Annotated in this window: 59 protein-coding genes and 1 pseudogene (2 of these 60 cut by a window edge); 31 read left to right on the top strand and 29 right to left on the bottom strand. The window is 72.8% G+C overall.

Features of this window, described 5'->3' with window-relative positions; all coding sequences use genetic code 11:
* On the top strand, positions 1 to 985 hold the 3' portion of the coding sequence (locus tag ACN9MM_RS37805; protein WP_426368336.1) for an ABC transporter substrate-binding protein. Its footprint begins 125 nt before the window's first position; only the last 985 of its 1,110 coding nucleotides appear in the window; its start codon lies off the left edge, out of view; the stop codon is at positions 983 to 985.
* 22 nt (positions 986 to 1,007) lie between these two features.
* Here ACN9MM_RS37805 and ACN9MM_RS37800 read toward each other — a convergent pair whose 3' ends face one another.
* Positions 1,008 to 1,391: a VOC family protein gene (locus tag ACN9MM_RS37800; protein ID WP_426368335.1), complete on the bottom strand. Its 384-nt coding sequence runs from the start codon at positions 1,389 to 1,391 to the stop codon at positions 1,008 to 1,010.
* A gap of 66 nt (positions 1,392 to 1,457) precedes the next feature.
* Between ACN9MM_RS37800 and ACN9MM_RS37795 the strand changes: the two genes are divergently transcribed.
* Positions 1,458 to 1,865, top strand: coding sequence for a hypothetical protein (locus tag ACN9MM_RS37795; protein ID WP_426368334.1), 408 nt, complete (start codon positions 1,458 to 1,460; stop codon positions 1,863 to 1,865).
* On the opposite strand, the gene ACN9MM_RS37790 is transcribed toward ACN9MM_RS37795, so the two are convergent.
* The gene (locus tag ACN9MM_RS37790; RefSeq protein WP_426368333.1) at positions 1,835 to 3,106 is read right to left on the bottom strand and encodes an MFS transporter; all 1,272 of its coding nucleotides are present in this window, start codon (positions 3,104 to 3,106) and stop codon (positions 1,835 to 1,837) included. The two genes, ACN9MM_RS37795 and ACN9MM_RS37790, sit on opposite strands and share 31 nt — an antisense overlap.
* A 234-nt stretch (positions 3,107 to 3,340) precedes the next feature.
* Between ACN9MM_RS37790 and ACN9MM_RS37785 the strand changes: the two genes are divergently transcribed.
* Positions 3,341 to 4,837 carry an IMP dehydrogenase gene (locus tag ACN9MM_RS37785; protein WP_426368332.1) on the top strand — a complete coding sequence of 499 codons (1,497 nt, stop codon included), beginning with the start codon at positions 3,341 to 3,343 and terminating at the stop codon, positions 4,835 to 4,837.
* A gap of 96 nt (positions 4,838 to 4,933) precedes the next feature.
* Positions 4,934 to 5,419 carry a hypothetical protein gene (locus ACN9MM_RS37780; protein ID WP_426368331.1) on the top strand — a complete coding sequence of 162 codons (486 nt, stop codon included), beginning with the start codon at positions 4,934 to 4,936 and terminating at the stop codon, positions 5,417 to 5,419.
* On the opposite strand, the gene ACN9MM_RS37775 is transcribed toward ACN9MM_RS37780, so the two are convergent.
* Positions 5,410 to 6,186, bottom strand: coding sequence for an SDR family oxidoreductase (locus tag ACN9MM_RS37775; RefSeq protein ID WP_426368330.1), 777 nt, complete (start codon positions 6,184 to 6,186; stop codon positions 5,410 to 5,412). The genes ACN9MM_RS37780 and ACN9MM_RS37775 overlap by 10 nt on opposite strands.
* 115 nt (positions 6,187 to 6,301) lie before the next feature.
* Here ACN9MM_RS37775 and ACN9MM_RS37770 point away from each other — a divergent pair, with 115 nt between their 5' ends.
* The 4 genes from ACN9MM_RS37770 (at position 6,302) to ACN9MM_RS37755 (ending at position 8,920) form a co-directional block, all read left to right on the top strand.
* A complete protein-coding gene (locus tag ACN9MM_RS37770) occupies positions 6,302 to 6,829 on the top strand; it encodes an RrF2 family transcriptional regulator (protein WP_426368329.1) in 528 nt (175 codons plus the stop codon).
* A gap of 56 nt (positions 6,830 to 6,885) precedes the next feature.
* Positions 6,886 to 7,461, top strand: a complete 576-nt coding sequence (locus tag ACN9MM_RS37765; protein ID WP_426368328.1) for a GNAT family N-acetyltransferase — start codon at positions 6,886 to 6,888, stop codon at positions 7,459 to 7,461.
* Between the two features lie 137 nt (positions 7,462 to 7,598).
* A complete protein-coding gene (locus ACN9MM_RS37760; protein WP_426368327.1) occupies positions 7,599 to 8,180 on the top strand; it encodes a hypothetical protein in 582 nt (193 codons plus the stop codon).
* Positions 8,181 to 8,269: 89 nt separating this feature from the next.
* The gene (locus ACN9MM_RS37755) at positions 8,270 to 8,920 is read left to right on the top strand and encodes a CatB-related O-acetyltransferase (protein ID WP_426368326.1); all 651 of its coding nucleotides are present in this window, start codon (positions 8,270 to 8,272) and stop codon (positions 8,918 to 8,920) included.
* Positions 8,921 to 8,934: 14 nt separating this feature from the next.
* Here the strand turns inward: ACN9MM_RS37755 and ACN9MM_RS37750 are convergent, their stop codons facing one another.
* Positions 8,935 to 9,912 carry a quinone oxidoreductase family protein gene (locus ACN9MM_RS37750; RefSeq protein ID WP_426368325.1) on the bottom strand — a complete coding sequence of 326 codons (978 nt, stop codon included), beginning with the start codon at positions 9,910 to 9,912 and terminating at the stop codon, positions 8,935 to 8,937.
* Between the two features lie 132 nt (positions 9,913 to 10,044).
* Here ACN9MM_RS37750 and ACN9MM_RS37745 point away from each other — a divergent pair, with 132 nt between their 5' ends.
* Complete coding sequence (locus ACN9MM_RS37745) at positions 10,045 to 10,389, top strand: ArsR/SmtB family transcription factor (RefSeq protein ID WP_383667403.1); 345 nt, start codon at positions 10,045 to 10,047, stop codon at positions 10,387 to 10,389.
* A gap of 37 nt (positions 10,390 to 10,426) precedes the next feature.
* Here ACN9MM_RS37745 and ACN9MM_RS37740 read toward each other — a convergent pair whose 3' ends face one another.
* Positions 10,427 to 11,155, bottom strand: a complete 729-nt coding sequence (locus tag ACN9MM_RS37740) for a hypothetical protein (protein ID WP_426368324.1) — start codon at positions 11,153 to 11,155, stop codon at positions 10,427 to 10,429.
* Positions 11,156 to 11,295: 140 nt separating this feature from the next.
* Between ACN9MM_RS37740 and ACN9MM_RS37735 the strand changes: the two genes are divergently transcribed.
* The gene (locus tag ACN9MM_RS37735) at positions 11,296 to 12,489 is read left to right on the top strand and encodes an MFS transporter (protein ID WP_426368323.1); all 1,194 of its coding nucleotides are present in this window, start codon (positions 11,296 to 11,298) and stop codon (positions 12,487 to 12,489) included.
* 3 nt (positions 12,490 to 12,492) lie between these two features.
* Here ACN9MM_RS37735 and ACN9MM_RS37730 read toward each other — a convergent pair whose 3' ends face one another.
* From ACN9MM_RS37730 to ACN9MM_RS37720, 3 genes are read right to left on the bottom strand one after another with little or no spacing between them, the layout of a single operon-like run.
* Positions 12,493 to 13,572 carry a sensor histidine kinase gene (locus ACN9MM_RS37730; RefSeq protein ID WP_426368322.1) on the bottom strand — a complete coding sequence of 360 codons (1,080 nt, stop codon included), beginning with the start codon at positions 13,570 to 13,572 and terminating at the stop codon, positions 12,493 to 12,495.
* Positions 13,565 to 14,239 (bottom strand): response regulator transcription factor, encoded by a 675-nt coding sequence (locus ACN9MM_RS37725; RefSeq protein WP_426368321.1) that lies wholly within the window; start codon positions 14,237 to 14,239, stop codon positions 13,565 to 13,567. Before ACN9MM_RS37725 ends, ACN9MM_RS37730 begins: the two co-directional genes overlap by 8 nt.
* A 10-nt stretch (positions 14,240 to 14,249) precedes the next feature.
* On the bottom strand, positions 14,250 to 14,951 hold the full coding sequence (locus tag ACN9MM_RS37720; RefSeq protein ID WP_426368320.1) for a VanZ family protein: 702 nt from the start codon (positions 14,949 to 14,951) through the stop codon (positions 14,250 to 14,252).
* 203 nt (positions 14,952 to 15,154) lie between these two features.
* Here ACN9MM_RS37720 and ACN9MM_RS37715 point away from each other — a divergent pair, with 203 nt between their 5' ends.
* The 6 genes from ACN9MM_RS37715 to ACN9MM_RS37690 all read left to right on the top strand — a co-directional run bounded on the left by ACN9MM_RS37715 (position 15,155) and on the right by ACN9MM_RS37690 (position 19,466).
* Positions 15,155 to 16,378, top strand: a complete 1,224-nt coding sequence (locus ACN9MM_RS37715) for a PP2C family protein-serine/threonine phosphatase (RefSeq protein WP_426368319.1) — start codon at positions 15,155 to 15,157, stop codon at positions 16,376 to 16,378.
* Positions 16,379 to 16,530: 152 nt separating this feature from the next.
* Complete coding sequence (locus ACN9MM_RS37710) at positions 16,531 to 17,154, top strand: histidine phosphatase family protein (protein WP_426368318.1); 624 nt, start codon at positions 16,531 to 16,533, stop codon at positions 17,152 to 17,154.
* A gap of 154 nt (positions 17,155 to 17,308) precedes the next feature.
* A complete protein-coding gene (locus ACN9MM_RS37705; protein WP_426368317.1) occupies positions 17,309 to 17,695 on the top strand; it encodes a VOC family protein in 387 nt (128 codons plus the stop codon).
* Between the two features lie 100 nt (positions 17,696 to 17,795).
* Entirely contained in the window at positions 17,796 to 18,281 is a 486-nt protein-coding gene (locus ACN9MM_RS37700) for an SRPBCC family protein (RefSeq protein ID WP_426368316.1), read from the top strand.
* 127 nt (positions 18,282 to 18,408) lie between these two features.
* Positions 18,409 to 19,332 (top strand): MBL fold metallo-hydrolase, encoded by a 924-nt coding sequence (locus tag ACN9MM_RS37695; protein ID WP_426368315.1) that lies wholly within the window; start codon positions 18,409 to 18,411, stop codon positions 19,330 to 19,332.
* Complete coding sequence (locus ACN9MM_RS37690) at positions 19,329 to 19,466, top strand: hypothetical protein (protein WP_426368314.1); 138 nt, start codon at positions 19,329 to 19,331, stop codon at positions 19,464 to 19,466. Before ACN9MM_RS37695 ends, ACN9MM_RS37690 begins: the two co-directional genes overlap by 4 nt.
* Positions 19,467 to 19,491: 25 nt before the next feature.
* On the opposite strand, the gene ACN9MM_RS37685 is transcribed toward ACN9MM_RS37690, so the two are convergent.
* The gene (locus ACN9MM_RS37685; RefSeq protein ID WP_426368313.1) at positions 19,492 to 20,163 is read right to left on the bottom strand and encodes a hypothetical protein; all 672 of its coding nucleotides are present in this window, start codon (positions 20,161 to 20,163) and stop codon (positions 19,492 to 19,494) included.
* A 61-nt stretch (positions 20,164 to 20,224) separates the two neighbouring features.
* Entirely contained in the window at positions 20,225 to 20,644 is a 420-nt protein-coding gene (locus ACN9MM_RS37680; RefSeq protein ID WP_426368311.1) for a hypothetical protein, read from the bottom strand.
* Between the two features lie 179 nt (positions 20,645 to 20,823).
* Between ACN9MM_RS37680 and sigJ the strand changes: the two genes are divergently transcribed.
* Positions 20,824 to 21,777 carry an RNA polymerase sigma factor SigJ gene (gene sigJ, locus ACN9MM_RS37675; protein ID WP_426368310.1) on the top strand — a complete coding sequence of 318 codons (954 nt, stop codon included), beginning with the start codon at positions 20,824 to 20,826 and terminating at the stop codon, positions 21,775 to 21,777.
* Positions 21,778 to 21,804: 27 nt separating this feature from the next.
* Here sigJ and ACN9MM_RS37670 read toward each other — a convergent pair whose 3' ends face one another.
* Positions 21,805 to 22,242 (bottom strand): glutaredoxin domain-containing protein, encoded by a 438-nt coding sequence (locus tag ACN9MM_RS37670; protein WP_426368308.1) that lies wholly within the window; start codon positions 22,240 to 22,242, stop codon positions 21,805 to 21,807.
* Positions 22,243 to 22,331: 89 nt separating this feature from the next.
* A pseudogene (locus ACN9MM_RS37665) lies at positions 22,332 to 22,481 on the bottom strand (ankyrin repeat domain-containing protein); the annotation flags it as partial.
* Between the two features lie 345 nt (positions 22,482 to 22,826).
* Here ACN9MM_RS37665 and ACN9MM_RS37660 point away from each other — a divergent pair.
* Together ACN9MM_RS37660 and ACN9MM_RS37655 are read left to right on the top strand one after the other, a co-directional pair.
* The gene (locus ACN9MM_RS37660) at positions 22,827 to 24,017 is read left to right on the top strand and encodes a cytochrome P450 (RefSeq protein WP_426368306.1); all 1,191 of its coding nucleotides are present in this window, start codon (positions 22,827 to 22,829) and stop codon (positions 24,015 to 24,017) included.
* Positions 24,018 to 24,055: 38 nt separating this feature from the next.
* Positions 24,056 to 24,265, top strand: a complete 210-nt coding sequence (locus tag ACN9MM_RS37655) for a ferredoxin (protein WP_426368933.1) — start codon at positions 24,056 to 24,058, stop codon at positions 24,263 to 24,265.
* Between the two features lie 105 nt (positions 24,266 to 24,370).
* On the opposite strand, the gene ACN9MM_RS37650 is transcribed toward ACN9MM_RS37655, so the two are convergent.
* From ACN9MM_RS37650 to ACN9MM_RS37635, 4 genes are all read right to left on the bottom strand, one after another.
* Positions 24,371 to 25,414, bottom strand: a complete 1,044-nt coding sequence (locus ACN9MM_RS37650) for a metallophosphoesterase family protein (protein WP_426368305.1) — start codon at positions 25,412 to 25,414, stop codon at positions 24,371 to 24,373.
* Between the two features lie 162 nt (positions 25,415 to 25,576).
* Positions 25,577 to 25,708: a hypothetical protein gene (locus tag ACN9MM_RS37645; protein WP_426368304.1), complete on the bottom strand. Its 132-nt coding sequence runs from the start codon at positions 25,706 to 25,708 to the stop codon at positions 25,577 to 25,579.
* Positions 25,705 to 27,087: a hypothetical protein gene (locus tag ACN9MM_RS37640; RefSeq protein ID WP_426368303.1), complete on the bottom strand. Its 1,383-nt coding sequence runs from the start codon at positions 27,085 to 27,087 to the stop codon at positions 25,705 to 25,707. The genes ACN9MM_RS37645 and ACN9MM_RS37640 overlap by 4 nt, the downstream gene beginning before the upstream one ends.
* A 66-nt stretch (positions 27,088 to 27,153) precedes the next feature.
* A complete protein-coding gene (locus tag ACN9MM_RS37635; RefSeq protein WP_426368302.1) occupies positions 27,154 to 27,579 on the bottom strand; it encodes a nuclear transport factor 2 family protein in 426 nt (141 codons plus the stop codon).
* A gap of 651 nt (positions 27,580 to 28,230) precedes the next feature.
* Here ACN9MM_RS37635 and ACN9MM_RS37630 point away from each other — a divergent pair.
* From ACN9MM_RS37630 to ACN9MM_RS37610, 5 genes are all read left to right on the top strand, one after another.
* On the top strand, positions 28,231 to 28,926 hold the full coding sequence (locus ACN9MM_RS37630; protein WP_426368301.1) for a type 1 glutamine amidotransferase domain-containing protein: 696 nt from the start codon (positions 28,231 to 28,233) through the stop codon (positions 28,924 to 28,926).
* A gap of 100 nt (positions 28,927 to 29,026) precedes the next feature.
* The gene (locus ACN9MM_RS37625; RefSeq protein WP_426368300.1) at positions 29,027 to 29,518 is read left to right on the top strand and encodes a nuclear transport factor 2 family protein; all 492 of its coding nucleotides are present in this window, start codon (positions 29,027 to 29,029) and stop codon (positions 29,516 to 29,518) included.
* Positions 29,515 to 31,002: a phytoene desaturase family protein gene (locus ACN9MM_RS37620; RefSeq protein WP_426368299.1), complete on the top strand. Its 1,488-nt coding sequence runs from the start codon at positions 29,515 to 29,517 to the stop codon at positions 31,000 to 31,002. Before ACN9MM_RS37625 ends, ACN9MM_RS37620 begins: the two co-directional genes overlap by 4 nt.
* 73 nt (positions 31,003 to 31,075) lie before the next feature.
* The gene (locus ACN9MM_RS37615; RefSeq protein ID WP_426368298.1) at positions 31,076 to 32,227 is read left to right on the top strand and encodes an FAD-binding oxidoreductase; all 1,152 of its coding nucleotides are present in this window, start codon (positions 31,076 to 31,078) and stop codon (positions 32,225 to 32,227) included.
* Between the two features lie 48 nt (positions 32,228 to 32,275).
* Positions 32,276 to 33,073, top strand: coding sequence for a YqjF family protein (locus ACN9MM_RS37610; RefSeq protein ID WP_426368296.1), 798 nt, complete (start codon positions 32,276 to 32,278; stop codon positions 33,071 to 33,073).
* A 45-nt stretch (positions 33,074 to 33,118) separates the two neighbouring features.
* On the opposite strand, the gene ligA is transcribed toward ACN9MM_RS37610, so the two are convergent.
* The 7 genes from ligA to ACN9MM_RS37575 all read right to left on the bottom strand — a co-directional run bounded on the left by ligA (position 33,119) and on the right by ACN9MM_RS37575 (position 41,743).
* On the bottom strand, positions 33,119 to 35,185 hold the full coding sequence (gene ligA / locus ACN9MM_RS37605; protein WP_426368295.1) for an NAD-dependent DNA ligase LigA: 2,067 nt from the start codon (positions 35,183 to 35,185) through the stop codon (positions 33,119 to 33,121).
* A 53-nt stretch (positions 35,186 to 35,238) separates the two neighbouring features.
* The gene (locus ACN9MM_RS37600; protein WP_426368294.1) at positions 35,239 to 36,246 is read right to left on the bottom strand and encodes a hypothetical protein; all 1,008 of its coding nucleotides are present in this window, start codon (positions 36,244 to 36,246) and stop codon (positions 35,239 to 35,241) included.
* Between the two features lie 47 nt (positions 36,247 to 36,293).
* Positions 36,294 to 36,860 (bottom strand): DUF4291 domain-containing protein, encoded by a 567-nt coding sequence (locus ACN9MM_RS37595; RefSeq protein WP_426368293.1) that lies wholly within the window; start codon positions 36,858 to 36,860, stop codon positions 36,294 to 36,296.
* 335 nt (positions 36,861 to 37,195) lie between these two features.
* Positions 37,196 to 38,194: a type I glyceraldehyde-3-phosphate dehydrogenase gene (gene gap / locus ACN9MM_RS37590; RefSeq protein WP_426368291.1), complete on the bottom strand. Its 999-nt coding sequence runs from the start codon at positions 38,192 to 38,194 to the stop codon at positions 37,196 to 37,198.
* Positions 38,195 to 38,325: 131 nt separating this feature from the next.
* Positions 38,326 to 39,282: a GlxA family transcriptional regulator gene (locus ACN9MM_RS37585; protein WP_426368289.1), complete on the bottom strand. Its 957-nt coding sequence runs from the start codon at positions 39,280 to 39,282 to the stop codon at positions 38,326 to 38,328.
* 63 nt (positions 39,283 to 39,345) lie between these two features.
* Positions 39,346 to 40,677 (bottom strand): FAD-dependent oxidoreductase, encoded by a 1,332-nt coding sequence (locus tag ACN9MM_RS37580; RefSeq protein WP_426368287.1) that lies wholly within the window; start codon positions 40,675 to 40,677, stop codon positions 39,346 to 39,348.
* A 184-nt stretch (positions 40,678 to 40,861) separates the two neighbouring features.
* The gene (locus ACN9MM_RS37575) at positions 40,862 to 41,743 is read right to left on the bottom strand and encodes a chlorophyllase/cutinase-like alpha/beta fold protein (protein WP_426368286.1); all 882 of its coding nucleotides are present in this window, start codon (positions 41,741 to 41,743) and stop codon (positions 40,862 to 40,864) included.
* 316 nt (positions 41,744 to 42,059) lie between these two features.
* On the opposite strand from ACN9MM_RS37575, the gene ACN9MM_RS37570 reads away from it, so the two are divergent.
* On the top strand, positions 42,060 to 43,319 hold the full coding sequence (locus tag ACN9MM_RS37570) for a serine hydrolase domain-containing protein (protein WP_426368285.1): 1,260 nt from the start codon (positions 42,060 to 42,062) through the stop codon (positions 43,317 to 43,319).
* A 115-nt stretch (positions 43,320 to 43,434) separates the two neighbouring features.
* Here the strand turns inward: ACN9MM_RS37570 and ACN9MM_RS37565 are convergent, their stop codons facing one another.
* The 3 genes from ACN9MM_RS37565 to ACN9MM_RS37555 all read right to left on the bottom strand — a co-directional run bounded on the left by ACN9MM_RS37565 (position 43,435) and on the right by ACN9MM_RS37555 (position 45,320).
* Positions 43,435 to 43,968 carry a GNAT family N-acetyltransferase gene (locus ACN9MM_RS37565; protein ID WP_426368284.1) on the bottom strand — a complete coding sequence of 178 codons (534 nt, stop codon included), beginning with the start codon at positions 43,966 to 43,968 and terminating at the stop codon, positions 43,435 to 43,437.
* 63 nt (positions 43,969 to 44,031) lie between these two features.
* Complete coding sequence (locus ACN9MM_RS37560; protein ID WP_426368283.1) at positions 44,032 to 44,460, bottom strand: nucleoside deaminase; 429 nt, start codon at positions 44,458 to 44,460, stop codon at positions 44,032 to 44,034.
* Positions 44,457 to 45,320: a TIGR03619 family F420-dependent LLM class oxidoreductase gene (locus ACN9MM_RS37555; RefSeq protein ID WP_426368282.1), complete on the bottom strand. Its 864-nt coding sequence runs from the start codon at positions 45,318 to 45,320 to the stop codon at positions 44,457 to 44,459. Before ACN9MM_RS37555 ends, ACN9MM_RS37560 begins: the two co-directional genes overlap by 4 nt.
* Before the next feature lie 94 nt (positions 45,321 to 45,414).
* Here ACN9MM_RS37555 and ACN9MM_RS37550 point away from each other — a divergent pair, with 94 nt between their 5' ends.
* Both ACN9MM_RS37550 and ACN9MM_RS37545 read left to right on the top strand, forming a co-directional pair.
* Positions 45,415 to 45,882, top strand: a complete 468-nt coding sequence (locus tag ACN9MM_RS37550; RefSeq protein ID WP_382870298.1) for an Lrp/AsnC family transcriptional regulator — start codon at positions 45,415 to 45,417, stop codon at positions 45,880 to 45,882.
* Between the two features lie 152 nt (positions 45,883 to 46,034).
* Complete coding sequence (locus ACN9MM_RS37545; protein ID WP_426368281.1) at positions 46,035 to 48,521, top strand: DUF6185 family protein; 2,487 nt, start codon at positions 46,035 to 46,037, stop codon at positions 48,519 to 48,521.
* A 100-nt stretch (positions 48,522 to 48,621) separates the two neighbouring features.
* Here ACN9MM_RS37545 and ACN9MM_RS37540 read toward each other — a convergent pair whose 3' ends face one another.
* Positions 48,622 to 49,596, bottom strand: coding sequence for a serine/threonine dehydratase (locus ACN9MM_RS37540; RefSeq protein ID WP_426368279.1), 975 nt, complete (start codon positions 49,594 to 49,596; stop codon positions 48,622 to 48,624).
* Positions 49,597 to 49,822: 226 nt separating this feature from the next.
* Here ACN9MM_RS37540 and ACN9MM_RS37535 point away from each other — a divergent pair, with 226 nt between their 5' ends.
* Together ACN9MM_RS37535 and ACN9MM_RS37530 are read left to right on the top strand one after the other, a co-directional pair.
* Positions 49,823 to 50,326 carry a tetratricopeptide repeat protein gene (locus ACN9MM_RS37535; protein ID WP_426368278.1) on the top strand — a complete coding sequence of 168 codons (504 nt, stop codon included), beginning with the start codon at positions 49,823 to 49,825 and terminating at the stop codon, positions 50,324 to 50,326.
* Between the two features lie 182 nt (positions 50,327 to 50,508).
* Positions 50,509 to 51,291 (top strand): hypothetical protein, encoded by a 783-nt coding sequence (locus ACN9MM_RS37530; RefSeq protein WP_426368276.1) that lies wholly within the window; start codon positions 50,509 to 50,511, stop codon positions 51,289 to 51,291.
* A gap of 77 nt (positions 51,292 to 51,368) precedes the next feature.
* On the opposite strand, the gene ACN9MM_RS37525 is transcribed toward ACN9MM_RS37530, so the two are convergent.
* Positions 51,369 to 52,583, bottom strand: coding sequence for a S8 family peptidase (locus ACN9MM_RS37525; protein ID WP_426368274.1), 1,215 nt, complete (start codon positions 52,581 to 52,583; stop codon positions 51,369 to 51,371).
* 374 nt (positions 52,584 to 52,957) lie between these two features.
* Between ACN9MM_RS37525 and ACN9MM_RS37520 the strand changes: the two genes are divergently transcribed.
* Entirely contained in the window at positions 52,958 to 53,404 is a 447-nt protein-coding gene (locus ACN9MM_RS37520) for a nitroreductase family deazaflavin-dependent oxidoreductase (protein ID WP_426368273.1), read from the top strand.
* Positions 53,405 to 53,481: 77 nt separating this feature from the next.
* Positions 53,482 to 53,685: a hypothetical protein gene (locus ACN9MM_RS37515; protein ID WP_426368271.1), complete on the top strand. Its 204-nt coding sequence runs from the start codon at positions 53,482 to 53,484 to the stop codon at positions 53,683 to 53,685.
* Positions 53,686 to 54,160: 475 nt separating this feature from the next.
* On the opposite strand, the gene ACN9MM_RS37510 is transcribed toward ACN9MM_RS37515, so the two are convergent.
* On the bottom strand, positions 54,161 to 54,304 hold the 3' portion of the coding sequence (locus tag ACN9MM_RS37510) for a DMT family transporter (protein ID WP_426368270.1). 819 nt of this gene lie beyond the right edge of the window; the window shows 144 of its 963 coding nt (coding positions 820–963); its start codon lies off the right edge, out of view; it ends in the stop codon at positions 54,161 to 54,163.

Raw genomic sequence — 54,304 nt, 5'->3', positions numbered from 1 at the left:
CCTGGCCGTGGACGAGGTCAACGAGACGGGCGGGATCGACGGCCGGCCCCTTGAGCTGGTCGTCCGGGACACCGCGGCCGACCCCGAGCGGGCCGCGGCGGCCGTGGTCGAACTGGCCGGCCTGGGCGTGGCCGCCGTGGTGGGCGAGTACCACAGCGTCGTCGCCCGCGCCGTCGCCGGCCGGGCCGACGCCCTCGGCGTGCCGTTCCTCTGCTCGTCCGCCGTTCTCGACGCGCTCGTCGAGGAGCGGACGGAGTGGGTCGCGCGCGTGGCCCCGGCCCAGTCACGCGGCTGGCGGATCTACGCGGACTTCCTCCTCGCCACGGGCCGGAGCCGGATCGCCGTGGCGACCCAGCCGAGCGTCTACTGGGCGACCGGAACCCGCGTGCTGCGGGACCACCTCGCGCCCCGGGGCGGCTCCGTCGTCGAACTCGACGCGACCGCGCTCACCCCCGAGGCCCTCTGCGACGCCCTCGTCGACCACGACGTGACGGCGCTGCTCCTCCTGGTCGGCAGTCCGGAACCGGCGGTGCCGATCGTCCGGGCGGTCCGGGGCGACCGGCGGCTCGCGGACCTGCTGATCGGTGCCCCCGCCGGACAGCCGGAGTTCGCCGGGTGGGCCGAGGCGCTGGGCGAGGACGGTGCCGGGATCCCGTTCCTGCGCTACCTCCCGGAGCACCTCGGTCCGCTCGGCGGCCGCGTACGGAAGGAACTCCGCGAACGGCTGGGCGAGGCGCCCTCCTTCGTCGCCCTCGAGGGCTGGGACACCGTCACCGTCCTGGCCGCACTGCTGCGTTCCCACGGCACCGACCGGGCGACGATAGCCGGGGCCTGGCCCCGCGTTTCGGCCGAGGGCACCCGTGGCCCGATCCGGTTCTCCCGCACGCCGGGCATCGCCCTCTGGCAATGGGCGTGGGCCCCGGTCCAGGTCGCCGACCGGGACCCGTCGGCTCCCACCACCTTCCGGGTCCTGCACTCCGGCTGAGAGCAGCGTCGCGCGGCGGCGGTCAGGAGTTCCCGGACGCCCGGTCGGACTCGCTGCGCAGGACGCAGAACTCGTTGCCCTCGGGGTCGGCGAGGACGGCCCAGCCCGAGCCGTCGGGGTTCCGGTGGTCGGCGACGAAGGTGGCACCGAGGTCCAGCAGCCGCCGCACCTCCTCGTCGCGCGAGGTCTCGGGGCGCAGGCACAGGTGGAGCCGGTTCTTCGACGTCTTCGCCTCGGGCACCTGGTTGAAGTACAGGACCGGGCCCTCCGCGAGGAGGACCTGGGTCTCCCGCGCGCCCGGTTCGTCCTCCGGGTCCATCGGGTGTCCTGTGACGCCGCTCCAGAAACGAGCCAGTTCATAGGCGTCCGCACAGTCGATCGCCACGTTCTGCAATACCGAGACCATTCGCGCGATCCTTCCCGATCTCCGCGTCCTTCGCCACCGCGCCGCTTGTCCGGGCGTGGCTCGTGGGTGAGGGTCGGTTCCACGAGCCGTGTCCACGACGACGAACGACTGGCCGGGGCCTACGAGTCGGGCAACGGGATGCCCGAGGAGTCCCTGCGGGCCTGGGTGGAGCTCTTCGCCTCGTCCGCGCCTCGCCCCGCGCCCTCCGTCATCGAGGTCGGCGCCGGGACGGGCGTCTCCTCCGCCGGGTTCGTCCTGGAGGGGGTCGGGTCCTTCGCCACCCCGGTGACGGCGAGCCTCGGCGCGTACCACGCGCGGCTGGTCACCCGGCCGCAGTCGAAGTTCACCCACCTCACGGCCGAGGAGTTCCACGAGGGGCTCGTGCGCATGGAGGCCGCGGCCCGCGACGAGGCGCGGGACGGACCCCGGCCGGTGGTCGAACGCTACGACGTGGCGGTCTTCGTCCGCGGATGAGAGCCGGTCCCCCGGGGACCGGAGTCCCGGGATCCGGAGTCCCGGGATCCGGAGTCCCGGGATCCGGAGTCCCGGGGGAGCCGCCGGAGGGTGAACAGACCGAGGGCGACGTGCAGCACGGCGGCCGTCGCCGCGGCCACGCGCAGGCCCGTGACGAAGGCGGACCTCGCAGCGGACGCCGCCGCGTCCGCCAGGCCGGGGACGCGCAGGGTCTCGTCCAGTGTCGGGGCGAGGTCGGGGCCCTGGAGGCGGAAGAGGACGGCCGCGAGCGAGCCGAGCAGGGCGATGCCGAGGGCGTTGCCGATCTCGTTGCTGGTCTCGGCGATCGCGCCGGCCGAGCCCGCCCGCTCGGGCGGCACCGCTCCCACGGCGGTGTCGGCGACGACGGCGAAGGAGATGCCGTAGCCGATGCCGGCGCTCGCCGTGGACGCGACGTACCAGCCGGTGCCGCCGGTGGCGGCGGCGGGCAGGAGCAGCAGCAGTCCCGTCGCGATCGAGAAGTGGCAGACGAGCAGCGCCGTGCGTGTGCCGACGCGGTCCACCAGGGACGGTGTGACGACGCAGGTCACCGTCAGGACGACCGCTCCCGGCAGCGCGAGCAGCGCGGCACGCAGCACGGGAAGGCCGAGGACCGATTGCAGGTAGACACCGGCCAGGTAGGCGACGGCCGACCACGCGGCCAGGGGCAGCAGTCCGGTGATCACCGCGATCGTGAAGACCCGTTCGCGGAAGAGCGAGAAGTCGATCAGCGGGTGTTCCAGACGCCGTTGACGGACTCCGAACCAGGTCAGTACGGCGACCCCGGCCAGTCCGGCGAGCACCGCCGAAGCCGTCGCCCCGTCGGCCGCGGCGTGCTTGAGCCCGTAGATCGCCAGCAGCAGACCGCTCGCCGACGTCACCACGCTGACGACGTCGACGCGTCCGGGGCGGGTCGCGCGCACTTCGCGGAGCAGGACGGGTGCGACGGACAGGAACACGGCGATGACGGGGAGGTTGACCAGGAACACCGAGCCCCACCAGAAGCGTTCGAGCAGGACGCCGCCGACGACCGGTCCGATCGCGAATCCGGCCGCGAAGGCCGCGGCGAAGACGCCGATGGCCCGCGCCCGCCGCTTCGGGTCGGTGAAGAGTTCGCCGAGGAGCCTGCTCCTCGCCCGGCGCGCTCCGGTCCGGGCGGTGGCTGACCGGCCGGGCTGCTGACGGTCGCCGACGGGCGCCGACAGGCCGTGCGCTAAGATCACGTATGGCGTCATGGAAGTCAACGCCTGTGCAGCAACGCCGGATTCGGGTCTGTCGTGTCCTCGCTGCCGACCCGGCCGCGCGTGTGAGCACTGCCCTGCCGGGCGCGCCCGCTCCGCTGCTTCCGGAGCGCCCCTTCCGTCCTGTGCGCCCCCGGCCGGCATCGATCCGCAGTGCCCGTACGAGCCCCGCCGTTCCGTTGCCGACCGGCGCGCAGGCTCCTTGCTGGAGACAATGTGAAAATCCTTCCCGAGATCTCTCGTACGCTGAGTGAGTACCTCCTCATCCCCGGCCTGACCACAGAAGACTGCACACCGGAGAACACGGACCTCGGGGCGCCGCTCGTGCGTCACCGGGTCGGCGAGGAGCCGGGAATCCGGGTCGCCACCCCCATGGTGAGCGCGATCATGCAGGCGGTGTCGTCACCGGCGCTCGCGGTGGCGCTGGCGCAGGTCGGCGGTCTTTCGTTCATCCACCAGAACCAGCGGATCGAGGACCAGGCCGCGGACGTGCTGGCGGTGAAGCGGCACAAGGCCGGCTTCCGCACCAGCGACGTCACCGTGGCGCCGACGACGCCCCTCGGCGAGGTCTCCCGGCTGCTGGCCGGCACCGAGCAGGGCGTGGCCGTGGTCACGCGTGACGGGGAGGCGGAGGGCGAGTTCCTCGGGATCATCAGCCTCGACGACTTCCATCTGGAGCGCCACGGTGCCCATGAGACCGCCGGCAACCGGATGCGGGGCCGTGACGGTCTGGTCACCGCGCCGGCCTCGGTCTCCCTGTCCGAGGCGAACGAGCTGATCTGGAAGCACCATCTGGACGTTCTTCCCGTGCTCGGGGACGACAGTCGGGTGGTCTCCCTCGTCCTGAAGCGGGACTACCAGGCGCACAAGACGTACCACCGGGCGACCGTGGACGGCGAGAAGCGTCTGCGCGTCGGCGCGGGCATCAACTCCCGTGACTTCAAGGACCGCATTCCCGCCCTGGTCGAGGCCGGAGCGGACGTGCTGTGCCTGGACTCCTCCGACGGGTACTCCGTGTACCAGGCGAGGACCGTCGAGTTCGCCCGGGAGACGTACGGGGACGCCGTCCCCGTGGGCGCCGGGAACGTCGTCGACGGACGGGCGTTCCGGTATCTGGCCGACGCGGGTGCGGCGTTCGTGAAGGTCGGCATCGGCGGCGGGGCCATCTGCACCACCCGGGCGCAGAAGGGCATCGGCCGCGGGCAGGCCTCCGCCCTGCTCGACGTGGTCGAGGCGCGCGACGCCTACGCCCAGGAGACCGGGGTGTACGTGCCGTTGTGCTGCGACGGCGGTCTGCTGAACGACTCGCACATGGCGATGGCGCTGGCGATGGGGGCGGACTTCATCATGCTCGGCCGCTACTTCGCCCGCCTGGACGAGAGCCCGTCGCGGAAGCTGCAGATCGGCGGTCAGTGGTACAAGGAGTACTGGGGCGAGGGCTCGCGGCGCGCGCAGAACGAGGCCCGTTACGGCCAGCGCGGCCAGATGGTCTTCGAGGAGGGCGTCGACGGCTACGTGCCCTACGCGGGCAGCCTGTACGACAACGTCGAGCGGACCCGGGCGAAGCTCACCTCGACGATGATCAGCTGCGGTTCGACGAACCTGCGGGACTTCCACCGCGACGCGGTGCTCGTCCCGGTGTCCGCGGAGTCCTTCAAGCAGACGGGCGCCGAGGTGCAGCTGCGGCGGCCGACCGTCGACTCCGGCGAGTGACCCGGCCGGTCCGGGACCGGAACCGGCGCCTGCCGGAACCGGTCCCGGACCGGGCCGCCGCCCGGGCACCGTGCCCCGCACGGCAGGATGGTGCCCATGTGTGCCTTCTTCGATACGCCCGCGCCCCGTCGGATACCGGCGGGCGAGTACCCGCTCTGGGACCGGGCCCTCGCCCTCGTCAACCGGGATCTCGCGGCGACCCTGCCGGACGAGGAACCCCTGCGGCTGCTGGGACTTCCCGCGGACGACGGGGACGAGGGCGAGAACGTCTACGTCGGCATGGCCAACGGCGAGTGGCAGGGCAACTTCCTGGAACCGGACCCGTCCGGCGACGCGCTCGGCGCCCTGGCGGCCGTCGCCGACGCCGCACAGGAGACGGTGTCCGAACTCCTGTGGCGGGCGTGGCCGTTGTGCGGGGAACACAACCTCGGCATGCACGTGTACGAGGCCGACGGGCAGCTGTCCTGGTGGTGTTCGGGTGGGACGACACCGCGCGAATCGGCGCACCTCCGTGCCGCCGTGGGCGGTCTCGACGCCCTCGTCCGAGCGCGCCGCCCCCACCGCAGGCACCGTCAGGCCTGACCGGGGAGCCCCTGCGCCGGTTCGCCGGCCCGGGTGGCGTTCAGCCAGTCCCGGTAGTGGGTGGGGCCCCGGCGGGCGTCGGGGCCGCCGACGAGGACGTCGCCGCGGACGGTGGCGAACATGCCCGCCCCGTCGTCGGTGACGACGCGGCGGCCGTCGTCGCGCGCGGCCAGCGTGATCCGGCCGATCTCGTCGAGGGCGAGGACGTCGGGTCCGGTGACGTCGAGCGTGCCGTCGAGCGGCGCCGCGGTCGCGACGTCCGCGAGGGCCCGGACCACGTCCGAGGAGGCGATCGGCCGGAGCGGGGTGGCGGGCAGGCGGACGACGCCGTCGACCGCTGTCCAGGAGAGCACGGCGTCCATGAACTCGAAGAACTGGGTGGCGCGGACGATCGAGTACGGCGTCGGCCCGTCACGCAGCAGGTCCTCCTGGAGCACCTTCGCGCGGTAGTAGTCCAGGTCGGGGACCTGGTCGACCCCGACGATCGAGAGGGCGACCTGGTGGCGCACCCCGGCCTCCTCCCCCGCGCGGAGCAGACCGCTCACGGTCGTGCGGAAGAAGTCGAGGGAGTGCTCGTCGAAGGTCGGGGAGTTGGTCACGTTGACGACCGTCTCCGCGCCGTGGAGCGCCTCCGCGAGGCCTGTGCCGGTGAGCAGGTCCACCCCCGAGGACAGTGAGGCCGGAACCACGTCGTGGCCGGCGTCGCGCAGCGTGGCGACGAGCTGGGAGCCGATGAGGCCGGTGCCTCCGATGACGGTGATCTTCATGGTGTGCCTTCCTTCGCGGGTCGGTCAGGACCCCGGGACGCAAACTCGGATACCCGATGTCCGAGATAATACTCGGATATCCTGTGTCCGGGTCAAACGGAGGCGGGGCGATCGCATGAAACTGTCCGGTGGCGTGGAGTGGGCGCTGCACTGCTGTGTGGTGCTGACGGCGGCGACCCGACCGGTCCCCGCGGCCCGCCTCGCGCAGCTGCACGACGTGTCGCCGAGCTACCTGGCCAAGCAGATGCAGGCGCTGTCCCGGGCCGGCCTCGTGCGCTCCGTGCAGGGCAAGACCGGCGGATACGTTCTGACCAGGGAGGCCGGCGAGATCACCCTGCTCGACGTGGTGCGGGCCGTCGACGGCCCCGATCCGGCGTTCGTCTGCACGGAGATCCGGCAGCGTGGACCCCTGGCGACCCCACCGGAGAAGTGCACGAGACCGTGCCCGATCGCGCGGGCCATGGGAGCCGCGGAGGCCGCGTGGAGGGCCTCCCTCGACGCGATGACCATCGCCGACCTCGTCACCTCGGTCGAGGGCGACAGCGGACCCGACGCCCTCCCGGCGGTCGGCTCCTGGCTGACTGCGGGCACCGACGCGCACTCGGCGGACGCGGACGCCGTCGCGGACGCGCCGCAGACGTAGCGGCCGACCGGGGACGCGGGAACGGCCCGGTGTCCGCGGTGGCTAGGCTGGCGATCATGACGCCGGCGATCCCCCACGAAGCGACCGTTCAGCCCGTGCTCCTCGACGCGAGGGAGCTGACCTCCGATCCGGCCCTGTGGGCGGGATGCGCGGACGCGGCCCACCGGATCCTGGCGGGCCTGGTCCGTGGCGGGGCCCCGCTCGGCTGGGTCGAGCCGCCCTCGCGGGACGAGGTGGCGGAGCTTCTCGGTCACGTCGTCTCCGCCGTACGGGCCGGGGACGGCGCGCTGCGCGTCGCGTATCGCGACCGCCGGCTCGTCGGTCTGGGGTACTGGCTCCGCTACGCCCGCCCGACCCATCGCCCCCACGCCGACCTCGAGAAGGTCGCGGTGGACCCGGCGGCCCAGGGGCTCGGTGTCGGCAGGGCACTGACCGCCGCTCTGATCGCGGACGCCCGCACGGCGGGGATCGAGGTGCTGACCCTGGACGCCCGTGGCGACAACGACCACGCGCTGCGCCTCTACCGGTCGCTCGGCTTCACCGAGTACGGCCGCCTGCCCGACTTCGTCGCCGTCGGCGAACGCCGCTACGACAAGGTCTTCTGCATGCTGGACCTCCGCCGGCAGGACTGACCGGCGACCGCGCGCCTCCGACCCCCTACCCGGGTACGAGGCCGGCCCGGCACCGTGGTGTGACGTGGCCGACGGCGACCCTCCCCTAACCTCCGGGCGTCGGCAGGAGCCGACGACCACGAGAACGGGGACCGGTCATGTCATCTCTCGGTTCGCGGGGTACCCGCACCGAGCGGCCCGCTTCGCGCGCCACGTCCGCACGATCCGCCAGGAGGATCGGGTACGCGGCCTCGCTGCTGCCCGCCGCGCTGCTCACGCCGGCCCTGGTGGCGGCCGGGCGCTCGGACCTGGCGCGCGCCTGGTGGGCCCGGGTCGACGAGCAGGATTCGGCCGCTCTCTCATCGGCCCGGCGCCCCGGCGCGTGGAGACTCTCGGCACACGCGCTGATGTCCGTACCGCTCGGCCTGCTCGCCCTCGTGCCCGTGGGGGTCGAGGTCCTCTTCGTCCTGCGCGGCGTGCTCTACCCCGTCGTCGATCACGGCCCGTACGACCATTCCTGGGGCGGCCCGAGCATGGCCGGGGCATGGGCCGCGCACTTCCTGATCGGCCTGGCGCTCGCGGCCGCCGGTCTGGGCGCCCTGTGGCTCCTGAACCGTCTGCACTCCCGGCTCGCGGGCTGGACGTGGGGCCGCAGGGTGGGGGCGGGTCCCGTGTGCGCTCTGCCGGTCCTGCTCGCGGCGGGCGTCGTCCTGGTCATCGCGTGGACCCACCAGCTGTGACGAGCGAGAGGCGCGGGAAACCGGTGTCGCCGAAGCCGTGATCCCGCGATCATGGACCGGTCACCGCCCCCGTCAGCGAGGAATCGACCATGCCCGTACCCGCCGATCCCACCGTCCTCCACCCGATGCCCGAGCACCCTCGGGTGGTGCTGCTCCGCCCCCTCGTGACGTCACCGCTGATCGAGGTCGGGGAGTTCTCGTACTACGACGATCCCGAGCACGCGACCGCGTTCGAGACGCGGAACGTGCTCTACCACTATGGGCCGGAGAAGCTGGTCATCGGCAGGTTCTGCGCGCTCGGCACCGGAGTGCGGTTCCTCATGAACGGCGCCAACCACCGTATGGACGGGCCCTCGACCTTCCCCTTCCCCACCATGGGCGGCTCGTGGTCGGAGCACTTCGACCTGCTCACCGGCCTGCCGAACCGCGGGGACACCGTCGTCGGGAACGACGTCTGGTTCGGGCACGGCACGACGGTCATGCCCGGTGTGCGGATCGGTCACGGCGCGATCATCGGCTCCGGTGCCGTGGTCACCTACGACGTCCCCGACTACGGCATCGTCGGCGGGAACCCGGCGCGCCTCATCCGTACCCGCTACGACGACGGGGACGTCGCCCGGCTGCTCGCGGTGGCCTGGTGGGACTGGCCCCTGGAGCACATCACCGCGCACGTACGGACGATCATGTCGGGCAGCGTCGCCGACCTGGAGGCCGTCGCGCCGCGCACCGGCCGCCGGTAGTTCCCCCGCCGATCTCAGTCCTTCACGCGCAGCAGGAGCTTGCCCGTGGAGGTGCGCCCGCCCAGGAGCCGGTGCGCCTCGACCGCTTCGGCCAGGGAGAACTCGGCGGTGACGGGGAGGGTCACCGCCCCCTCGGACACCGCGCGCAGGGCGCGCTCGGTGAGGGCACGCGCGGCGGCGGGTGCCGTCTGGGCGAGGCTCAGGACGGAGAAGCCCGCGACGGAGTGGGCCTGGCCGTACAGTTCGGGCTGGCCGACCTGCCACGGCGCGTCCCCGCCGGCGTTGCCGAAGGAGACGAGGCGCCCGAAGGCTGCCAGGGCGCCCAGGCCGCGGCGCAGCGTGTCGCCGCCCACCGGGTCGAGGACGAGGTCGACTCCCCTGCCCCCGGTGACCCGCCGGACGTCCTCGTCGAAGGTGTCGGGGCGGAAGATCTCGTCGTAGCCGTACTTCAGGGCGTACGCGGCCTTCGCCTCGGTGGAGGCGACTCCGTACACCGCCCCGGCGCCCGCCGCCCGGGCCAGTTGGCCGACGGCGGTGCCGATGCCTCCCGCCGCGCCGTGCACCAGCACGCTCTCTCCCGCGCGGAGCCGGCCGACCTCGTGGATGAGGGCGTGGGCGGTCGGCAGGACGGTGGGAAGGGTCGCCGCGGTCCTCAGATCGAGTCCCTCGGGAAGCGGGAAGACGGTCTCGGCCCGGGCGACCACCACCTCGGCGTACGCGCCCCCGCCGACGAGGGCGGCGACCTCCTGGCCGACTTCGAGTCCCTCGACTCCCTCGCCGAGGGCCCGGACGTGGCCGGAGACCTCCAGGCCGGGGCGGTAGGGCAGGGCGTCGACCCGGTAGCCCTCCGCGCGCGCCTTGACGTCGGCGAAGTTCACTCCGGCCCAGGCGACGTCGATGGCCACCTGGCCCGGTCCCGGCTGAGGTGCCGCGGCCTCGACGAGTCGCAGGACCTCGGGGCCGCCGTACTCGTGGAACTCGATCGCGCGCATGGACGAACCATCCTTCGAGGAGTGCTCGGACGGAGCCGAGACAGAGTGTTCAACGGGAGGCGAACACTCGCACTGTATGATGACCATCGGACATTGGGCAAGCGCATGAGCCACGACGAAGGAGTGAGCGGCATGGCGGAGCAGGCTGGGAGCGCGGGGCACCGCGCGGCGCCGGTGCACACGCACCCCGACGACGTCGCCCTCCTCACCGCGCTCTCCGCGCTCGCGGACCCCGTGCGCATCCAGCTGGTCCGCGAACTGGCCGCCCAGCCCGACTGGACGCTCAGCTGCAGCAACTTCGACGTGCCCGTCGGCAGGGCGGCCAAGAGCCACCACTTCACCGTGCTGCGCGGCGCGGGCCTCGTCGAGCAGCGCGACCAGGGGCCGAAGCGGCTCAACCGGCTTCGCCGGGAGGAGTTCGACGCCCGCTTCCCCGGCCTTCTCGACCTCACGCTGCGCGCCGACGACGTGGACTGAGCCCCGCGCCCCCGCACGCGGGACGGGGGTGTCCGCCTCAGCCGACGCGGTCGGTCGCCGTGACCCGGTGGACCTCCAGGCCGGGCGCGGCGAGCAGGTCGGCGATCAGTTCCTCGGATCCGCAGACGTACGTGCTCACGAGGTCGACGTCACCGCCCACGCACCAGGCCCGGTCCCGAGGCCACCACAGGTCGGGGAGTTCGAGGAACGGGTCCAGGAGCACGGGCGACACGGCGTCGGCCAGGGTTCCGTACAACAGGACCTCGTCCCGGCCCGGGGTGAAGAAGGTGGGGATGCCCTCCCAGTTCCACCGGCCGTACCCGTCCCACACTCCGTAGCAGCAGCTCTCCGGCGTGGCCGTGTGCCGCGCGAGGACGGGGATCAGGGCGCGGGCGACGCCTTCGGGCGTGGGCCCTTCGGCGGGATGCTCGTCCCACACGCCCGGCAGGCCGTACTCCTCCGCGTTCTGGTAGTACCGCTCCGCGCCGATCACCTCGTACCAGTCCGTCAGCGCCTCGATCCGCCCACCCCGGGCCGCGGCCACCGTGTCCCAGCGGACCGGTCGCTCGTCGAGCTCCGCGGGATGCAGCACGCGCGCGTACGCCGGGAATCCGGGCGCGGCGACACCGGCGACGGTGCCGAAGTCCCCGTGCCCGGGGTGGCGTTCGGTGAGCCAGTGCGCGGGCCCGAGGTCGTCGGTCTCCACGCGCAGGCGTCCGTAGGGTGCGGGCCAGGGTTCGCTGCCCGAGCGGGTCCATCCGTCCATGCGCACAGTCTGCCCCGGGCCGGCGCCGCCGGCCGCTCCGTCCTGGTCCACGGCGGTCGGACGTCCGTGCCACGGCGGTCACCCGCTCGCGGGCGTCGCGTTGCCGGGCGGGCGCGGACGGCGGGGTTACGGTCGGCTGCATGGTTGGTGATCGTCAAGGGTGGCTCCGGTGCCTGCTGGCCGGCGCCGTGTTCGTCGTGGGGATGACCGGCACCACGCTGCCGACCCCGCTCTACCCCCTCTACCAGGAGAAGTTCGGGTTCTCCGAGCTGACGGTGACCGTCGTGTACGCCGTGTACGCCTTCGGAGTCATCGGCGTCCTGCTCCTGGCGGGGAACGCCTCCGACACCGTCGGGAGACGGCCCACGCTGCTGTGGGGGCTCGGCTTCGCGGCGGCGAGCGCGGTCTGCTTCCTGTCCGCCGACGCGCTGGGATGGCTGTACGCGGGCCGGCTGCTCTCGGGCCTGTCGGCCGGCCTGTTCACCGGGGCCGCCACCGCGTACGTCATGGACCTCGCGCCGCCCGGCGGCCAGTCCCGGGCGACGCTCGTGGCGACCGCGGCCAACATGGGCGGCCTCGGCTGCGGGCCGCTGCTCGCCGGGCTGCTCGCGGAGTACGCCCCCGAGCCGCTGCTGCTCCCGTTCGCCGTGCACCTCGCCCTGGTGGCCGTGTCCGCCGTCGTCCTCCTGCGGCTGCCGGAGACCGTGCGGGACCCGCGTCCGCTGACCGCCGTACGGCCGCAACGGCCGGCGCTGCCCGCGGAGGTCCGCCCGGTGTTCGTGCCGGCGGCCATCGCCTCCTTCGCGGGGTTCGCCCTGTTCGGGGTGTTCACCTCGGTCAGCCCCGCCTTCCTGGCCCGCTTCCTGCACGTCGACAACCATGCCGTGAGCGGGCTGATCGTCGCGCTCGCCTTCTTCGCCTCCACCGCCGGACAGCTGGCCGTCGGCCGCTTCGGGGTGTCCCGGTCCCTGCCGCTGGGCTGCGTGGTGCTCTTCGCCGGCCTGGCCTTCCTGGCGGGCGCGCTGTCCGTGGAGGTCCTCGCGCTCGTCGTCCTCGCCGCCGTCGTCGGCGGGGTCGGCCAGGGGCTCTCCTTCCGCGCGGCGATGTCCGCCGTCGCCGCGGCCGCCCCGGTGGAGCAGCGTGCGGCGGTGATCTCGACGCTGTTCGTCGTCGCGTACACCGGAATCTCGATCCCGGTCACCGGGGTCGGCCTCCTGGCCGGACCGCTCGGCCTGGAGCAGGCGGGCCTGGTGTTCACCGGCGTCATGCTGGTCCTGGTCACCTCGGCAGCGGTGTACCTGCTGCGCAGGCCGGTGAGGACGGCGGGACCGTGATCCCTACCGGGTGCCGGGGAGCCGGACCGTGACGAGGAGACCGCCGTCGGGGCGGGGCGCGAGGTCGAGGGTCCCGTCGTGGGCGCGGACGACGCTGTGCACGATGGCGAGGCCCAGGCCGACGCCCCCGTGCTCCTCGGTGCGGACGCGTTCCGTTCCGCGCCGGAACGGTTCGGTGAGGGTCGGGACCAGTTCCGGCGGGAGCGGACGACCCGTGTTCTCGACCCCCAGGACGCTCGTGTCGCCCTCCGTCCCGGTGTGGACCGTCACGGTGCCGCCGGCGGGGAGGTTGTGGACGAGGGCGTTCTGGACGAGGTTCGTCACCATCCGGAGCAGGAGCTCCGCCGAGCCGCTCGTCCGGGCCTCCCCGCCCGTGACGTCGAGCGTGATCCCGCGCTGCTCGGCGAGGGGCAGCAGGGTTTCGGCGGCTTCCTCCGCGGTGAGGGAGAGGTCGACGGTCTCGCGGTGGAGGTGCGCGCGGTCGCTGCGGCTGAGGACGAGGAGGGCTTCGGTGAGGTCGATCGCGCGCGTGTTCACGACGTACAGCCGTTCGACGAGTTCGCCCCGGTCCCGCGTGGGGTCCTTGCGTGCGACGTCGAGGAGGGTGCGCGAGACGGCGAGCGGGGTGCGCAGTTCGTGCGAGGCGTTCGCGGCGAACCGCCGCTGCTCCTCGACGTGGGACTCCAGCTCTTCGAGCATCGAGTCGAACGCGTCGGACAGTTCGCGGAACTCGTCCCGGCGGCCCGTCATGCGGATGCGGTGGGACAGCGACCCCTTCCCGGCCGTCCGCGCCGCGGCCGTGATCCGGGTGAGCGGTGCGAGCATCCGGCCGGCGAGGATCCAACCCCCGACGAGGCCGAACACGAGCAGGAAGGCCATCGCCACCGCCGCGGCGGGGGCGAAGGTGTGCACGAGCAGATAGCGGTTGGGCGAGATCCCGAGAAGGCCCCGCTCGTTGTCGGGGACGTATCGCAGCAGGAACCCCCACACCACGGCCAGCAGGAGGGCACCGGCGACGGCGAGGAATCCGGCGTAGCTGAGGGTGAGCCGCAGCCGGGCACTGAGCCCGGGACGCCTATCCATGCGTACGGCCGGTGTCGATCCGGTAGCCGACGCCGGGCACCGTGCTGATGACCCACGGCTCGCCGAGCCGTTTGCGCAGGGCGGAGACGGTGATGCGCACGGCGTTGGTGAGGGGGTCGGCGTTCTCGTCCCAGGCCCGTTCGAGGAGCTCCTCGGCGCTGACGACCCCGCCCTCGGCGGCGGTCAGGACGTCGAGCACGGCGAACTGTTTGCGGGTGAGCGCGACAGGGCGGCCGTCGCGGTGGACCTCCCGGCGGAAGGGGTCGAGTCGAAGGCCGGCGATCTCCCGGACCGGGGGCCGGGCGTACGCGCGCCTGCGGTCGAGCGCCCTCAGCCGCAGGACGAGCTCCCGCAGGTCGAAGGGTTTGGTGAGGTAGTCGTCCGCGCCGAGCTCGAACCCGGAGGCCTTGTCGTCGATCCGGTCGGCGGCGGTGAGCATGAGGATCGGGATGCCGCTGCCGGAGGCGACGATGCGCCGGGCGACCTCGTCGCCGGAGGGGCCGGGGATGTCCCGGTCGAGGACCGCGAGGTCGTAGGAGTGGACGCCGAGCATCTCCAGGGCGGAGTCGCCGTCACCGGCGATGTCGGCGGCGATCGCCTCCAGACGCAGGCCGTCCCGGACGGCCTCGGCCAGATAGGGCTCGTCCTCCACGATCAGTACACGCATGGCGCCCAGCCTAGGCAGCGCCGCATGTCGCCGGCGTATGCCCCGACCGCGCCGCGTCCGCGGCGCGCCACCAGCGACGGGACGCCAGCGCGGCCAGCACGGCGCCGGTGGTGTTGACCAGGACGTCGTCCACGGAGGAGACCCGGTCGAGCCGCAGGACGTACTGCGCGGTCTCGATCAGGACCGAGCAGCCCGCCCCGAGCGCCAGGACGCGCGGCAGGGACGCCAGGGCGGCGAAGCGCACCGGGGCGAAGAACCCCAGCGACGCGAGGACCAGCAGATTGCCGGCGATCCCGAGCGGACCCATCGTGGCCAGGTCCCGCAGCGGCACCGGGCTCACCCGGCCGGGGACGGTACCGGCCCCGGCGCCCGGCATCATGGTCAGCCACAGGAACGGCACGGTCCCGTGGACCATGCCCACCTCGGCCAGGGACAGCCGCCAGGCCGCGGCGACACCGGCGGCCCGCCGGCGGAGCGTCAGGCCCCACGCCACGATCACGGCCGCCGGCAGCGCGACCAGGGTCATCAGCACCACACCGTTGAACGTGTCGAAGCAGCCGTGCCACGGCCCCGCCACGCACCGGGGAGCGGCCATCAGGAGCGGTCCCCGCAGGACGTACCCGGCGCTCGCGAGAGTGAAGAGCGCAAGTGCGACGGCCACGGTCCGGCGCGTGCGGCGGGGCGGCGCCGGAGTGGCGGTGTGGAGGTTCATGTGCCCATGACAGACGGTGGGGCGTTGCGGGAGCGTATGCGTTTCTCGATACGCCCGCGATACACGCCCTCGCCGGACGCCCGGCCCGGGCGGGGCCCGCCCGTGACGCGCGGACGGATCGCGTCCGGAGGCCGTCGTCCGCGGGCGGGCCTATCGTGGGGGCAGTCTCACGGCCGGACCCGCGGCGTACGGGCAGGTGAAGGGTGAACGGACCCGGGATCGACTACGAAGCGGTTTTCCAGGCCCTGCCGGGTGCCGTCGCGCTGCTCACCCCGGGGCTGGTCTACGCGGCCGTCAACGAGGCGTACCTCCTGACGTCCGGCCGGACGCGCGAGCAGCTCGTCGGCCGGCACCTCTTCGACGCCTTCCCCGACAACCCGGACGATCCGTCCGCGACCGGCGTGCGCAATCTGCGGGCCTCCCTGGAACGGGTCCTGGCCACCGGGGAGCGCGACACCATGGCGCTGCAGCGGTACGACGTGGAATCCCCGAACCGGTCCGGGCACTGGCAGGAGCGGTACTGGAGCCCGGTCAACGTCCCCGTCCTCGCCCCCGACGGTTCCGTGTCCCTGCTGCTGCACCGTGTGGAGGAGGTCACGGAACTGCTCCAGGCCCGTGGCACCCAGGGCGGGGACCAGCCACGTGCCCTGGAGTCCGAGCTCTACACCCGCGCCAGGGAACTCCAGGAGGTCAACGAGCGGCTCCGCCGTGCCCATGCCCAGGAGCGCGAGGTGGCGCTCCACCTCCAGAAGGCGATGCTGCCCCCGCCGCGCCCCCTCGGCCATCACCACGCGGCCGTGCGCTACCGGCCTGCCACCGAAGCACTGAACGTCTGCGGCGACTGGTACGACCTCGTCGAGCTGCCCGGCCGCACCGCGGTCGCCGTCGGCGACGTCGTCGGCCACGGCCTGCGTGCCGCCGGTGTCATGGGGCTGCTCCGCAGCGCACTGTCGGCCGCCTGCCGCGTCGCCGCCGGACCCGCCCAGGCCCTCGACGTCCTCGACCTGTACTCCCGGGACGTCGACGGCGCCGAGTCCACCACCGCCGTGTCCGTCGTCATCGACTGGCGGAGCCGCGTCCTCACGTACAGCAGCGCCGGGCACCCCCCTCCCCTCCTCTGCCGCCCCGACGGCACCGTGGAGTTGCTCGACCGGGCCACCGACCCCCCGCTCGGCGCCCGTCCCGACGCTGCGCCCCGGCCGCAGGCCGAGACCGCCTTCACCGACGGTTCGGTGCTCGCCCTCTATACCGACGGCCTCGTCGAGCGCCGCCGTGAGGACATCGACACGGGCCTGAACCGGCTCGCCGAGGCCCTCGCCCGGCACCGGAACGACCACCCCGAGGCCCTCGCCGACACCCTGCTCACCGAGCTCACCCCGCCCACCGGGACGACCGACGACACGGCCCTGGTCCTCCTCCGTCTCTGACGCGCCGAGGTGACCCCGAGGGGCCGTGCGGCACGGTGTCCCGGGGTCCGTCGTGCCCGGACGCCCCCTTCCCCGGCGGTGGAACCGCACGGCGCCGGACCGCGTCCGTCCACACGTTCGCAAGATCATGAATCGCGCCCGAGGAGTCGAGCATGACGAAGACAGCCGACCGTTTTCTGTACCTGGCCCGCCACGGTGAGGCGAACGAGGACGAGAGCGCGTTGACGGACCGCGGCCGCCGCCAGGCCGTCCTGCTCGGCGAGCGGCTCCGGAAGGCCCCGCTGACGGCGATCCACCACGGCCCGCTGGCCCGCGCGGCGCAGACGGCCCGGCTGATCGGCGATCAGCTCGACGGGGTTCCCCTGCGGGTGTCGTCGCCGGCCGGCGACTACATCCCCTACGTGCCGCGGCACGAGGAGCTGCCCCCGAGGTCGGCCGACGCGATGCTCGGGTTCCTGGCCCAGTTCCCGGCGGAGGAGCGGGAACAGGGGCCCGGGCTCGCCGCCGAGGCCCTCGCGCGGTTCACCGGGCCCGTCGACGGCGACCGGCCGGTCCACGAACTCGTCGTCACGCACAACTTCCTCCTCGCCTGGCTCGTCCGCGAGGCCCTGGAGGCTCCCCGGGCGCGCTGGATGGGCATCAACCACGCCAACGCCGCACTGACGGTCATCCGTTACACGGCCGACCGTGCCCCGGCCGTCCTGTTCCTCAACGACACCGGGCACCTCCCCGCCGACCTGCGCTGGACCGGCTTCCCCGCCGAGCTCCACATCTGAGCTCCGCGTCCGCCGGCGAGGGGCGACGGCCCGTACCGCCGCGTCCCGGAGGCGGTCGGTCCGCATCGTGGACGTCCGGACCCCTTGATCGCGCCCTCCGCAGTCACCATGATCATCAGGACGAGACCCACCCCAGAGAGGTACGGAACCCATCATGCGCGTCACAGCCTTCGACCACCTCGTGCTCAACGTCACCGACGTCGACAAGGCGCTGGAGTTCTACACCGGCGCCCTGGGCCTCGCTCCCGAGCGGGTCGAGGAGTGGCGGGCGGGCAAGGTGTCGTTCCCGTCCGTGCGCATCAACGAGAACACCGTCATCGACCTCTTCTCCCGCCCCCGGGGCGAGTCCAACGTCGACCACATCTGCCTCGTCGTGGACCCCCTGGACTGGCAGGAGGTCATCGACTCCGGCACGTTCGAGGTCCTGGAGGGACCGGTCCCGCGCTGGGGCGCGCGCGGCTCGGCCCAGTCGGTCTACGTGAAGGACCCCGACGGCAACACGGTCGAACTGCGCTGGTACCCGCAGGACGTCGAGAACTGAACCGGCTCGCCGATCAGGGGACAGACGTCTCACGGGCCCGCTAACGTACCGGCGAGTAGCAAGGGTGGGACCGTCCCACCGGGTGCGAGGGGAGCGGGCCGTGGACCGACAGTGGAGTCTTGAGGAGAGCACGGTCGTCGACGCTCCGCCGGAGCTCGTCTACCGGCTGGTCTCGGACCTTCGGAACATGGGCCGCTGGAGCCCGGAGTGCCGGTACGTGTGGGTGCTGCGGCCGCCGGCGCGCACCGGAACCCGGTTCGTCGGGTTCAACCGGCGCGGACCGTTCCTCTGGCCCACCCTCGGGCGGGTGAGCGCGCTGCGCCCGAACAGCGAGTTCGTCTTCGACATCAGCGTGTTCGGCCTGCCGATCGCCCGCTGGGGCTACCGGTTCGAGCCGGAAGGCACCGGGACACGACTCACCGAGTTCTGGCAGGACCTCCGGACCGACGGGCGGCGGGCCCGTGCGGCCGACCTGCTGGGCACGGTGTTCGCCGGGACGAACCCGGCCCGCCGGGTCGCGCTGAACCGGGCCGGAATGCGGACCACCCTGGAACGCATCGCCCGCACCGCGACGGCCGGGACCTGAGCGGCGGCGCCGTGCTCGGGGCACGGCCCACGGCGCCCCGGGCGGGCCGCTGCCGCGTCGGCGGTTCGTCCGCGTCGACGGTCCGTGCACCCCGCCCCTGATGTCCCTCGCAGCCGAAGGAGAGCACGTGCAGGAACCCCATGCGGCAGGAACAGGCGCGCCGGGGCGGAGGAGCGGGCCCCGGGACGCGAGCGCCGCGGGCCGGCGGCCGTCCGCGCCTCCGTCGCTGCCGTCCTGGGCGTCCTGGTGGCAGCGGCCGTTCCCCGACGCCAACACGCTCCTGCTGCGCGGGAGGCAACCGGCCCTGGTCGACTCGGGGTTCGTCGGCCACGCCCGGGAGACCGCCGACTGGGCCCGCGCCCGGGCCGGCGCGATCGGCCTGGTCGTGAACACGCACTGGCACTCCGACCACGTCGGCGGCAACGCCCTCCTCCAGGCCGGGGGCGCCGGCATCGCCGCCGGGGCGCCCGAGGCCGAGGCGATCTCCCGCCGGGACCCCGGCTGCTGCTCGGCGGAGTACCTGGACCAGCCGGTCGCCCCGTACACCGTGGACATGGCCCTCGACGACGGGCAGGTCCTCCGGCTCGGCGACACCGACTGGGAGGTCGTCCGCACGCCCGGTCACACGCCCGGCCACCTGGCCCTCTGGCAGCCGGAGGAACGGCTGCTCGTGGTCGGTGACGCGCTGTCGGACTACGACGTCGGCTGGGTCGACCTCGCCCTCGACGGGCCCGACGCGGCGGCCACCGCACTCGCCTCCCTCCAGCGGATGGCCGACCTCGACGCGCGCGTGATCCTGCCCTCCCACGGCCCGGTCCCGGCCGACACCGGTGCCGCCTTCGCCGCCGCGCTGCGCCGGGGCCGACGGCTCGTCGACGACCCCGACGGGGCCGTCTGGTACGGCGCCCGCCGGATCCTCGCGTTCGCGCTCATGATCCGTGACGGCATCCCGGCCGCGGAGATCGAGCCGTACCTCCACGCGCGCGCGTGGCTGACCGACGCCGCACGCCTCCTGCGCTCACGCCCGAGACGCTCGCCGACGAGCTGGTGACGTCCATGCTCTCCGGCGGGGCGATCGTCCTGCGCGAGGGGCGGCTGCACGCCGCGGCCGGCCACACCCCCGTGGCGGCCGGCTCGCTGCGTGTGCCCTTCCCGCGCGCGTGGCCGGCCCCGGAGCCACGCTGACGCGCGGGGTCACGCGATCGCCGGCTCACCAGTCGATGTGCGCCGCGATCCACTCGGTCAGGCCGTCCTCGTCCCCGGCGGGCGGAAGCCCGGGGGCGCAGTCGAGGGGCGTGCAGGACAGTTGCAGATGGGTGAGGTAGCCGTACGGGCCGTTGTCCGCTGCCGGCCCCAGCACCAGGGCGTGGGTCGCGGTGCGCCAGACCCGGTGCGTCAGGGTGGGCCCGGTGACCAGGCTCTCGGCGGACCGCGTCGTCCGTTCGGGCGGCGTGCCGAGGTGCTCGGTCACTGCCCGCGCGGCCTCCGCGAGGACCTCCTCGCACGCGTCGACCGTGCTCGGCCTGCCGCCGGTCCAGCCGGGCTGTTCCCGCCAGCGGTCCATGAGGCCGTACAGCCATGAGGCGTTGGCCATGTCCTCATCGTGCGGGTCGACGGGGTACACCTCTCCGAAGACCAGGAAGGTCCGGGCCTCCGGGCTTCCGAAGGGGCTGACGACGTCGGTGCAGAGCACGTGGCCGTGGGTGGTCCGGTAGGACTCGCAGACGAGCGAGTCCTCCCACACCCAGCCCCGGAGTCCGGCTTCCGCGTCGACGGCGTCGGAGTCGTCCGGGACGGGAGGTACGGCCGGCAGCGCCACGAGTTCGGCCACGGCCCCGGTCGTCAGCGGCCGGTGGGCAAGGGCATGGACGGGAACAGACATGCGGACCACAGTAGATCGACTCCGTCCGTGCGCCCGCACCCGGGAGGCCGCCCGACGGTGGCTACCGCTGCCGTACGGCCGGACCGTCCTGCCGCCGGGACGTGAGGATCCGGCCCAGGTCCAGCACGCTCAGGCCGAACATCAGGACGCCCAGGGGGACATGGAGGGACGGCTCGTGGGCGATCCCCAGCACCACCTGCGCCGAGGCGAGGACGAGGAAGCCGGTCGAGTAGAGGATGGGGCGGGGCGAGCCGCCGCCCGGCTTCCAGGCGAGGACCGCCGCGATCACGTACAGCATGGTCGCGCCGTACATGACGCGTGCTCCGACGCCGTGCAGCACCTCGCCCTGCGAGGAGGAGAGCAACAGCCCGGCGGTGGAGGCCTGGAAGAAGAGGGAGAGGGTCTGCAGGGCTATCGAGACCTGGACGAAGGTACGGATTCCGCTGCCCTGAACTGCCGTGGTCTGTGCGGTGCTGGCCATGACGTGATCCTTTTCTTCTGCCTCGCGGCGGTGGCTCGGTAGTGTCTCGTCCGTCCGACGACGCAGGCCCGTGAAATGTGAGGCGGGACGCCGACTTTCTCCTCCGGCGCGGTTCTTCGTCACGCGGGCGCAGGGCGCGAGCGGCGTCGGACGAGACGAACCAGGGAGCAGTCGCGATCATGAGCACCCCCACCGTGCCGGGGCACGACCGGTCCGAGCCGGACCTGAGCGTGGTCGTCGGAGAGCGGCGCCAGTTGCTCAACCTCGGCTACCGGCTGCTCGGTTCACTCGCCGAGGCCGAGGACGCCGTACAGGAGACGTACGCCCGCTGGTACGCGATGCCCCCGGAGCGGCGCGGGGCCGTCGAGTCGCCCGGGGCGTGGCTGACGACGGTGGCCGGCCGTGTCTGCCTGGACATGCTCGGCTCCGCGCGTGTCCGGCGCGAGCGTTACGTCGGGACGTGGATACCCGAACCGCTGCCCGACCGCGCGGAGTGGTCGAGCGTGCGGACCGACGGCGGCGGGTCCGCGCCGGCCGATCCCGCCGACCGGATCACCCTGGACGAGTCGGTGAACATGGCGTTCCTCGTCGTGCTGGAGTCGATGACGCCGGCCGAACGCGTCGCGTTCATCCTGCACGACGTCTTCCGGTACCCCTTCGGCGAGATAGCCGACGTCGTCGGCCGCTCCCCCGCCGCCTGCCGGCAACTGGCGACCTCGGCCCGTCGGCGTGTCCGCGCCGCGCGGACCCCGGCCGTCCCTGCGGCCCGGCAGGCCGCCCTGGTCCGGGAGTTCAAGGAGGCGTGGGAGGCCAGGAACATCAAGGCCCTGGTCGACCTGCTGGACCCCGACGCCACGATGGCGGCCGACGGCGGCGGCCTCGTCGGCGCCGTGCTCCGTCCGGTCGAGGGCAGCAGGCTCATCGCCCAGTACCTCGTTCACATCGCCGACAAGGCCCCCGGACTGACCCTTCTGGAGCGGACGGTCAACGGGGTGCCCGGCCTCGTCGCCCAGAACGCCGGTGCCACCGTGACGGTGGCGGCGTTCGAGCTCGTCGAGGGCCGTGTCGCCCGCATCTGGGCCGTACGCAACCCGGAGAAGCTCCGACCGTGGACGGAGGAGGGGCCGAGCTGACGGCTCGCGCCCGGGACCGCCGATCCGTCACGAGGTGGGCGAGAGCCGCTCCCGTACCCAGGCGGGATCGGGATTGGTGAAAGGCCGGCCCGCCACGAAGACCGTCGGCACGGTCTCGTTGCCGTCGTTCACGGCCCGCACGGCCGCCGCTCCGTCCGGGTCGCGCCAGATGTTCACCCAGTGCGCCCGGCCCGCCTGGCGGCCCAGGCGGATCCGGAGGCGCATGCAGAACTGGCAGCCCGGCCGCCAGTAGACGATCGGCCGCCCGTCTGCCTCGCTGCGGCGCCTCGCCTCCTCGTCGCTGATCGACCGGGGGAAGATCAGCGGCGAGTTCAGGGTCGCGATGAGCACGAACAGGGCGAGGAGCACGGCGCCTTCGCCGGGGCTCCCCCTGGCGATCAGCCCCGCCGCGACGAGCGATCCGGCGACGGCGAGCAGCAGCGGCAAGATCCAGACACGCATCATGAGGCGCAGGCTATCGACGCACGGCCGCCGCACAAGAGGCGGGCCCGACCGTGGGGTCATGACGCCACTCGGCTCCCGGCGGGGTCAACCGGGTCGGTGCCGGCCCGGACGAGGACCCGGGCGGCCTCCACGTGGTTGCCGAGCGCGGCGAGCAGCAGCGGGGAGCGAAGCTCCTCGTCGCGGGCCTCCAGGGCGGCCCGGACCGCGTCGGCGTCGCCCCGGCGGGCGGCCGCCAGCAGTCGGCCGTTGCGGTCGTCCGTCCCCGTGCTCCATGTCCGTGACGAGAAGACCGGCGGCCCCCCGGACGGGGGCGCCGGGTGCCGGGGATGTCCTTCAGGGTCGGCGCGTCGGCCGGGCGGCCGGCGAGGACGGAGGCCGGGGCGTTGCAGGAGACGGCGGTCAGACCCGGGCACGAACCCTCCTCCCGACCGGGGCGCGAGCCGCTCTCCTGGACTCCCCTGCCGTATGGCCTCGCCCGTTCCGGTGGAATGGCCGAAGTGTGCGTAGACCAGATAGGTGCCTGAGGCATGTAGTGGAGACGGCACCACAGTCCCTGCCACCGAATCGCCCCAAGCGAGGCCCCCGTGACGAAAGCCGTGGCGTTCCCCCAGGACCGGACCTGCCCCTACCACCCGCCCACCGCCTATCCCCGGACCGAGGAGGAGCACCCGCTGTCGCGGGTCACCCTGTGGGACGGGCGGGCGGTGTGGCTCGTCACCGGACACGCGGCCGCCCGCACGCTCCTCGCGGACCAGCGCCTGTCCACCGACTCCACCCGTCCCGACTTCCCCCTGCCCACCGAACGGGCGTCGACCCTGCGCAGGCGCCGGCGCGCGGCGCTGCTCGGCTGGGACGACCCCGAGCACAACACCCAGCGGCGGCTGCTGATCCCGAGCTTCACCCTCAAGCGGGCCGAGACCCTGCGGCCCCGCATCCAGGAGACCGTGGACCGGCTCTTGGACGCGGTGGAGGCGCAGGGGCCGCCGACCGAGCTGGTGAGCGCCTTCGCGCTGCCGGTGCCGTCGATCGTCATCTGCGACCTGCTCGGCGTGCCGTACGCGGACCACGACTTCTTCGAGGAGCAGTCACGGCGCCTGCTGCGCGGTCCTACGGGCGCGGACACCGAGGACGCACTGGCCCAGCTGGAGGGCTACCTCGGCGAACTGATCGACCGCAAGCGGCTGAAGCCCGGCGACGGCGTCCTCGACGACCTGGTGGCGCGCGGGTCCGGGGAGGGCGGCCCCGACCGGGAGGAGCTGGTGCAGCTGGCGACGATTCTGCTGGTCGCGGGGCACGAGACCACGGCGAACATGATCTCCCTGGGGACGTACACGCTGCTGCGGCACCCGGAGCGGCTGGCCGAGCTGCGGGCGGATCCCGGACTCGTGTCCACCGCCGTCGAGGAGTTGCTGCGGTTCCTCTCGATCGCCGACGGACTGCTCCGGGTCGCGAGCGAGGACATCGATGTCGCCGGGCGGGTGATCCGCGCGGGCGAAGGCGTGGTCTTCTCGACCTCGGTCATCAACCGGGACGCCTCCGCCTACAGCGACCCGGACAGCCTCGACTGGACCCGGTCCGCCCGCCACCACGTCGCGTTCGGTTTCGGCATCCACCAGTGCCTCGGGCAGAACCTCGCCCGCGCGGAGCTGGAGATCGCGCTCGGCACGCTCCTGCGCCGACTGCCGGGGCTACGGCTGGCCGTGCCCGCCGAGGAGATTCCGTTCAAGCCGGGCGACACGATCCAGGGGATGCTCGAACTCCCCGTCACGTGGTGAAGGGAACGGTGCCGGACATGGCGAAGGAAGCGGTGCGGATGCGTGTCTCGATCGACGGGGACGTCTGTATCGGCGCGGGACAGTGCGCCCTGACCTCCCCCGACGTCTTCACCCAGGACGACGACGGATTCGGAACGGTCGTGCCGGGCCGGGAGGACGGCACCGGGACGCTGGTCCGCGAGGCGGCCCGCGCCTGCCCCGTACAGGCGATCAGCCTCCACGATCCGGCCGGCGAGGACGGTCCGTGACGGCCGTACGCGGGCGTTGAGGAGTCGGCACCGTCGCACAGGCGGTGCCGACTCCCGCGCGGGAAGGACGGGACGGGGTACGAGCGGTCCGCGGAGGGCCGCCGGTCAGATCCGGGTCGAGAGGGGGACCGTGATCTGCTTCAGCCAGCTGCCGGCAGCGAAGTCGCGGGCCTTGACGACGACCCGGTCACGGAAGACCTCCACCTGGAGCCCCTGGTTGAACGTGCCCGGGACGGAGACCTCGCCGCCCTGCCCGTCGTCGGTGTAACCCGTCTGCACGGCTCCCGTGTTGATCACCGAGAAGCCGTCCAGGTTGGCGGTGCCGGGGACGACCCTGCGGACGTACCAGTCCGACAGTCCGAGGTCCCAGTGCGTGTGCCCGCAGAAGAGGAAGACGTCACGGTGGCGGCCGAGGATCGCGAGGAGCCGGTCCGCCTGGAGGTAGTCGCGCGAGTACAGCCGGTTGTGGCTGCCGGAGACGGTGTTGGGCAGCGGGTGGTGCGTGACGACCATGACGGGCTTGCGCCGTCGGGCCCAGTACCCGAGGCGCTCCTCCAGCCACGTGAACTGGGCCTCGCTGAGCCATACCTCGTCCCAGAGCTTCGGGTCGTGGAAGTGCATGTACTTCTCGGTGCCGAGGCTCAGGACCGGGATGCCGCCGAACGAGTGCTCCGCGTACACCGTGTTGCGGCCGGCGAAGTGGAAGAAACTCCGGAACAGCGAGTCCTCGGTGGTGCCGTTGGGCCAGGTGTCCTGCGCGAGGGTGGACGGATCGCGCCACTTGGGGACGTAGAACTCGTGGTTGCCGATGGCCCAGGCGACCGTGCTCGTACGGGTGTGACGCGCGAGTTCGGCCGTCACCGCCGCGTACTCGGCGTCGTACCCGCGCGGTGTGATGTCGCCGGCGACGGCGAGACCCGAACTCGCCGGGTTGGTCCGGTTCATGTCGTCCAGGGCCACGCCGAGGTCGCGGAGATCGCCCTGGATGTCGCTGATGACGTTGAACGTGGTGACCGGCCGCCCGGAACCGGAGTGCGAGCCGGCGTGCGGGCCGGACTGCGTGAGGGGCGCCGCGCCGGCCGGTATCCCGGAGGCGGCGACGGCGCCCACCGCTCCTGTAGCGACGGTGAGCAGAGACCTGCGATCCACGGGGAGTTCCTCTCGGGAGCGGCGGTGACCGGGGACAGTCGCGCCCCGGTCACCGCGCTTCGAACTAGACCCGTTATGGATACGTGATCCGGTCGGCCCGTCACCCAGTCCTGGATGTCTGCAACATGAACACATTCCGACAGTTTGAGCGGCGATCAAAGATCAGGCGTGCCGACGGAACCGGAGGAACCGGATTCCCTTCAGCACGAGGGCCAGGCTCATCAGGGCCAGACCGACGACCCCGGCGGTGAGGTTCTCCACACCGAGGCCCGCGAGGAGCAGGAAGCCGCTCACGGAGTCGAGCAGGTCGATCCGGGCGGCGTCGACGCGCCGCCCGTCCCCGCTGTGCCCTTCCCCGCGGAGTCCTTCCTCGCCTCGCTCTTCCTGGTCTCGTTCTTCCTGGTCTCGTTTTTCCTCGTCGCGTTCTTCCTCGTCGCGTTCTTCAACGCCGCCACGCCGAGGCCCGCGCGTTCGGCGATCCCGTCGGCGAGCCTGCCCCTGACCGCACCGGCCCGGTCGAGGGTCTCGTTGCCGAGGCTTCGGGCGGCGTCGACGCCCTTCGCACCCGTCTCCAACGCCTTGTCCCGCACCGCAGATGCCGCGGCCGCCCATCGCCTCGTCTCCGACGACCGGTGACCGGACTCGATCCCGAGCCGCTCGTGGAATGCGTGGACGCCGGCGGCGACTTCATTGCTCGACTGGACCACGGCCGGGGACTTGGCCGGGTGCAGCAGCACCTTCGCGTTGGCCGTGCCGGCGGCCGCGTCCATCCTGGCCACCAGGCGCCCGGTGCTCTTCGCGATGTGTTCCAGCCGGGCCTGCCGGGCCTCCTTCAGGCCGAGGCGATGCCCGTTGAGCTCCTCCGGGGAGGCGTCCAGCACCCGGTCGAGTTCGAGTACGGCGACGGCGTCCTGAAGCCGGAAGCAGCGAGCCAGGACGGCGAGCCACTCCCGCACCAGGGGCTCGGCCTCCCTCGCCGTCGTGGCGAGATCACCGATCTTGGTCCTGCCCTCCATCTTCTCGGCGATCGCGTCGAGTTGAAGCAGTGCGTACGCCTGGGTGTCCGCGAGCGTCGTCGGGGCGTTCTGCACCTTCGACCAGGTCACCTGGTCGACCCTGCCCCTCCGCTCCCGGATGATCATGGCCTCCTCGACGACGAAGCCCACTCCGATCATGCGGGCCACCACGGCGTCCTTCTGGGCGCGCCGCACGTCGTCGACCTTCTCGTCGATCGCGGCGAGGTAGTCGGTGATCTCATCCATGGCCTGTTGCATCGCGAGCTGCGCCATGATCCCCGCGGCACCGGCGAGCATCGCCGGGTTGGTCAGCAAGGACCGGGGCGCCTTCACGAACTCGACGAATCCCTTGATCTGGCCCTTCTGCCCCTTCAGCACGCCGGTACCGAGGCCGGTCGTCGCACTGTCCCTCAGCCCGTACTTCCTGACGAGCTGCGCCGACTCCCGGCTCAGCATCACCCAACGACCGGATTGCGCGGCGATCTCCGAACCCGCCTGCGCGGCGGCGGCCCCGCTGCCGAGGACGGACTTGAGTCTCCGCAGTCCGAGGTCCTTCGACGGCAGTCCCTCCGAGGCGAGGAAGTGCTCGACATCCGCCGCGTCCCCGATGACGGCCAGCCCCTCACCGTCACTGATCAGCTGAATCTCGTCGTCCATCGCCCGCTCCCCCAGTGGTTTCTCGGAGTTGAGGGTAGTGGGCGCAGTCCTCATGGCGGTCGCGCTTCACGACCTGGCGGAGGCGAGTCCCAAGCCGTCCATGTAGTCGCGGACTCGAATGATCAGTCCGTTGCGGACATGGAGGACGAGGAGACCGGGGACGGCGAACGTGAGGGCCTTGGCCGGGAGCACCGCCACGACGACGTGCTCGGCGATGATCACTTCCGGATCGGCGGCCTCGTGGACGGCGACCCTCCTGACCTCCTGCACCTGGACGGGGCTGGCGCCCCAGGCCGCCCCGTATCCGGCGCGCACGGCCTCGCGCCCCTCGAAGCACGCGGGGAATCCAGGAGAGGTGAACGGGAACTCGTGCAGCCCGTCCACGGCGTAGAGGTCGGCGAGGTCGTCCGCGGACTTGTCGAGCATGGCCTGGTAGTAGCGGGCCAGCACCTCGCGAGGGGTGCGAGCGGTCGGTGCATCCAGAGGCGACACGAGGGTTGTCCCTTCGCTCGGCACGCGTTGACGGACTCACCGTAGCCCTCGACAGCCACCAGGACCCCACCAGGGGATCAATCACGCGGCCGCGCACTGTCGTCGGACTCCGACTCCGCGAGCGGGCGTGCGGCTCGCAACTCCTGGGCGGAACACGACACTTCACAGTGCCGTCTCCCACACCGTCGGGATGCGGGACGACGCGCACGCGATCCGGGCGAGCCTCCGGCGCGTCGACGGCCTCGTGGTCGCGAGCGCTCGCACCGTCCAGACAGCGCGAGCTCGCGAGGCGATCCGGTTCCGTCCACCGCTTGCCGAGCAGCCGCTCACCGTCCCTCTCCGCGCCCCGGCGACTCGCCACCCTCGTGACCCTCGTGGACCGGATCACCGACTCCGGCCTCCCCGCCCGGCGACGCCGACCCGTACCCGTACCCGCGCCCGCTCCCGCCCTGTGCGTATTCCCTGCCAAGTCATTGGGGTTCCTATGGCAGGCATTGATTTCCTCATTGGAAACCGATGGATCACCGCCCTAGTGTCGACGACATCGCCGCACTGACGACCTCGCCGCGGAACGCCACCCGGAGCAGAGTGTCACTGTGCGCACCCCTGCCACCGGGCCCCTCCGGGCCCGACACCCCTTGGAGCTGCCTCATGTCGAAGATCCTTTTTGTGATGACCGGCGTCGACCACTGGACGCTGGCCGACGGCACCAAGCACCCGACCGGATTCTGGGCCGAGGAGGCCGTCGCGCCGTACGAGGCGTTCACGGCCGCCGGCCACGAGGTCGTCGTCGCCACGCCGGGCGGCGTCGTCCCGACCGTCGACGCGGGCAGCCTCGCTCCCGAGGTCAACGGCGGCCAGGAGGGTGCGGACAGGATCGCCGCAGTGCTCGCGTCCATCGACGAGATCAAGAACCCGATCAAGCTGGAGGACGCCCGTCCGGCCGATTACGACGCCGTCTTCTACCCCGGCGGGCACGGCCCCATGGAGGACCTCGCCGTGAACGCGACCTCCGGGAAGCTGCTCACCGACACCCTGCGGTCGGGCACGCCGCTGGGCGTCGTCTGCCACGGCCCGGCCGCGCTCCTGGCCGCCACGGACACCGACGGTTCGAACGCCTTCGCCGGTCGCAAGGTCGCCGCCTTCAGCAACGCCGAGGAGACCCAGGCAGGCCTCGCCGACAGGGCGAAGTGGCTGCTCGAGACCCGGCTCGTCGAGGCCGGTGTGGACGTCCGGGTCGGCGAGCCGTGGGCGCCGCACGTCATCGTCGACGGCAACCTGGTCACCGGCCAGAACCCGGCCTCCTCCGCCCCGCTCGCCGCGGAGCTGCTCAAGAAGCTCGCCTGACCCACGGCGTGATCGCGTGGGCGGGCTCTGGACGCGGCCCGCCCACGTCACTACCCTCCTCCTCGCCTACTCACATAGTTGACTAGTTGCGGAGATGTCTATGAAGTCCTTCCGTCAGGCCGTCGAGGCGAACGACCACGCGGCGATCGAGGCCCTGCTCGCCGACGACGTCGTCTTCACCAGCCCCGTCGCCTTCAAGCCATACCCCGGCAAGGCCATCACCGCGGCCATCCTGCGCGGGGTCTCCCGTGTCTTCAGCGACTTCCGTTACGTCCGGGAGATCACCGGCGAGGACGGGCGCGACCACGCCCTCGTCTTCGAGGCGAGGGTCGGCGACCGTGCGATCACCGGTTGCGACTTCCTCCACCTGGACGAGCACGGGCTCATCGACGATTTCATGGTGATGGTCCGGCCGCTGTCCGCCGCCCACGCCCTGGCCGAGGCGATGGGGGTGCAGTTCGACCGCATCGCCTCGGAGGCCGCCGAGGCCACGAAGGCCGCCGAGCCCGCCCAGGCCCCCGCGACCGCCACCGCCACCGCCACCACCGGCGACGACGCGCCGTCCGGCCCGGCGCGGGCGGACCGGGCATGAGCGGCGACTACGACGCGATCGTCATAGGTGCCGGAAACGCCGGCCTGACGGCGGCCGCGACCCTCCAGCGGGCGGGGATGCGGACCCTGCTCGTCGAGCGGCACAACGTACCCGGCGGCTGCGCCACCTCCTTCCGCCGTGGCCGCTACGAGTTCGAGGTGGCCCTGCACCAGCTCTCCGGCATCGGGGCGGAGGGCCAGGCGTTCTCGCTGCGCGGTCTGTTCGACCGGCTCGGCATCGGCGGTGAGCTGGACTTCGTACAGGAACACGATCTGTACCGGGCGGTCGTGCCCGGCCGGTACGACGTGACCCTGCCCGCGGACTGGGGCGCGGCGACCGACGCCCTGGAACAGGCCTTCCCGGGAAACCGGGCCCGCGTCGAGAGGTTCTTCGAACTCGTGCGGAACGTCGCCTTCTGGCAGGTCGCCGCGGTGCGCGGCACCCCCGCCGAGCAGGTCGACCCGGTGCTGTTCCGACAGGCCCTGCGCCCGGTGCGGGACGTGCTCGACGAGCACTTCACGGACGAGGACCTCAAGTCCGTCCTCTCCGTCTACTGGGCGTACGTCGGCCAGCCCCCGTCCCGCCTGGCCTTCCAGGACCTGGCGATGGTGCTCTTCGCCTACTTCGAGTTCAAGCCCTGGCACGTGCGCGGCGGGTCGCAGGCGATGTCCACCGCGATCCTCGGCGCGTTCCTCCGGGCGGGCGGCGAGGTCCGCTTCCACACCGCCGTCGAGGCCGTGCTGACCCGCGGCGGCCGTGTGGTGGGCGTGCGTCTCGACGACGGCGAGGAGGTCGGCGCCTCCGACGTCGTCTCCAACGCCTCCCTGCCGGTCACCTACGGCATGCTCGAAGGGATCGACCTCCCGGCCGCCGTCCGGACCGACCTGGCGAGCCGCCGCCCCGGGGTCTCCGGCTTCGTGCTCCACATGGGCCTCGACGCGACCCCGGCCGAACTCGGCTTCACGACCAGCACCAGCTTCGTCGATGTCGACACCGACCACGACCGCACCTACGCGTCCACGCGCTCCCTGGAGCCGGCCCGTGGCATCTGCGTGAGCTCGTACGACGTGGCGCCCATCGGCTTCGCCCCGGCCGGGGCCACCCACGTGAGTCTGATGACCCTCCAGTACGCGGAGGCGTGGGACGCGGTCCCCGCGGAGGAGTACGCGCGCGTGAAGTACGACTACGCGCAGACACTCCTCGATCTCGTCGAGCACATCACCCCGGGCATCCGGGACGCGATCGAGGAGGTGGACGTGGCCACACCGCTGACCATGGCCCGCTACCTCGGGCACCCCGGTGGCGCGATCTACGGCTACGACCAGGACGCCACCGCCGCCTGGCAGTTCCGCGACGACGAGCGCGGCGGACCCGTGCCCGGACTCCATGTGGCGGGCTCGTGGTCCTCCATGGGCGGTTTCCAGCCGACCCTCGAAGCGGGTGCGCGCGTCGCCCGCCGTCTTGTCCGCGCCCGAGCCGTCTGATCCGCCTCGCCGAGCGCGCTCCCCGTGGAGCGCGGACCGCGCGACCCGGCGAACCGAGAACCCGGAGAACACCGTGAAGCACCCCCTGGCCGACCTCTTCGACGGCGCCGAGGAGATCGCGCGCGCGATCTCCTCACGCGAAGCCACCAGCGACAGCGACCCCACCCACGACCACGTCCCCCGCAGCAGTCGCGCCCTCGACACCTGCCACCCCGAGCGCCTGGACCTCGTGGTCTCCGAGGTCGTCGAGGAGACGCCCAGCACCCGCACCTTCCGGCTGCGCCGCCCGGACGGCGCCGACCTGCCGCCGTTCCTCGCCGGGCAGTACGTGGCGGTGTACGCGGACGGCACCAGCCGCCCGTACGCGATCTCGTCCAGCCCCGCGCGGCTCGACCACTACGACCTGACGGTGCGCAGGGTTCCCAGCGGACGGATCAGCGGTCATCTGCTCGACGGCCTCGCCGCGGGCGACCCGCTGACCACCGGCGGCCCCCTCGGCACCTTCCATCACAATCCGCTGTTCCACGGCGACGACCTCGTCTTCCTGGCCGGCGGCTCCGGCGTCGTCCCCGCCATGAGCATGATCCGCGAGATCGTGGACCGCGGCCTGGAGCGCCGCTTCCACCTCCTCTACGGCTCGCGGGACCTCGGCGACGTCGTCTTCCGCGAGGAGCTCGACGCGCTCGCCGCCGCCGACCCCCGGATCAGGGTCGACCACGTCATCCAGAATCCGGGCGACGGCTGGGCCGGGCCCACCGGACTCCTGTCCGCCGCACTGATCGACGCCCTGACCGGGCCGCTCGACGGACGGATGGCGTACGTGTGCGGGCCCCAGGCCCTCTACCCGTACGCCCTCGACCAGCTCACCGAGCTGGGCCTGCCCCGCCGCCGCATCCGCTTCGAGGCCAACGGCGCCCCGGCCGATCCCACCCGGCAGCCCCACTGGCCCGCCGGCACGGACCCCGCCGAGGAGGTCACCGTCACCGCCCGCGGCACCGCCTTCCGGACCCCTCGCGGCCGCCCCCTGCTCGACGCCCTGGAGGATGCCGGTGTCCGTCCCGAGGCCGCGTGCCGCTCGGGCGAGTGCGGGCTCTGCCGCCTCCGGGTGGTCAAGGGCACCGTCCACCACGCCGAGGAGGCCCGGCTGCGTCTGTCGGACCCGCCGGCCGGCTACCTCCACTCCTGCGTCGCCTATCCGCTCACGGACCTCGAACTCGACGTCTGACCCGACCGGGCCCCGCCCCGCCCCCGACCGATCCGGGATACTGCTGCGATGCAGCAGACGCCGCCCGCCATGGAACCCGAACCCATATCGGCCGACCCGCCGCACCGCACGGACCTCACCACCCTGCTCACCCAGTCCTGGCTCGACCTCACGTTTCTGCACTGGCCCGCGGACCCCGGCGAAGTGGCCCCGCTCCTGCCGCCCGGCACCGTGCCCGACACCCTCGACGGGGTCACCTACGTCGGTCTCGTCGCCTTCCGCATGCACCGGGTGGGCTGGTTCCGTCTGCCCGGGATCCCCTACCTCGGGAGTTTCCCGGAGACCAATGTCCGGCTGTACTCCGTGGACGGGCACGGGCGCCGCGGCGTGGTGTTCCGCTCGCTGGACGCGTCCCGTCTCCTGCCCGTGGCCGTCGGACGCTGGGCGTTCCGCATCCCCTACGTGTGGTCGAAGATGACCCTCCGGGCCGACGGTTCCACCCTGACGTACGCCGGCAGGAGGCGGTGGCCCGGACCGCGCGGGGCCCACAGCACGATCAGCGTGGACGTCGGCGAACGCGTCGAGGAGCCCACCGAGCTCGAACACTTCCTGACCGCGCGCTGGGGCATGCACAGCTCCTTCCGCGGGCGTCCCCTCTACCTCCCGAACACCCACCCCCGCTGGCCGCTGCACCGCGCCCGTCTCCTCGCCTGCGACGAGAGCCTCCTCACCGCGGCCGGTCTCAGCCGTCCCCGCGGGGAGCCGGTGAGCGTGCTGTACTCCCCGGGCGTTCCCGTGCGGTTCGGCCCGCCGCCCCGGCTCCCCCGGACCGTGACCGTTCCGCGCCAGAGGAGCGGCGGCGACTGACGCGGCCGCACTCCCCCGGTCTCTCACCGCCGGGCACGACACCGGTCAGTCCAGACAGGCGGCCACCAGCGCGGCGAAGGCCTCCGGGGCGAGGACCTCGACACCGAGCTCCTGCGCCTTGACGGCCTTCGAGCTCGGCTTGCCGCTCGCGGACGGCGCCGCCACCAGATACGTCGTCCTGGAGTTGACGCCGCTGCCCACACGCCCGCCGGCCTTCTCGATCAGCGCGCCCATCTCGGAGCGCCCCCAGCCGTCCAGCGGACCGGTCATCTTCCCCGTCACGACGACGGTCGCCCCGCTCAGCGGGCCGTCGGCGGCGTCCTCGTCCTCCTCCTGCCGGGGCTCGGTCATGGCGACGCCCGCCGCGACCAGCTTGTCGATCACCGGGGCGAGCGCGGCCACCTGCTCCACGATGACCGGCGCCTTCTCCGGCCCTATGCCTTCGACCTCCTGCAGGGCCGTGGCGTCGGCCGCCCGGATGGCGTCCATCGTGCCGAAGTGCGCGGCGATGCGCCGGGACATGCTGCGGCCGGTGCCCGGCACGCCGAGCGCGCAGAAGACACGGCTGAGCGGGCGGGACCTGGCGAGCCGGAGCTGCTCGGCCAGCTTCGCGCCCCGCTTGGCGCTGCCGGAGGCGGCGGTGAGCTGCTCCTCGGTGAGGGTGAACAGGTCGGCGACGTCTCCGACGACCCCGGCGGCGATCAGGGCGTCGACGTACTTCCTGCCGAGGCCGTCGATGTCGAGGATGTCGCGCCCGGCGACGTACTCGATCAGCGGCGCCAGGGCGCAGGCGGTGCCCTTCGCGCAGCGCCACCGCTCCTGGCTCTTGTCGATCTCCCCACCGCAGTTCGGGCACGCCCCGGGCAGCGGCACGGGCACGGCGCCCCGCGGGCGGAGCTCGACGACGGCGGCCTGGACGCGCGGGATGATGTCGCCGGCCTTGTGGACGGTCACGGTGTCGCCGATGTGGAGGTCCCGCCGGAGGATGTCGGCGGGGTTGTGCAGGGTGGCGCGGGTGACGGTGGACCCGTCGAGCTCCACTGCCGTGAGCACCGCCGTCGGGGCGAGCACACCCGTACGGCCCACTTCCCAGAACACGTCCTCCAGGACGGTCTGGCGCTCGACGGCCGGGAGCTTGTAGGCGATCGCCCAGTAGGGGAATCGGCTGCCGAGGCCCGCCGTCGCCTGCTCCGTGGCGCTGTCGGCCTTGACGACGACGCCGTCGATGCCGAACGGCAGGGTGGCGCGCATCGCGGCGATCGCGTCGACCCTCTCCTGCGCCTCCGCCAGGGTGGTGACGGAGTGCAGTCCGGCCGGGGTCGCCGCCGTGGTCCGCACCCCCGCCTCCGCCACGGCGGCCAGCGTCTCGGCGTGACCGGCGCCGGCGGGCAGGAAGGCGGCGCCGTCCAGGTCGACCGCGCCGTACGCCCAGAAGGTCATGGCGAGCCGGTAGGGCCGGTCCTTGGCCCGCAGCGTGCCGGCGGCGCCGTTGCGCGGGTTGGCGAAGACCCCTGCGCCGTGCGCGATCCGTATCTCGTTCGCCGCATCGAACTGTTCCTGGGTGAAGAGGACTTCGCCGCGTGCCTCGAAGGTGGCGGGCACGGACAGCTGCTCGGGGAGGCCCTCGATCGTCCCGATGACGTGGCTGACGTCCTCGCCCCGCGCACCGTCGCCGCGCGTGATGATCTGCACCAGGCGACCGTCGCGGTAGCGGGCGGCGACGGCCGCGCCGTCCATCTTCGGCTCGACGGTGAACCCTCCCGCCGGCTCGTGCCCGAGGCGCCGCTGGAGCGAGGCGCCCCAGGCGACGAGCTCCTCGGGAGCGAAGACGTTGTCGAGACTCAGCAGCCGCGTGGTGTGCGCGACGTCGCCCTCCGGGGCGGCACCGTCGGCGACCAGACCGGCGGGCGAGTCCGCGGCGACGTCCTCGGGGTGCTCCGCCTCCCAGGCCGTCACGGCGAGCCGCAGCCGGTCGTACGTGGCGTCGTCCATGACGCTGTAGCCCGCGCCGTAGTACGTGCGGGACGCGTCACGCAGGCGCTCGATCGCGGCCTCGTACGCGGCGGGGCTGGGCAGGCTGAAGTGCGCCTCAACGGCGGGCGTTGTCGTCATGTCCACCATCCTGTCGCAGACCACTGACAACGCCCCTTCGGGAAGTCGGGGGCCTACTGCGTGCTCATCCGGTGGGGGTGCGCCGGATCGGCGGGACAGACGAAGGCCCGGTACTCGTCGCGGCCCGCCGCAACGCCGGTCGGGGAACCGACCGGCGGGAACGGTCCCCAACTCGCCTGGTTCTCGGTCGAGTCCATGGTCAGCAGGAGACGCATCCCGGCTCCGCACGCCTCGCAGTGGACGGGCACGAGATCCGTCCTGTGCCAGGAGTCCCAGCCGCCGATCTTCCAGCCCGGCGCGAGGGAGAGGTCGTACTGGTAGGTCGGCGCCGCCCGTCCCGCGCGCTCCTGGAGTGCGTCCTCCCACGCGTCGATCCGCTCCACGAGCACCGGTGGCAGATAGTCGGCCCACGGGTACTCGACGATCCGCTCCGGATGCAGCACGCACGGCTCCGGCAGGTACCGCGCGTGCTCGACGACCGGCGGCTCGGGCTGCTCGGCCAAGGGGCCGGTCACGTCCGCCGCGCGCCGCCAGAAGAGGCGCGTCGACGGGCCGAAGTCGCTGAACCCACCGTCCTCGTGTCCGCCGAACGGACACCACAGCACCTGGAGCAGGTCCTTCCCCGGCGGGGCGAAGTCCGCCAGGTCGGGCACGTCGTGGGCGTGGAACTGCGCGAGGGCGAGCAGCGGCAGCGGGCCGCCGTCGTGCCGGTCCGGCTGGTGTCCGGCGTCGCTCATCTCCTGGACCTCGGCCCGTTCGGCATCCGTGTACGCCCACCCGGCGCCGTCGGCCCGGCGGGGCCGCGCCCGGGCCGCCCTGAGGATCTCCGCGTGGCGGCGGGCCCGCAGCGGACGGACTCCCCTGACCCTGCCGTGCTCCCGGCACACCGGCCATGCCTCGTCCTCGGGCCACAGCAGGGGCCCGCCCACGGAGCTGTCGGCCGCGGTCGGCGCGCCGGGGCGCGGATGCAGCCGCGTCGCTGTGCGGGCGTACCCCCTCAGCTCGGGAAAGGGGACGGTGATGTCGAGGGGGCGGTAGGGCGTCGTGGGCGGGGGTGTCACCGCGTCATGGTGCCCGGCCGGTGCGGCGCCCGCCCCGGGTCCGTCCGTCACGCCCCCGGACACAGACGGCTCTCCAGCGTCCGGGGCAACGGGTAGACGCGCTCGGCGGGGAACAGCCCCCGGGCCCTCGCCTCCCGCCCGCTCTGGAGGAGCGTCGCGGCCTTGCGGACACGCGGGGTGATGTCGGTGAGCTCCACGGTCCACTCGTCGGTGAACGCGCGGATCAGGTGCCGGCTGATCCCCACCTGGATGCTGTAGTGGTTCAGCGCGGCCCCGCGGGCGGAGCGTTCCGGGTCCCACTGGACGTGCACCGCCGCCTGCGCCACGGCCGCCGGGTCAGCGGTCGTCAGCACGGCCCGCGACAGGGCCTCCTCCCAGCCCTCGCGGGTCATCCGCACGGCGAGGATCCGCTCCTGGCCCGGCTTCCGGGCCCAGTTGCTGCGGTGCATCAGCCACAGGAACGAGGGCTTGATCCACGTCATCCGGTGGAAGGAGAAGGGGGCGACGAACCGCCCGGCCCGCAGCGCAGCGTCGGCGATGGCGGGCGGGTAGGCCTGGTGGACCACGATCGTGCGTGCGTCGTGGTCGGCACGGATCTGGTACTGGGGTGCCATGCCCCGCACCCTGCCACCCGGCCCGCGACCGGGGCGAACGCTTTTCCCGGGCGCACAGGGGCGGTTGCGGCGGAGCCCCGGCCGATGGGGGCTCGTGGTGGCGTCGCGGGAGCTCGGGGCGGAGGTGCGGGTGTGCGCGCCGCCGGACGAGGAGGCCTGGGCGTCGGCGCCGCGCACGAGGGCCCGAGCCCCACGGTCGCGTCGCTGTCGGCTGAGGGGACCGACGCCGGGGCCCGCCTGAGGAAACGTCACACGCCGACTCCCGTGCGGTCGGAGTCGGCGTGTGGCGGTGTCCGCTCCCGCCGTGCGGCGGGAGTCGGTCGTGCTTCTCGTCGTCAGTTCGAGGCGAGCAGCTGGAGGGTGTCGATCACGCGGTTCGAGAAGCCCCACTCGTTGTCGTACCAGGCGACGACCTTGACGTGGCGTCCCTCGACGCGGGTGAGGGCCGAGTCGAAGATCGACGAGTGCGGGTTGCCCACGATGTCGGCGGAGACCAGCGGGTCCTCCGAGTACTCGAGGACACCGGCCAGCGGGCCCTCGGCCGCGGTGCGGTAGGCGGCCAGGACGTCCTCGACGGTCACGTCGCGGGCGACGGTCGTGTTGAGCTCGACGATCGAGCCGACCGGGACGGGGACGCGGATCGAGTCGCCGGACAGCTTGCCGTCCAGGTTCGGCAGGACGTGGCCGATGGCCTTCGCGGCGCCCGTGGAGGTCGGCACGATGTTGACGCCGGCGGCGCGGGCGCGGCGCGGGTCGCGGTGCGGGCCGTCCTGCAGGTTCTGCTCCTGCGTGTAGGCGTGGACCGTCGTCATGAAGCCGTGCTCGATGCCGGCGAGGTCGTCGAGGACCTTCGCGAGCGGCGCGAGCGCGTTGGTCGTGCAGGAGGCGTTCGAGACGATCGTGTGGAGCTCGGCGTCGTACGCGTCGGTGTTCACGCCGTACGCGAGGGTGACGTCGGCGCCGTCGGCGGGCGCGCTGACGAGCACCTTCTTGGCGCCGGCGTCGATGTGCGCGCGGGCGGCCTTGGCGGAGGTGAAGCGGCCGGTCGACTCCAGGACTATCTCCACGCCGAGCTCGGCCCACGGCAGCTGCGCCGGCTCGCGCTCGGCGAGCACCTTGATGCGGCGGCCGTCGACGACGAGGGTGTCGCCGTCGACGGTGACCGGACGGCCGAGGCGGCCCGAGGTGGAGTCGAAGGCGAGGAGTCGCGCGAGGGCGGTGGGCTCGGTCAGGTCGTTGACGGCGACGACCTCGAGGTCGGTGTCGCGCTCCAGGAGCGCACGGAGCGTGTTGCGTCCGATGCGGCCGAACCCGTTGATGGCGATGCGAGTCATGATGCGATGTCCCTTCCGACCTGCTGATTCGCCACCCAGGTTCGCGCGGAACGGACGCCTCGACCAGCGGCGTGATCGCCACGGTCCGCAAGTATCGCGCCAAGGTCACGCGGGGCTTGCGGCGCGGCGGTCTATTCCCCCTGTGCGAAGGTGCGCCGGTAGTCGCTCGGTGTGGTGCCGAGGATGCGCTGGAAGTGCAGGCGCAGGTTCGCCCCGGTGCCGAGGCCGACGTCGGCGGCGATCTGCTCGACGCCCCGCTCGGAGCGTTCGAGCAGCTCACGGGCCATGTCGATGCGGGCTCGCATGACCCACTGCATGGGCGTGTAGCCGGTGTCCTCGACGAAGCGCCGCGAGAAGGTGCGCGGCGACACCGCCGCGTTGCGGGCGAGTATCTCCAGGGTGAGGGGTTCGCCGAGCCGGTGCAGGGCCCATTCGCGGGTGGCGGCGAACCTCTCGCCGAGCGGCTCCGGCACGCTGCGCGGCACGTACTGCGCCTGGCCGCCGCTGCGGTACGGCGCGGCGACGAGGCGTCGGGCGGCGTGGTTGGAGGCGCCCACGCCGAGGTCGCCGCGCAGGATGTGGAGGCACAGGTCGATGCCGGAGGCCGCGCCGGCGGAGGTGAGGACGCTGCCCTCGTCGACGAAGAGGACGTTCTCGTCGACGCGGATCAGCGGGCGCTTGGCCGCGAGGGCCCGCGCGTAGTGCCAGTGCGTCGTGGCGCGCCTGCCGTCGAGGAGGCCGGTGGCGGCGAGGGCGAAGGCGCCCGTCGAGATGGCGGCGAGGCGCGCCCCGCGGTGGTGCGCGGCGATCAGCGCGTCGACGACGGCGCGCGGCGGGTCCTCGCGGTCGGGGTGGCGGTAGCCGGGGACGAAGACGATGTCGGCCCAGGCGAGCGCTTCGAGGCCGTGGGCGACCTGGTACGCCAGGCCGTCGCCGCCGGCCACGACCCCGGGTTCCGCGCCGCAGACCCGTACCTCGTACGGCATGCTCGCGCGGGTCGTGAAGACCTGCGCGGGGATGCCGACGTCGAGGGGTTTCGCTCCTTCGAGGACGAGGACGGCGACGCGGTGGAGACGTGAGGCAGACACGTCCACGAGGGTACGCGGCCGGGTGTCGGCGCTGGTCAGCGGCGGTCCCTGTGGCTCGTCAGGTCAGCTCTTCCAGAGGACGCGCGCCGTGCGGGCGAGGACGCGGGGGCTGGTGAGTGCCTTCGGGTGCTCGCGCATGTGGACGACGTCCAGGTACGTCTGGTTCACCCGCGAGTCCCTGACCGAGGCGGTGGTGATGCGGTCGCCCGCCCAGCGCAGGAACCGGTAGCCGCGCGGGTACGGTCCGGTGACGTGGGGCTGCGCGAGGTCGGCGGTCGTCGAGAGCTGCCACGCTGCGTCGACGACCACCGCGGCCCGGCGGAAGTAGCCCCAGGCCGGGTCGTGCGGCGCGGCGCCGGTTCTCAGGTGGACGTGCAGGGAGGAGGCCTGGAGCGCGGCGAGGGTCAGCCCCTGGCCGTAGACCGGATTCACTGTCGCCAGGGCGTCGCCCAGGACGACGAGTCCGCCGGGGAAGTCCGTCAGGTCCGTGAACCGCCGGCGGCGGCTCTCCCTGAAGTGGAAGGGCTCGACCTCGCCGATCATCTCGCACCGCTCGGCGACCTCGCGGAGGGGTGCGACGCAGCGCCGCATCCGGGCGAGGAACTCCGGCCGGTCGCGCCCCGGGCGGTGGTCGGCGTATCCGGCGAGGACGACGGACCAGGTGCCGTCCTCGGCGGCGGCCAGGGCCCCGGGCTCGCACAGGGCGGGCTGGTAGTCGCTGGCCGGGCCCGGGGTGGAGTGGGCGATCACCGTGTCCGGGAGCTCGCTCCCGCGGGTGAAGCGGGCGGTGGCGTAGCCGAGGTCGACGCGCATGCGGTCCACCGGGGCCTGGCCCCAGCCCTCGGCCGCGAGCCAGGTGCCGAGCCTGCTGGAGCGTCCCATGGCGTCGACGACGAGGTCCGCGGGAACGTCGTACTCGGCGTCCTCGGTCTCGGTGGTGCCGGCGGCGGCCAGCCGGGCTCCGACGGCCCGTCCGCCCCGCAGAAGCAGTCCCTTGCCGGTGGCGCGCTCCGGCCTGACGTTGTCGAGGGCCATGACGCGGCGCCGTACGTGCGTCTCGATGAACGGGCGGCTCGCGCCGAGCATCGTCACGTCGGCGACGGGGGCCTTGAGGGCTCCGTCGACGTAGAACCGCACCTCGTCGCCCCGGCCGAGGCGGGCACCTTCGTTCACCATCTCCCGGGTGATGCCCGGGAAGAAGCGTTCGATCTGGGTGTGCCCCATGGCGAGCAGGGCGTGGAGCTGCCGCCGGTGCGGCGCTCCGGGCCCCGTGGCGTCGCCGTCCTCGCCGAGGGTGTCGGGTTCGACGACGACGACCTCGTCGGCGAAGTCGCTCAGGACGCGGGCGGCGAGCAGCCCGGCGAAACTTCCTCCCAGAACAACGGCGCGCTTCACGTGTTCCCCCCTCGCTGTCGGGTCCGTCCCCGGCCGTCGCGAAGATCGTCGCGACGGCCGGGACCCTACCGTGCGCCGGAGGTGTCCGGTGCCGTCACCGGGAGACGGCGGTGCGGGGCGGTCGGCCGTCAGGCCGTCGGGCCGTCAGGCCGTCGGGCAGTCGGGCCGTCAGGCAGTCGGGCCGTCAGGCAGTCGGGCCCGGGATCCGGAGCGCCCCGCTGTTGCGGTCCCAGCCGGACCACAGGCTCGTGTCCGTGCAGTAGGCGCAGTCGGGGCCGAAGAACATGCCCCGGGCGTTCTCGTCGCCCATCAGCCAGAACCGCAGCCAGGCCGTCGTCGGGCCGCGGAAGTCGCCGCCGTCGCCGATGGAGCTGAGGTGCCCGGCCCCGCGGACCTCGCCGTAGACGGCGGGGACGTGGGAGGAGTCCCGGTACAGCGCCTTCACGAGGGCCGGCCACACGATGTGGTCACGCTCGCCCGCCAGGTAGAAGACGGGCTCGTCCATCAGGTCGGGGTCGGTCAGCGGGCCCGGCTGGATGGGGACGGCGGTGTCGACCCGGGGGTCGAGCGCGGCGTTGACCGCGGCGGCGCCGCCCTGCGAGTGGCCGGCGGAGGCGATGTGTTCGAGGTCCACCTTCCGGTAGAAGGGGCTGGAGCTGTCGGCGTTGCGGTGCTCCAGGACGTCGATGCCGGCGCGCATGCTGATCGCGAAGTTGGAGGTGGGGGTGTTGGCGGCGGCGACGACGAGGCCGTGGCTCGCCCAGTGGCGGAGCAGCGAGCTGTAGATCCCGGGCACGGCGCCGGTGCCGTTGCCCCAGATCACGACCGGGTGGAGCTCTCCCCGCTGCCCCATGTCCTTCGGGTAGTAGAAGGTGTGGACCGCCTCGATGTCGACGTTCACCTCGTACGGGCCGGGCTGGTCCCAGGCGGTGCCGACCGACGGGATCCGGCCGGTCGCGGTGTCCGTGGCTCCGGCGGTGGCGGGTCCGGCGTAGGCGGCCGTCAGGACGGCGAGCAGCAGGGCGCAGAGTGCGCGGCCCCATCTCCGTGACAGGAATCGTGGCACTGGAACTCCTTTGTGGGTGTGGCACGTTGCGCGTCCTCGCGAGCGTGACCAGCGCCATGGTGGTGCTCCCCGGTGACGGTTGTCTGTCGGCAGGAGCCCAGTCCTTCCGGGCCCCGGCTGGGCAGTCGCCCAACGGCGAGGTCGGAACTACGCCGTCCGGATCTCGTTCCTCGTGTCCGGAACCGCTCGCGACCCGGCGGCACTCATGATCGTTGGACACCGGGGGTCACGCGCGACAGCGGCGCGGTCCCCCTCTCCTGCGGCCCACCCCCGCCGAGTGCCGCGCCGAACGTCCGGAAGAAGCAGAGGAATCACCGTGTTCCAGTCGTCGCACCGCCGCCTGGCCGTGAGCGCCACCCTGATCGCCGCGCTCGCGGCGGGTCTCGCCCCCGCCACCAGCGCGTTCGCCGCTCCCCTCACCCCCGCCGCCACCGCCTCGGGCGCTGTTCCCGCCCCGGACATGGCGGGCGTGGTCGCGGCGCTCGACTCGGCCATGACCAACGGCGCTCCGGGGGCGATGGCCCGGTTCACCGGTCCCGACGGGGTCCGGAGCCGGACCGTCGGCGTCCGGGACCGGGTGTCGGGGGCGCCCATGGACATCCACGCCCGGTTCCGGATCGGCAGCGTCAGCAAGACGTTCTCCTCGGTCGTGCTTCTCCAGTTGGTGGAGGAGGGCCGGCTGGAGCTCGACGCGCCCGTCAACCGCTACCTGCCCGGGCTGCTCCCCGACGAGCGCATCACCGTCCGGCACCTGCTCACCCACCGCAGCGGGCTCGCCGACTACACGGACGCGATGTTCAACGACACCGTGCCGGGCTTCGAGGCCGTGCGGAACCGGGTGTTCAGCTACCAGGAGCTCGTCGACCTGTCGCTGAGCGAGCCCCGCACCACCGAGCCCGGCGTGGCGTACAAGTACTCCAACGCGAACTTCGTGGTAGTCGGCATGCTCATCGAGAAGCTCACGGGCCGGCCGGTGTCCGACGCGTACGAGCGCCGCATCCTCAAGCCGCTGAAGCTCACCAGCACCTCGTACGTCCACCCGGACACCCGCATCAAGGGCCTGCACGTGCGGGGCTACCTGCACCCGGACGCGGCCGGCGACCCGCTCGTGGACTCCACGGAGCAGACGGTGTCCTGGGCGCAGTCCGCCGGGGCCGTCATCTCCAGCCCGGCCGATCTGAACACCTTCACCAGCGCGCTGATGCGCGGTCTGCTGCTGTCCCCCGCGATGCTGGAGGCGATGACGACGGTCACGCCGACGGACGCCACGAACACCCGGTTCTACGGACTGGGCCTGCGCCGCTACGACCTGTCCTGCGGTACGCGGGTGTTCGGGCACACCGGCACCGTGCAGGGCTTCTACACGTACGCGTTCTCGACCCGTGACGGCCGGCGCAGCCTGTCGGCCATGGCGAACACGTCGAACCACGGCGAGGCCAACACGGCGCTCGGCGGAACGCTGGAGGCGGCGTTCTGCGGGAAGAAGCAGGCGGCGAACTCGCGCGCCGCCGCGTCGCCGACGGCCCGTGACTTCTCGTCGCTGCCGGCGGAGCGGGACCTGCCCGAGCGCCACTGACGGCGCGGCGGGGCCCGGCCTGGGCGCCGGTGACGGGGGGCGTGGGGCCCCCGCGGCCTCCGCTGCGGGACCGTTCCGGAGCGCCGCGGACGGCTCTCCGGCGCGGTCCCGGTGGTCACGCCTGGTACTCGGTGAGGTCGATGGCGTAGACGCGCAGGGGAAGGCCGAACACCGGGTGGGTCGTGTCCCGCTCCGGCGCCATGCCGAGCTTGCGCATGACGTTCTCGGAGGCGCGGTTGCCGCTGTGGGTGATGGCGACCACCCGGTCGAGTCCGCGGTCCTGGAGGGCGAACTCCAGGACCGCGTGGGCGGCCTCGGAGGCGTACCCCTGGCCCCAGAACGGACGGCCCAGGCGCCAGCAGATCTCGACGGCGGGGAGCACCTCCGGGAGGAAGTCCGGCACCGAGAGCCCGGCGAGGCCGATCAGCTCTCCGGAGCCGAGGAGCTCGACCGCGAAGATCCCGAAGCCCTCCTCGTCCCATTCCTCCTCGTACCGCTCGATGGCCTCGGCGGTCTGTTCCAGGTCGCGGACCGAGCCGTCGCCGATCCACCGCATGACCTCGGGGTCGGCGTTGATCTCCGCCATCGGGACGAGGTCGTCGTCGCTCCAGCGGCGGAGGAGGAGCCGGGGGGTGCGGATCTCGGTCATGCCCCCATCCTGACGCATGCGGGGTCCCGCCTCGCGGTGGAGGGCGGGGCCGCAGCCACGGGGTCAGCGGTAGTACGGCTCGACCGCGGCCCGCACCTCGTCGAGCAGCGCGGGGCCGTCCTGCGGGACGGGCGGGCGGTCCGCGGCGGGGCGGATGTCGAGGAGCTGGGCGCCGGAGAGCGCGTAGACGACGCGGCGGAGGCCCGCCTGCCGGATGACCGCCTCGCACATGCCGCACGGTTCGCAGCTGGTGAACATCGTGGTCTCGGCCGCCGTCGCGGGGTCCAGTTCCCTGGCCGCCCACCGGGCGAGCTTCAGTTCGGGGTGGGCGGTGATGTCCCTGTCGGTGAGGGTGGTGTTGCGCTCCTCCGCCAGGACGGTCCCGTCCGGTGCGGCGAGGAGCGAGCCGAACGGCGGGTCGCCGCCGTCGCGCGCCTCGGCCGCGAGGGCGATGGCGCGGCGGAGGAGGGTGTGGTCGTCGGCTGTCGTCATGACGGCTCCGTTCGGGTGCGGTGCGGGGAGAGCTGCGCGGCCACAGTGGCGAGTGCCTGCCAGGCCTTCTGCGGGTGCGTGGTCTCGTGGGGGTCGCCGCCGTACGGGTCGAGGACGACGGACTCGGCGCCCATCCCTCGCAGCTGGTCGAGGTCGTCCATGACCTGGTCGATCGTTCCCTCACCCGCGAGGCGGTCGGGTCCGCCGACCGGTTCGGGGGTGAGCCTGAGGGCGATGCGCGGGGCCAGGGCGGGTGCGGGGACCTGCTGCTCCTCCGCGTACTCCCGGAGCCTGGCGGCGCCTTCGCGGAGCTGCGTCGGGGTGCGGCGCAGGGGGTGCCAGGCATCCCCGAACCGGACGGCGCGGCGCAGTCCGGCGTCGCTGTGGCCGCCGATCCAGACGGGGATGCGGCGGTCTCCGTAGGCGGCGGTGTCGGCCCAGGCCTCGCGGACGGCCCTGAGGTGTTCGTCGGTGATCCGTCCACGGCGCTCGAACGGGATCCCGAGGGCGGCGAACTCCTGGCGCGCCCAGCCCACTCCCACCCCGAGGACGAGCCGTCCACCGCTCAGGGCGTCGAGGTTTGCCGCCATGCGCGCGGTGAGCAGCGGGTGCCGGTAGGGGGCGATGAGGACGGTCGTGCCGAGCCGTACCCGGTTGGTGACGCCGGCCAGCCAGGACAGCGTGGTGAACGGCTCGTAGAAGGGGGCCGGGTAGCGCTCGGCGACGTCGGGTGTGATCGCGATGTGGTCCGAGAGCATCAGCAGGTCGTATCCGAGGCCCTCCACGGTCTGGGCCCAGTCGCGCAGCGTTCCGGGGTCGGCTCCGGGGCCGAAGTTGAGGATGTTGACTCCGATCTTCACGCGGCACAGGTTAGCCAGGCACGAAGGGCTGCCAGAAGGGAGTCCCGCCTGTTCAGGGGCCGTTCGGCCGTGGATTCGCCGGTATTCTGATCGGATGACCGAGAGTCTTGATACGACGGACTGGGCGATCCTGACGGAGGTTCAGCGGGACGGCCGGATCGCGTACACGGAGCTGGCGCGGCGGGTGAACCTGAGCGCCTCGGCGACGAAGGAGCGGGTGCGGCGCCTGGAGGAGTCCGGGGTGATCACGGGGTACCGGGCGGAGGTGGACCTGGAGCGGATCGGGTACGCGGTCCTCGCGGTCGTCCGGCTGAAGTACCCGGGCACCCGGCACGAGCCGCTGCGCCGGCTGCTCGGTGAGCGTACGGAGATCCTGGAGTGTCTCCGTACGACCGGCGACGACTGCTACGTGCTGAAGGTGGCGGCGACGTCGATGGCCCATCTGGAGGAGATCGTCGACGCACTGGCGGAGTTCGGCAGCACGACCACCAACCTCGTCTTCAGCCGTCCCCTCCCGCCACGCGGCCCGGCCGAACCCCCGCCTCCCCGCCCCCGTCCCTAGGGGGTGCCTTCTCGATCGGGCCCGGCTGATCGAGAAGACGCCCCCTAGGATCCGGGCGCCGCGCCTCCGCTCCTCGGCCGCTTGGGTGGAACCGCCTGCGCGTCGGCGCATCGCACGGCATCGCGCGCGGTCGGCCGGGGGATCGTGGGGCGGTGATCCGTCCCGGCTGGTCCGCTCCGCGCTGTCTGCATGTACTTCTGCTGCTTTGCTGTCTCGTTCTGCCCGCGGTGGGGGAGGCTGCGGCTGCTGAGGACACCGCGACAGCCTGCCGAGCCGACCAGCTCAAGAAGGCCAGGGTCACGGCGCTGGCCGAGTTCAAGCACCGAGGCAACAACTTCAGCCTGGTCACCAGCACCATGGACATCAGCGTGCCCACCACCTGGACTCAGGCCTCCGACCTGCTCCTGGACTCCCATTCTCTGGCGTATCGGTCTGCGCTGGGGTGCCTGGTGGGCAAGCCGTCGGATGAGAAGTACTTCCCTGATGACGAGTGGCGCTTCAAGCCGGTGGCCGTGAAGGCCGACGGCCAGTGGGTCAAGGTGCACTATCAGGCTGTCAACTGGATCCAGTTCTCGTTGTTCGAATCTGTCGGGCCCTGGGACCTGGTGGTGTCGAAGGAAAACTGGAGCATCGAGTTGCGGCCTTCCCCTGCCCTGAAGAGCGCCGACTGGGACAGGGTGCGGGTCGACTTGGGTGGCCGGGGCGCCCTGACGGCCACCCCGCCGCCGGCATTCGGCGAAGGTGGAACGAATCTGAGCTGGCGGCACACACAGCTGGACCGCAATCCCAAGGTGACTTTCCGCCCGCCCACCGTGCAGCACTGGTACTTCGTCACGACCTCGTTGGAGGAACCCTGGCAGGTTTGGGAGACATGGGGGCCTTATAGCGCCTCGGCGACATTCTGGTACGTCGCCTCAGGTGCGTTGTTGCTCGTCGCGGGTCGGCGACTGAAGCACAGCCTGGCCAGTCCGATTTCGGCGGAGGAGTCGAGCGCGCTGCACTACCTGCGGTGGTGGGCGCTCCTCCTGATGCTCCTGGGCGTGCTCGTCTACCTCCACGACAACGTCTACGTGTGGCTCCAGCAGCTGGTGGGCTGGTATCACGATTACCAGCCGACGGTCGCGCTGTTTGTCCTGGCGCTCCTCGGGCCTGCGCTGTGTCTCTTCGGCAGTCGGTCGAGACGCCTCCTCTTCAGTGTGGGCGGAGTCGTCCTCGGCGTACTCGGCTGGTACGTGGTGGCAGAGGTGTTCGACTTCACCTTGCTCCCCACCGTCGACTGGCCCTTGTCCACTCCAGGCTTGACCGTGGCGGCCGTGGCCTACGCTGCGCTGCTGGCGGTGTTCTGGATCGGTGTGATCGCAGCCGGGCAGCGGCTCCTGCTGATCAGCGAGACACGGATTCCGACACGTGTGATGGTCGCCGCCGCCCTTGCGGCAGCGACGGCGACCGTCCTCTGGGCCTATCTCGCCTTCGAACGCTTCTGGGAGCGGATCACCTGGCTCGCGCACCCGTCTTGGCCCGGTTTTCGGTCGGTCTGGGCTCAACAACTCGACGAATGGTGGTTGTACTTCCCGACGAATGCACTGGAACCGCTGCTGGTCATCGTCAGCATCCTGGCGCCGCTGGCCGTACTGGGCGTCTTGCGGGTCTGCCGGGTCGAACAGCACGAGCAGGGGGCGTTCACGCCGACACCAGCGGAGCGGTATCTCCTGGTGGTCCTCTTCGCCGTCACCTTCGCACCCGACACGTACTACTTCGGCTTCTCGGCTTACGCCCTCACCCTGTTGCTGAGCCTCTTCACGGCCTGGGGGGTACTTGCCCTGGGCTCGTCCGTCTCCGTACTGGAGCAGCCATTCGCCGACAATGCGCCGCTGGGAAGGACGATCTCACTGACCGACAGGGCCGACGTACTGCGCCTGGCACGTCGGTTCCGGGAGCTCCAGACCCGCCGGGGTCAACTCGGTCCGGCGGAGCATTCCGCCGAGCGGGAGTCGATCGAGGTGGAGATCGACAGACTGGACCAGGCACTGCCGACAGGAGTCCGGCCCGCCGATCTTCCCTTTGCCTGCGGCCCGATGTCCACGTGGTGGGAAAATGCCCGCAGGGGCGCCGTCAACGCGTGTCTCATCGGCTTGCCCGCGACCGGCCTGCTCTATTGGGTGGACGCGGTGAAGGGCGACTCCTGGATGGTGAACGCCCAGAACGCGACGGGATTCCTCTGGATCATGCTCCAGATCCTCTACTGGCAGGTCTACTGGATCGTCGGGGGAATCTTCCTCGGGGCGCTGTGGCGTGATCTGCCGGGCCGTCACGGGCCCACAAAGGCACTCTTCGTCGCGCTCGCGTTCGCCGTCCCGGAAGTGGCCGACTTCCTCATCACCCAATCCTTCCACGGGAGCGTGCCTGAGGTGATCGGCGAGATCGCCGCGTTCGCCTCGGTGATGACGTGTACGGGCCTGATGATGGACCTGCAGACCTTCCAGGACGAGCGCCGCTACTGGCCGACCAACGCCAGTCTCGTCGCCTACGTCTACCAGATGCGCTTTGCCACGTTCGCGTTCTTCATGGCGCAGCTGCTCGCGCTCGTCACCCTCTGGAAGACCTTCGCCGACGTCAGCACCTCGGCGCCCGGCCGGTAGCCGGCCCCCGGCCAACGGCTCGATCACCGCCCACGCAGCGTCAGAGATCCCCCCATCCCTCACGGCCGGACCACCGATCCGGTGATCGGAAAGACACCCCCTAGTGCGGCTGCGCCAGGTCCGTGGGATCGGTGTTGGCGCCGCAGAGGACGACGCAGACCTTCTCGCCCGGCGCCGGGCGGTAGCCGGTTCCGGCGGGGCGGTCCCCGGTCCGGCCGGCCAGGGCCGCGAGGGCGGTGGCGGCGGCGTGTTCGACGGCGAGACGGCGGTCGTCCCAGAGGGCCCGGCGGGCGCGGACGATGTCGGCGTCCGTGACGAGGAGGGAGTGCACCGCGTCGTCGTGGGCGGCGTTCACGGCGAGGGAGGTGGCGCGGCGGGCGCCGAGCGCATCGCTCGCCACGGAGTCGACGGTCACGTCGACGGGGTGTCCGGCCCGGAGCGCGGCGTCGAGGGCGCGGCAGTTCTCGGGTTCGACGGCGACGGTACGGATGCCGTGGTGCCGGGCGGCGGTGGCGACGCCGGCGAAGAGCCCGCCGCCGCCGACCGCGACGACGACGGTGTCGAGGCCGGGGATCCGCTCGTGGATCTCGTCGAGGAGGGTGCCGGCCCCGGCCGCGATCAGGGGGTGGTCGTAGGCGTGGGAGGCGAGGGCGCCGGTCCCGGCCGCGAACGCCTCGCAGGCGGCGAGCGCCTCGGCGTACTCCGTCCCGACGAGCCGGACGTCGGCATCGAGGGCGCGCAGCTTGTCGACCTTCACCCGGGGTGCCGTGGCGGGCAGGAAGACGGTGGCCCCGACGCCCTGGCGGCGTGCCGCCCAGGCGCAGGCGAGGCCCGCGTTGCCGCCGGAGGCGATGGTGACGCCGGCAGCCGGGAGGGTGCCCCGTTCCCGGTGGGCGAGGAGGAAGTTCTGTGCGCCACGGGCCTTGAAGGAGCCGGTGTGCTGCATGAGCTCCAGCGCGAGGTGGAGCTCGTACGGCTCGGTCCCGGGGTCGGCGGGGGCTACCGTGACGGGGCGGATGTGGCCGGCGATCCGGTCGGCGGCGGTCTTGACGTCGGCGTACGCGAGGGTGTGCACCAGTTGCTCCTGAGGGGGGCGGGACCGGACGGTCGTCCCGACGATCCTCTCAAGGGTCCGGCGGGACCTTCCCGGGACCCGGCGGGGCGCGGGGGCGAGGGCGGCCCGGAACCCTTCGATACGCGGTTGACCAGGCATTCCGCAGGAGGCGATAGTGGCGCCTCTCGGCCGGAAACGATCGGCCGGAACTTCAGGGGTGGGACTCTTGCACAGCGAAGAAGACGGCGTGCCCGCGTCCGGGGCCGGGGCCGCGTCCGCGTCTGCGTCCGGGGATGCGTCCGGGGATGCGTCCGCGTCCGGGGCCGCGTGCGCTCGCGCGACCGCGCTGATCGCCGCGGGCCGGTACGCGGAGGCGCGGGAGGCCGCGGAGACGGCCCTGGAGGAGGACGGTCCCGAGCCCGCGCTCTTCCTCGTCCTCGCCCGCGCGCACACGGCCGAGGACGACGACGACCACGACGACGACGCCGAGCGGGTCTTCCGCCGGGCCCTCGACGCCTTCCCCGACCACCTCGACCTCCTCGCCGGGTACGCCGAACTCTGTCTGCGCTCCGACCCCCTGGACCGTCCCGGACGCCACGCGCGCGGCCCCGTCCTCCTGGACCGGCTCCGCGAGCTGGCGCCGGACTCCCCCAGCTGCGGCGGGCCGGCGAGCCGACCTCCGTCCTCGCCGCCGCGTCCAGGGGGCCGTCGGCCGCCCGGGTACAGCGCCACGACGTCGTCCACGCGCTGACCACCGCCGCCTCGCCGGAGGCGGCCGGGGAAGAGGCGCGCCGGCAGGCGGCCCTCGCGCCGTACGACCGGCGGCTCGCGGTCCTCGACGCCTCGCTCACCGCCCTCGCCCGCCCGGGACGGGCGCCGCTGCGGTACCTCGCCCGCCGGAAGCCCGAGTATCTGTTCGCCGCCCAGCTGGTCGTGGCCGCGCTGGTGATCGCGCGGCACGTGCTGGACGGGTTCCCGCTCTGGATCCCGTTCGCGTTCGCCGTGCTCGCCGATGTGCCGCTCCTGGCACTGCGGCTGCTCCTGCGCGACGCACGCGCGCGGGGCGGGGAGCGGGCCTCGGCCGTGGTGGACGTCGGTCCCGCCGCGGCGGAGCCGTCGCTGCCCGCCGTCCCGCGCCGTCCGCGGCGCGAGCTGGCCCTCATCGGTGCCGGTACGGCCGTGGTCCTCGGCGCCGGCGCGACGACGGGTGCCCTCAGGTACGTCGAGTACAGCGCGTACCCGCGGTACGAGGCGGTCGCCCCGTACAGCTTCCGCGGGATGACGCGGATGGACATGGGCGAGGACCTCGGCGGCACCGCGGTGAACGACCCGGGCAGGCGGGGCGAGTCCTCGTTCAGCCACTTCTACACGGGCGGCTCGGGCGACGGGTCGGACCTCGCGGTGACCGTGACGGTCGGCGACTTCCACGACGCCACCGCCGCCGTGGTGGAGGAGACCGACGCGCTCCTGTCGAGCACGCCGGGGGTGACCCCGCTCGGCGACGGCTGGACGGCGGACGCGGGCGCCTACGGCGGCTGGATGCGGTGCTCCCGGTACGAGGAGAACCTCACGGGGACGCCCAGGACCATGTGCTCCTGGGCGGACAAGGGAAGCGTGGGGTTCGTGATGTTCAACGCCTCGGAGGACATGGCGCACGCCGATGTCGAGCAGCTCGCGCGGATGACACGGCAGTCCGTGCTGCGGCCCGTGTCCTGACCCGGCCCTCGCGGGATCGGCGGAGACGGGAACCGCCCCGGAGGCGCGGGCGGCCTCCGGGGCGGTTCCGTGCACGGCTACTGGACGATCTTCAGGAGCCGGTTCGGGGAGCCGCTGCCCGGGCTGGTCACCTTGTTGGGCGTGGCGCCGTTGACCAGGGCCGTGGCGACCTGGGCCGGGGTGGCGGAGGTGTGGCCCGCCAGGTAGACGGCGGCCGCGCCCGCCACGTGCGGGGTGGCCATCGAGGTGCCCGAGATGGTGTTGGTGGCGGTGTCGCTGGTGTTCCAGCCTGCGGTGATGGAGACGCCGGGGGCGAAGAGGTCGAGGACCGAGCCGTAGTTGGACCAGCTGGCCTTGGCGTCGGTGTTGCTCGTGGCGCCGACGGTGAGGGCGGCGGCGACACGGGCGGGCGACGAGGAGGAGGCGTTGGTGCCGGAGTTGCCGGCGGCGACCGCGTAGGTGACGCCGTCGGCGATGGAGTTCTTCACGGCGTTGTCGAGGGCGGTGGAGGCGCCGCCGCCGAGCGAGAGGTTGGCCACGGCGGGGGCGCCCGCCGTGTGGTTGGCGGTGACCCAGTCGATGCCCGCGATGACGCCGGCGGTCGTACCGGAGCCGTTGTTGTCGAGGACGCGGACGGCGACGATCTTCGCCGCCTTGGCCACGCCGTAGGTGGATCCGGCGATGGTGGTGGCGACGTGTGTGCCGTGCCCGTTGCCGTCCTGCGCGACCGAGTCGCCGTCGACCGCGTCGTAGCCGTTCACGGCCCGCCCGGCGATCTCGGAGTGGGTGATCCGCACGCCGGTGTCGATCACGTAGGCGGTGACACCGCCGCCGGCGCTGTCGGGATACGTGTACGTGCCGGAGAGCGGCAGATCCGCCTGGTCGATGCGGTCCAGGCCCCAGGGCGCGTTGGCCTGGGTCGCGTCGGCGCGGACGACCTGGTTCTGCTCGACGGACGCGACGGCCGGGTCGGCGGCGAGGCGGCGGGCCTCGGTCGCGCCGAGGGTGGCCGTGTAGCCGTTGAGGGCGGATCCGAAGGTCTTGCGGACCGTGCCGCCGTAGCCGGCTATCAGCTTCCGCCCCTCGGCGGAGGCGGCCTTGACGCCCGCGCCCTGCTTGAGGGTGACGATGTAGCTGCCGGGGACCGCGTCGGCCGAGCCCGCCGCGAGGACGGTGCCCTCGGCCGGAGAGGCCTGGGCGGGCACGGCGGCGAAGGTGCCCAGCAGGGCGGCGGCGGTCGCGGCGGAAGCCGTCACGGCGAGGCGGGTCTTGGAGCTCTTGGGGAGTGCCATGCGCGGGAGTCCTCCTCATGGACGTCGCGCCCGAAGGGTGGGGCGGCGCGACTGTGGGGGGGTGCACGTGGGGCCACGTACACGGTCGGGACCGGTGTGTCCGGTCCCGCTGTGCACAGCAGCCTGACCTCTCCACGGGTGCTCCTCAAGGAAGTTGAGGTCTTGTCATGCATCCGCCATACGCCTGCAATCGAACCCCCGGAGAAGGGGTCTCACCTGGCTGAATCAGGCGCTCCGGTGGCCGGGAACCGGGGCGGCCGCCTCCGCCACGCATGCCTCTCCGTCGCTCGGTGCGCCGTGGCGGCACGGAGCGTCGGATAGCGTCGGGGCAAGCAGGCCGGCGACACCGGCCGCCATCCGAAAGGACGCCCCCCATGCCCCTCGAAGGCGAGTACGAGCCCAGCACGACGACGTGGGTGCGCGACCAGGTCGAGCTGTACGAGTCGTCCGGCGGCACGCGGGGCACGACGATGCGTGGCCTGCCCGTCGTCCTGGTCACGAGCCTCGGCGCCCGGAGCGGCAAGCTCCGCAAGACCCCGCTGATGCGGGTCGAGCACGAGGGCGCGTACGCGCTCGTCGCGTCCAACGGCGGCGCGGTCAAGCACCCCGTCTGGTACCACAACCTGGTCGCCACGCCCCTGATCGAGCTGCGCGACGGTACGCACCTGTGGGACATGAAGACCCGCCTGGTCACGGGCGAGGAGCGCCAGGCGTGGTGGGAGCGGGCGGTCGCCGCGTTCCCGGACTACGCCGACTACCGGCGCAAGACGGACCGTGAGATCCCCCTCTTCGTCGCCGAACCGGTCGTCCAGGAGGTGTAGGCGCCGAGGGCACCCCGAGGCCCCCGCACCCTCGGCGCGCCACCGCCTGGCTCCGGCCGTCCCCCTCCGTGAGGGCCGTGGAGGTCTCCAGCGGCGTGACCGGGTGCGGCTCGCGGCCGAAGCGGGGGTCGTCGAACAGGGCGGTCGGGTCGGCGTACGTGAACGCCTCGGCCTTCATGCGGGCCGACCAGCGCCCGAACACCTTCTTGACCGCCGGGTCCTTCGTCGCCTCCGGGAAGGAACGGCCGGAGAGCCGGGCCACGAGCGGCGAGGAGCCGTAGGCGGAGGTGCAGAGGCGTCGCGGGCCACGGTGAAGCAGCCGCCGTCGGGGATCTTCCGGCCGTGGAAGGTGCCTGCGCGCACCTCGGGGCCGGCGGCGGCGAACGCTTCCGGGGGCAGTCCGCTGCCGCCGAGGACGACCTCGGCGTCCTCGGCGCGCAGGGCCCGCTCGGCCGCCGGCCCTCCGGCGGGCGCTCCCCCGGCCGAACAGCCGGAGATGGCCGGAGCGCGGCGAGAAGGTGTCGAACAGTCCGGAGCTCGTGCCCGCGTAGCACTTGTAGGAGGAGACCGTCGCGCAGTAGCCCTCGTACCAGCTGTAGGCGGAGGCGGAGTTGTTCGCGACCGCTTGGCCCCAGCCGTCGCTGGGGCCGCCGCAGAAGGTCCGCGGGTGCGCGCCGTCACCGCGGTACACGGCCTTCAGGTCCCACAGGTTGTGCCCGCGCGGTCACCGGGAACGGCCGAGCGGACGGCTGGACACTAGGCCCGGTCGGCCGCCGGCCGCCGTCCCGTCCGTCCCGGAGACGCCCCGGGGACCCCGGCCCGCCCGCCCGCTCCGGCCGTCGCGGCGCGCCGCGCGGGCCTCGCCCGCACCCGGGTCAGGCCGACGCCGACCAGGACGAT

It is taken from the genome of Streptomyces sp. E-08 (assembly GCF_049913095.1).
GTDB lineage: Bacteria > Actinomycetota > Actinomycetes > Streptomycetales > Streptomycetaceae > Streptomyces.
Note: the sequence above shows the minus strand (reverse complement) of the source record. Positions and strands in the feature narration are given on the sequence as shown.

Bases quoted from the DNA above. Each gene is read 5' to 3' on its own strand.
- ACN9MM_RS37800 (WP_426368335.1), bottom strand. From the start codon at position 1,391: ATGGTCTCGGTATTGCAGAACGTGGCGATCGACTGTGCGGACGCCTAT.
- ACN9MM_RS37780 (WP_426368331.1), top strand. From the start codon at position 4,934: ATGTGTGCCTTCTTCGATACGCCCGCGCCCCGTCGGATACCGGCGGGC.
- ACN9MM_RS37775 (WP_426368330.1), bottom strand. From the start codon at position 6,186: ATGAAGATCACCGTCATCGGAGGCACCGGCCTCATCGGCTCCCAGCTC.
- ACN9MM_RS37770 (WP_426368329.1), top strand. From the start codon at position 6,302: ATGAAACTGTCCGGTGGCGTGGAGTGGGCGCTGCACTGCTGTGTGGTG.
- ACN9MM_RS37765 (WP_426368328.1), top strand. From the start codon at position 6,886: ATGACGCCGGCGATCCCCCACGAAGCGACCGTTCAGCCCGTGCTCCTC.
- ACN9MM_RS37760 (WP_426368327.1), top strand. From the start codon at position 7,599: ATGTCATCTCTCGGTTCGCGGGGTACCCGCACCGAGCGGCCCGCTTCG.
- ACN9MM_RS37755 (WP_426368326.1), top strand. From the start codon at position 8,270: ATGCCCGTACCCGCCGATCCCACCGTCCTCCACCCGATGCCCGAGCAC.
- ACN9MM_RS37750 (WP_426368325.1), bottom strand. From the start codon at position 9,912: ATGCGCGCGATCGAGTTCCACGAGTACGGCGGCCCCGAGGTCCTGCGA.
- ACN9MM_RS37745 (WP_383667403.1), top strand. From the start codon at position 10,045: ATGGCGGAGCAGGCTGGGAGCGCGGGGCACCGCGCGGCGCCGGTGCAC.
- ACN9MM_RS37740 (WP_426368324.1), bottom strand. From the start codon at position 11,155: ATGGACGGATGGACCCGCTCGGGCAGCGAACCCTGGCCCGCACCCTAC.
- ACN9MM_RS37735 (WP_426368323.1), top strand. From the start codon at position 11,296: ATGGTTGGTGATCGTCAAGGGTGGCTCCGGTGCCTGCTGGCCGGCGCC.
- ACN9MM_RS37730 (WP_426368322.1), bottom strand. From the start codon at position 13,572: ATGGATAGGCGTCCCGGGCTCAGTGCCCGGCTGCGGCTCACCCTCAGC.
- ACN9MM_RS37725 (WP_426368321.1), bottom strand. From the start codon at position 14,239: ATGCGTGTACTGATCGTGGAGGACGAGCCCTATCTGGCCGAGGCCGTC.
- ACN9MM_RS37720 (WP_426368320.1), bottom strand. From the start codon at position 14,951: ATGAACCTCCACACCGCCACTCCGGCGCCGCCCCGCCGCACGCGCCGG.
- ACN9MM_RS37710 (WP_426368318.1), top strand. From the start codon at position 16,531: ATGACGAAGACAGCCGACCGTTTTCTGTACCTGGCCCGCCACGGTGAG.
- ACN9MM_RS37705 (WP_426368317.1), top strand. From the start codon at position 17,309: ATGCGCGTCACAGCCTTCGACCACCTCGTGCTCAACGTCACCGACGTC.
- ACN9MM_RS37685 (WP_426368313.1), bottom strand. From the start codon at position 20,163: ATGTCTGTTCCCGTCCATGCCCTTGCCCACCGGCCGCTGACGACCGGG.
- ACN9MM_RS37680 (WP_426368311.1), bottom strand. From the start codon at position 20,644: ATGGCCAGCACCGCACAGACCACGGCAGTTCAGGGCAGCGGAATCCGT.
- sigJ (WP_426368310.1), top strand. From the start codon at position 20,824: ATGAGCACCCCCACCGTGCCGGGGCACGACCGGTCCGAGCCGGACCTG.
- ACN9MM_RS37670 (WP_426368308.1), bottom strand. From the start codon at position 22,242: ATGATGCGTGTCTGGATCTTGCCGCTGCTGCTCGCCGTCGCCGGATCG.
- ACN9MM_RS37655 (WP_426368933.1), top strand. From the start codon at position 24,056: ATGCGTGTCTCGATCGACGGGGACGTCTGTATCGGCGCGGGACAGTGC.
- ACN9MM_RS37640 (WP_426368303.1), bottom strand. From the start codon at position 27,087: ATGGACGACGAGATTCAGCTGATCAGTGACGGTGAGGGGCTGGCCGTC.
- ACN9MM_RS37630 (WP_426368301.1), top strand. From the start codon at position 28,231: ATGTCGAAGATCCTTTTTGTGATGACCGGCGTCGACCACTGGACGCTG.
- ACN9MM_RS37625 (WP_426368300.1), top strand. From the start codon at position 29,027: ATGAAGTCCTTCCGTCAGGCCGTCGAGGCGAACGACCACGCGGCGATC.
- ACN9MM_RS37620 (WP_426368299.1), top strand. From the start codon at position 29,515: ATGAGCGGCGACTACGACGCGATCGTCATAGGTGCCGGAAACGCCGGC.
- ACN9MM_RS37610 (WP_426368296.1), top strand. From the start codon at position 32,276: ATGCAGCAGACGCCGCCCGCCATGGAACCCGAACCCATATCGGCCGAC.
- ligA (WP_426368295.1), bottom strand. From the start codon at position 35,185: ATGACGACAACGCCCGCCGTTGAGGCGCACTTCAGCCTGCCCAGCCCC.
- ACN9MM_RS37595 (WP_426368293.1), bottom strand. From the start codon at position 36,860: ATGGCACCCCAGTACCAGATCCGTGCCGACCACGACGCACGCACGATC.
- gap (WP_426368291.1), bottom strand. From the start codon at position 38,194: ATGACTCGCATCGCCATCAACGGGTTCGGCCGCATCGGACGCAACACG.
- ACN9MM_RS37565 (WP_426368284.1), bottom strand. From the start codon at position 43,968: ATGACCGAGATCCGCACCCCCCGGCTCCTCCTCCGCCGCTGGAGCGAC.
- ACN9MM_RS37560 (WP_426368283.1), bottom strand. From the start codon at position 44,460: ATGACGACAGCCGACGACCACACCCTCCTCCGCCGCGCCATCGCCCTC.
- ACN9MM_RS37550 (WP_382870298.1), top strand. From the start codon at position 45,415: ATGACCGAGAGTCTTGATACGACGGACTGGGCGATCCTGACGGAGGTT.
- ACN9MM_RS37525 (WP_426368274.1), bottom strand. From the start codon at position 52,583: ATGGCACTCCCCAAGAGCTCCAAGACCCGCCTCGCCGTGACGGCTTCC.
- ACN9MM_RS37520 (WP_426368273.1), top strand. From the start codon at position 52,958: ATGCCCCTCGAAGGCGAGTACGAGCCCAGCACGACGACGTGGGTGCGC.